The organism is Streptomyces sp. A01 (genome assembly GCF_059026195.1).
Window position 1 is genome coordinate 287,010 of record NZ_JBWLKN010000006.1, and the last position, 56,335, is coordinate 343,344.

The 56,335-nt window shown below is 71.2% G+C and carries 52 protein-coding genes, 1 pseudogene and 1 riboswitch (1 of these 54 running past the window's edge); of the genes and pseudogenes, 33 read left to right on the forward strand and 20 right to left on the reverse strand.

Annotation, left to right across the window (positions count from 1 at the left end; all coding sequences use genetic code 11):
• Positions 1-567 precede the first annotated feature (567 nt).
• Positions 568-2,565, reverse strand: coding sequence for an ABC transporter ATP-binding protein (locus AC5P1B_RS10750; protein WP_493886491.1), 1,998 nt, complete (start codon positions 2,563-2,565; stop codon positions 568-570).
• On the reverse strand, positions 2,562-4,295 hold the full coding sequence (locus AC5P1B_RS10755; protein ID WP_493886493.1) for an ABC transporter ATP-binding protein: 1,734 nt from the start codon (positions 4,293-4,295) through the stop codon (positions 2,562-2,564). The genes AC5P1B_RS10750 and AC5P1B_RS10755 overlap by 4 nt, the downstream gene beginning before the upstream one ends.
• Before the next feature lie 307 nt (positions 4,296-4,602).
• Between AC5P1B_RS10755 and AC5P1B_RS10760 the strand changes: the two genes are divergently transcribed.
• The 6 genes from AC5P1B_RS10760 (at position 4,603) to AC5P1B_RS10785 (ending at position 10,404) form a co-directional block, all read left to right on the forward strand.
• Positions 4,603-4,887 (forward strand): MoaD/ThiS family protein, encoded by a 285-nt coding sequence (locus AC5P1B_RS10760; protein ID WP_493886494.1) that lies wholly within the window; start codon positions 4,603-4,605, stop codon positions 4,885-4,887.
• 10 nt (positions 4,888-4,897) lie between these two features.
• The gene (locus tag AC5P1B_RS10765) at positions 4,898-6,886 is read left to right on the forward strand and encodes a hypothetical protein (protein WP_493886495.1); all 1,989 of its coding nucleotides are present in this window, start codon (positions 4,898-4,900) and stop codon (positions 6,884-6,886) included.
• Positions 6,887-6,954: 68 nt separating this feature from the next.
• Positions 6,955-7,752, forward strand: coding sequence for an LmeA family phospholipid-binding protein (locus AC5P1B_RS10770; protein WP_493886496.1), 798 nt, complete (start codon positions 6,955-6,957; stop codon positions 7,750-7,752).
• 875 nt (positions 7,753-8,627) lie between these two features.
• Positions 8,628-9,467: a sulfurtransferase gene (locus AC5P1B_RS10775; protein WP_493886497.1), complete on the forward strand. Its 840-nt coding sequence runs from the start codon at positions 8,628-8,630 to the stop codon at positions 9,465-9,467.
• Between the two features lie 71 nt (positions 9,468-9,538).
• Complete coding sequence (locus AC5P1B_RS10780; protein ID WP_493886498.1) at positions 9,539-9,826, forward strand: DUF1416 domain-containing protein; 288 nt, start codon at positions 9,539-9,541, stop codon at positions 9,824-9,826.
• A gap of 197 nt (positions 9,827-10,023) precedes the next feature.
• Entirely contained in the window at positions 10,024-10,404 is a 381-nt protein-coding gene (locus AC5P1B_RS10785) for a DUF3099 domain-containing protein (protein ID WP_493886500.1), read from the forward strand.
• A gap of 64 nt (positions 10,405-10,468) precedes the next feature.
• Here AC5P1B_RS10785 and AC5P1B_RS10790 read toward each other — a convergent pair whose 3' ends face one another.
• Positions 10,469-10,834: a DsrE family protein gene (locus tag AC5P1B_RS10790; protein WP_493886502.1), complete on the reverse strand. Its 366-nt coding sequence runs from the start codon at positions 10,832-10,834 to the stop codon at positions 10,469-10,471.
• A 343-nt stretch (positions 10,835-11,177) separates the two neighbouring features.
• Between AC5P1B_RS10790 and AC5P1B_RS10795 the strand changes: the two genes are divergently transcribed.
• The 6 genes from AC5P1B_RS10795 (at position 11,178) to ygfZ (ending at position 16,740) form a co-directional block, all read left to right on the forward strand.
• On the forward strand, positions 11,178-11,741 hold the full coding sequence (locus AC5P1B_RS10795; protein WP_493886504.1) for a heme-binding beta-barrel domain-containing protein: 564 nt from the start codon (positions 11,178-11,180) through the stop codon (positions 11,739-11,741).
• Positions 11,742-11,858: 117 nt separating this feature from the next.
• Positions 11,859-12,001, forward strand: a riboswitch (cobalamin riboswitch).
• Positions 12,002-12,184: 183 nt separating this feature from the next.
• Positions 12,185-13,213 (forward strand): FecCD family ABC transporter permease, encoded by a 1,029-nt coding sequence (locus AC5P1B_RS10800; protein ID WP_493886620.1) that lies wholly within the window; start codon positions 12,185-12,187, stop codon positions 13,211-13,213.
• Positions 13,213-14,157 (forward strand): ABC transporter ATP-binding protein, encoded by a 945-nt coding sequence (locus tag AC5P1B_RS10805; RefSeq protein ID WP_493886508.1) that lies wholly within the window; start codon positions 13,213-13,215, stop codon positions 14,155-14,157. Before AC5P1B_RS10800 ends, AC5P1B_RS10805 begins: the two co-directional genes overlap by 1 nt.
• A gap of 11 nt (positions 14,158-14,168) precedes the next feature.
• Positions 14,169-15,278, forward strand: coding sequence for an ABC transporter substrate-binding protein (locus AC5P1B_RS10810; protein ID WP_493886512.1), 1,110 nt, complete (start codon positions 14,169-14,171; stop codon positions 15,276-15,278).
• A 19-nt stretch (positions 15,279-15,297) separates the two neighbouring features.
• Positions 15,298-15,750, forward strand: a complete 453-nt coding sequence (locus AC5P1B_RS10815) for a Fur family transcriptional regulator (protein ID WP_493886514.1) — start codon at positions 15,298-15,300, stop codon at positions 15,748-15,750.
• 9 nt (positions 15,751-15,759) lie between these two features.
• Positions 15,760-16,740 carry a CAF17-like 4Fe-4S cluster assembly/insertion protein YgfZ gene (ygfZ, locus tag AC5P1B_RS10820; RefSeq protein ID WP_493886516.1) on the forward strand — a complete coding sequence of 327 codons (981 nt, stop codon included), beginning with the start codon at positions 15,760-15,762 and terminating at the stop codon, positions 16,738-16,740.
• A gap of 286 nt (positions 16,741-17,026) precedes the next feature.
• Here ygfZ and dtd read toward each other — a convergent pair whose 3' ends face one another.
• Positions 17,027-17,452 (reverse strand): D-aminoacyl-tRNA deacylase, encoded by a 426-nt coding sequence (dtd, locus tag AC5P1B_RS10825; protein ID WP_493886518.1) that lies wholly within the window; start codon positions 17,450-17,452, stop codon positions 17,027-17,029.
• A 147-nt stretch (positions 17,453-17,599) separates the two neighbouring features.
• Between dtd and AC5P1B_RS10830 the strand changes: the two genes are divergently transcribed.
• Both AC5P1B_RS10830 and AC5P1B_RS10835 read left to right on the forward strand, forming a co-directional pair.
• On the forward strand, positions 17,600-18,301 hold the full coding sequence (locus tag AC5P1B_RS10830) for an RsiG family protein (protein ID WP_493886521.1): 702 nt from the start codon (positions 17,600-17,602) through the stop codon (positions 18,299-18,301).
• A gap of 151 nt (positions 18,302-18,452) precedes the next feature.
• A complete protein-coding gene (locus AC5P1B_RS10835) occupies positions 18,453-19,742 on the forward strand; it encodes a GNAT family N-acetyltransferase (RefSeq protein ID WP_493886524.1) in 1,290 nt (429 codons plus the stop codon).
• An 80-nt stretch (positions 19,743-19,822) separates the two neighbouring features.
• Here the strand turns inward: AC5P1B_RS10835 and soxR are convergent, their stop codons facing one another.
• Positions 19,823-20,470, reverse strand: a complete 648-nt coding sequence (soxR, locus tag AC5P1B_RS10840) for a redox-sensitive transcriptional activator SoxR (protein ID WP_493886526.1) — start codon at positions 20,468-20,470, stop codon at positions 19,823-19,825.
• A gap of 124 nt (positions 20,471-20,594) precedes the next feature.
• On the opposite strand from soxR, the gene AC5P1B_RS10845 reads away from it, so the two are divergent.
• On the forward strand, positions 20,595-21,188 hold the full coding sequence (locus AC5P1B_RS10845; protein WP_493886528.1) for an NADPH-dependent FMN reductase: 594 nt from the start codon (positions 20,595-20,597) through the stop codon (positions 21,186-21,188).
• Positions 21,189-21,369: 181 nt separating this feature from the next.
• On the opposite strand, the gene AC5P1B_RS10850 is transcribed toward AC5P1B_RS10845, so the two are convergent.
• Positions 21,370-22,311, reverse strand: a complete 942-nt coding sequence (locus tag AC5P1B_RS10850; protein ID WP_493886529.1) for an NAD(P)-dependent oxidoreductase — start codon at positions 22,309-22,311, stop codon at positions 21,370-21,372.
• Between the two features lie 73 nt (positions 22,312-22,384).
• Here AC5P1B_RS10850 and AC5P1B_RS10855 point away from each other — a divergent pair.
• Positions 22,385-22,711: pseudogene (locus tag AC5P1B_RS10855) on the forward strand (winged helix-turn-helix transcriptional regulator); the annotation flags it as partial.
• Positions 22,712-23,208: 497 nt separating this feature from the next.
• Here AC5P1B_RS10855 and AC5P1B_RS10860 read toward each other — a convergent pair.
• Positions 23,209-24,300 (reverse strand): helix-turn-helix transcriptional regulator, encoded by a 1,092-nt coding sequence (locus AC5P1B_RS10860; protein ID WP_493886530.1) that lies wholly within the window; start codon positions 24,298-24,300, stop codon positions 23,209-23,211.
• 373 nt (positions 24,301-24,673) lie between these two features.
• Here AC5P1B_RS10860 and AC5P1B_RS10865 point away from each other — a divergent pair, with 373 nt between their 5' ends.
• Both AC5P1B_RS10865 and AC5P1B_RS10870 read left to right on the forward strand, forming a co-directional pair.
• Entirely contained in the window at positions 24,674-26,809 is a 2,136-nt protein-coding gene (locus AC5P1B_RS10865; RefSeq protein WP_493886532.1) for a TIGR03086 family metal-binding protein, read from the forward strand.
• A 285-nt stretch (positions 26,810-27,094) separates the two neighbouring features.
• Entirely contained in the window at positions 27,095-27,640 is a 546-nt protein-coding gene (locus tag AC5P1B_RS10870) for a GNAT family N-acetyltransferase (RefSeq protein ID WP_493886534.1), read from the forward strand.
• A gap of 144 nt (positions 27,641-27,784) precedes the next feature.
• Here the strand turns inward: AC5P1B_RS10870 and AC5P1B_RS10875 are convergent, their stop codons facing one another.
• Positions 27,785-28,561 (reverse strand): ArsR/SmtB family transcription factor, encoded by a 777-nt coding sequence (locus AC5P1B_RS10875; RefSeq protein ID WP_493886537.1) that lies wholly within the window; start codon positions 28,559-28,561, stop codon positions 27,785-27,787.
• A 65-nt stretch (positions 28,562-28,626) separates the two neighbouring features.
• Between AC5P1B_RS10875 and AC5P1B_RS10880 the strand changes: the two genes are divergently transcribed.
• Positions 28,627-30,102 carry an MFS transporter gene (locus AC5P1B_RS10880; RefSeq protein WP_493886539.1) on the forward strand — a complete coding sequence of 492 codons (1,476 nt, stop codon included), beginning with the start codon at positions 28,627-28,629 and terminating at the stop codon, positions 30,100-30,102.
• Here the strand turns inward: AC5P1B_RS10880 and AC5P1B_RS10885 are convergent.
• Both AC5P1B_RS10885 and AC5P1B_RS10890 read right to left on the reverse strand, forming a co-directional pair.
• The gene (locus AC5P1B_RS10885) at positions 30,000-30,623 is read right to left on the reverse strand and encodes a histidine phosphatase family protein (protein ID WP_493886541.1); all 624 of its coding nucleotides are present in this window, start codon (positions 30,621-30,623) and stop codon (positions 30,000-30,002) included. The genes AC5P1B_RS10880 and AC5P1B_RS10885 overlap by 103 nt on opposite strands.
• 642 nt (positions 30,624-31,265) lie before the next feature.
• Positions 31,266-31,772, reverse strand: a complete 507-nt coding sequence (locus AC5P1B_RS10890; protein WP_493886542.1) for a carboxymuconolactone decarboxylase family protein — start codon at positions 31,770-31,772, stop codon at positions 31,266-31,268.
• A gap of 295 nt (positions 31,773-32,067) precedes the next feature.
• On the opposite strand from AC5P1B_RS10890, the gene AC5P1B_RS10895 reads away from it, so the two are divergent.
• Positions 32,068-32,568 carry an MvdC/MvdD family ATP grasp protein gene (locus AC5P1B_RS10895; RefSeq protein WP_493886544.1) on the forward strand — a complete coding sequence of 167 codons (501 nt, stop codon included), beginning with the start codon at positions 32,068-32,070 and terminating at the stop codon, positions 32,566-32,568.
• Positions 32,559-33,716, forward strand: a complete 1,158-nt coding sequence (locus AC5P1B_RS10900) for a methyltransferase domain-containing protein (RefSeq protein WP_493886545.1) — start codon at positions 32,559-32,561, stop codon at positions 33,714-33,716. Before AC5P1B_RS10895 ends, AC5P1B_RS10900 begins: the two co-directional genes overlap by 10 nt.
• 51 nt (positions 33,717-33,767) lie before the next feature.
• On the opposite strand, the gene AC5P1B_RS10905 is transcribed toward AC5P1B_RS10900, so the two are convergent.
• The 3 genes from AC5P1B_RS10905 to AC5P1B_RS10915 form a co-directional block, all read right to left on the reverse strand.
• Positions 33,768-34,217, reverse strand: coding sequence for a VOC family protein (locus AC5P1B_RS10905; RefSeq protein ID WP_493886546.1), 450 nt, complete (start codon positions 34,215-34,217; stop codon positions 33,768-33,770).
• 229 nt (positions 34,218-34,446) lie between these two features.
• Positions 34,447-35,103 (reverse strand): response regulator, encoded by a 657-nt coding sequence (locus tag AC5P1B_RS10910; RefSeq protein WP_493886547.1) that lies wholly within the window; start codon positions 35,101-35,103, stop codon positions 34,447-34,449.
• A complete protein-coding gene (locus AC5P1B_RS10915) occupies positions 35,100-36,350 on the reverse strand; it encodes a sensor histidine kinase (protein WP_493886548.1) in 1,251 nt (416 codons plus the stop codon). Before AC5P1B_RS10915 ends, AC5P1B_RS10910 begins: the two co-directional genes overlap by 4 nt.
• Positions 36,351-36,736: 386 nt before the next feature.
• Between AC5P1B_RS10915 and AC5P1B_RS10920 the strand changes: the two genes are divergently transcribed.
• Both AC5P1B_RS10920 and AC5P1B_RS10925 read left to right on the forward strand, forming a co-directional pair.
• Entirely contained in the window at positions 36,737-37,888 is a 1,152-nt protein-coding gene (locus tag AC5P1B_RS10920) for a glycosyltransferase family 4 protein (protein WP_493886549.1), read from the forward strand.
• Positions 37,889-38,102: 214 nt separating this feature from the next.
• Complete coding sequence (locus AC5P1B_RS10925; protein WP_493886550.1) at positions 38,103-38,873, forward strand: glucose 1-dehydrogenase; 771 nt, start codon at positions 38,103-38,105, stop codon at positions 38,871-38,873.
• A gap of 199 nt (positions 38,874-39,072) precedes the next feature.
• Here AC5P1B_RS10925 and AC5P1B_RS10930 read toward each other — a convergent pair whose 3' ends face one another.
• Positions 39,073-39,876, reverse strand: a complete 804-nt coding sequence (locus tag AC5P1B_RS10930; RefSeq protein WP_493886552.1) for an aminotransferase class IV family protein — start codon at positions 39,874-39,876, stop codon at positions 39,073-39,075.
• 200 nt (positions 39,877-40,076) lie between these two features.
• Between AC5P1B_RS10930 and AC5P1B_RS10935 the strand changes: the two genes are divergently transcribed.
• The 4 genes from AC5P1B_RS10935 (at position 40,077) to AC5P1B_RS10950 (ending at position 42,528) form a co-directional block, all read left to right on the forward strand.
• Positions 40,077-40,421, forward strand: coding sequence for a MerR family transcriptional regulator (locus tag AC5P1B_RS10935; protein ID WP_493886554.1), 345 nt, complete (start codon positions 40,077-40,079; stop codon positions 40,419-40,421).
• Between the two features lie 470 nt (positions 40,422-40,891).
• Entirely contained in the window at positions 40,892-41,419 is a 528-nt protein-coding gene (locus AC5P1B_RS10940) for a helix-turn-helix domain-containing protein (RefSeq protein WP_493886555.1), read from the forward strand.
• Between the two features lie 22 nt (positions 41,420-41,441).
• Positions 41,442-42,035 (forward strand): hypothetical protein, encoded by a 594-nt coding sequence (locus AC5P1B_RS10945; RefSeq protein WP_493886556.1) that lies wholly within the window; start codon positions 41,442-41,444, stop codon positions 42,033-42,035.
• A 157-nt stretch (positions 42,036-42,192) separates the two neighbouring features.
• On the forward strand, positions 42,193-42,528 hold the full coding sequence (locus AC5P1B_RS10950) for a DUF2516 family protein (protein ID WP_493886622.1): 336 nt from the start codon (positions 42,193-42,195) through the stop codon (positions 42,526-42,528).
• A gap of 246 nt (positions 42,529-42,774) precedes the next feature.
• Here AC5P1B_RS10950 and AC5P1B_RS10955 read toward each other — a convergent pair whose 3' ends face one another.
• Both AC5P1B_RS10955 and AC5P1B_RS10960 read right to left on the reverse strand, forming a co-directional pair.
• Positions 42,775-44,025 carry a PP2C family protein-serine/threonine phosphatase gene (locus AC5P1B_RS10955; RefSeq protein ID WP_493886557.1) on the reverse strand — a complete coding sequence of 417 codons (1,251 nt, stop codon included), beginning with the start codon at positions 44,023-44,025 and terminating at the stop codon, positions 42,775-42,777.
• Between the two features lie 919 nt (positions 44,026-44,944).
• Positions 44,945-46,237: a C40 family peptidase gene (locus AC5P1B_RS10960; RefSeq protein WP_493886558.1), complete on the reverse strand. Its 1,293-nt coding sequence runs from the start codon at positions 46,235-46,237 to the stop codon at positions 44,945-44,947.
• A 404-nt stretch (positions 46,238-46,641) separates the two neighbouring features.
• Between AC5P1B_RS10960 and pstS the strand changes: the two genes are divergently transcribed.
• The 4 genes from pstS (at position 46,642) to pstB (ending at position 50,940) form a co-directional block, all read left to right on the forward strand.
• The gene (gene pstS, locus AC5P1B_RS10965) at positions 46,642-47,766 is read left to right on the forward strand and encodes a phosphate ABC transporter substrate-binding protein PstS (protein WP_493886559.1); all 1,125 of its coding nucleotides are present in this window, start codon (positions 46,642-46,644) and stop codon (positions 47,764-47,766) included.
• A 135-nt stretch (positions 47,767-47,901) separates the two neighbouring features.
• Entirely contained in the window at positions 47,902-48,933 is a 1,032-nt protein-coding gene (pstC, locus tag AC5P1B_RS10970) for a phosphate ABC transporter permease subunit PstC (RefSeq protein ID WP_493886560.1), read from the forward strand.
• Between the two features lie 91 nt (positions 48,934-49,024).
• Positions 49,025-50,104 (forward strand): phosphate ABC transporter permease PstA, encoded by a 1,080-nt coding sequence (gene pstA / locus AC5P1B_RS10975; RefSeq protein ID WP_493886561.1) that lies wholly within the window; start codon positions 49,025-49,027, stop codon positions 50,102-50,104.
• A gap of 59 nt (positions 50,105-50,163) precedes the next feature.
• Positions 50,164-50,940, forward strand: coding sequence for a phosphate ABC transporter ATP-binding protein PstB (gene pstB / locus AC5P1B_RS10980; RefSeq protein WP_493886562.1), 777 nt, complete (start codon positions 50,164-50,166; stop codon positions 50,938-50,940).
• 293 nt (positions 50,941-51,233) lie between these two features.
• Here the strand turns inward: pstB and AC5P1B_RS10985 are convergent, their stop codons facing one another.
• Complete coding sequence (locus AC5P1B_RS10985; protein ID WP_493886563.1) at positions 51,234-52,232, reverse strand: inorganic phosphate transporter; 999 nt, start codon at positions 52,230-52,232, stop codon at positions 51,234-51,236.
• A 6-nt stretch (positions 52,233-52,238) separates the two neighbouring features.
• Positions 52,239-52,859 (reverse strand): DUF47 domain-containing protein, encoded by a 621-nt coding sequence (locus tag AC5P1B_RS10990; protein WP_493886564.1) that lies wholly within the window; start codon positions 52,857-52,859, stop codon positions 52,239-52,241.
• A gap of 313 nt (positions 52,860-53,172) precedes the next feature.
• On the opposite strand from AC5P1B_RS10990, the gene AC5P1B_RS10995 reads away from it, so the two are divergent.
• Positions 53,173-53,589, forward strand: a complete 417-nt coding sequence (locus tag AC5P1B_RS10995) for a metal-sensitive transcriptional regulator (protein ID WP_493886624.1) — start codon at positions 53,173-53,175, stop codon at positions 53,587-53,589.
• Between the two features lie 166 nt (positions 53,590-53,755).
• On the opposite strand, the gene AC5P1B_RS11000 is transcribed toward AC5P1B_RS10995, so the two are convergent.
• Positions 53,756-53,968 carry a hypothetical protein gene (locus AC5P1B_RS11000; RefSeq protein ID WP_493886565.1) on the reverse strand — a complete coding sequence of 71 codons (213 nt, stop codon included), beginning with the start codon at positions 53,966-53,968 and terminating at the stop codon, positions 53,756-53,758.
• A 103-nt stretch (positions 53,969-54,071) separates the two neighbouring features.
• A complete protein-coding gene (locus AC5P1B_RS11005) occupies positions 54,072-55,073 on the reverse strand; it encodes a hypothetical protein (RefSeq protein ID WP_493886566.1) in 1,002 nt (333 codons plus the stop codon).
• A gap of 671 nt (positions 55,074-55,744) precedes the next feature.
• Here AC5P1B_RS11005 and AC5P1B_RS11010 point away from each other — a divergent pair.
• Positions 55,745-56,335, forward strand: the 5' end (the start) of a protein-coding gene (locus tag AC5P1B_RS11010) for an FAD-binding oxidoreductase (protein ID WP_493886567.1). Its footprint extends 1,023 nt past the window's final position; only the first 591 of its 1,614 coding nucleotides appear in the window; its start codon is at positions 55,745-55,747; its stop codon lies off the right edge, out of view.

Sequence of the window (56,335 nt, forward strand, 5' to 3'; positions counted from 1 at the left end):
CGGTCCCTGCGTGGGGCACTTCCCAGGTCCGGCCTGGGGGAGTATGCGGCCCTGCTTCGTACGGTGGCGTTCAGCCGCCTCTCGCCCGGCTGAAAGCACAAAAGGACCCGGGGGCTGCGCTGCCCGAGTCCTCTGTCCAGCAGAATAGCCCACCTGCCTCGGGTTGCCGCGGCTCAATTCGAACCTTCTCTGTTTTCTGGATCACGCCGACGACAGGTTTGGCGCGGGGTTCCCGGCCGATGGGGACGCCGACGCGAAGGCGGGTGGAGGCGCCGTTCGGCAGGCCGCACGCTGCCGGGCGGCCCCCGTATCGCCCGGGTCCGGCGGGCCGTGTGTGGCGGCGGCCCGGTTACCCCATGGCACGCAGCGCGATACCGGGCATACGGGCCGTACGGGAGGAGCGGCGAAAATCAGCCACCTGGCGGGCGGAGGCGCGGGGGGCGCACAGGCGCGCGTCTTGACACGCGAGAGGGGGCCCGCCGGCACGGCGGGAGCCCCACTCGCCGCGCCACCACCACCGTGCGCCACCACCACCGTGCGCCGGCCTCACCGTGCGACAGCCGCGCGTCAGCTCGGATCAGCGACCGCCTCGGCGAACTGCGCCGCGTACAGCCGCGCGTACGCGCCCTCCGCCGCCAGCAACCCCTCGTGCGTGCCCTGCTCCACGATCCGCCCCGACTCCATCACCAGGATCACGTCGGCGTCCCTGATGGTGGACAGCCGGTGCGCGATGACGAAGCTCGTACGGCCCGTACGCAGCGACGCCATCGCGTGCTGGATCAGTACCTCCGTCCGGGTGTCCACGGAGCTGGTCGCCTCGTCCAGAACGAGGATGGCGGGCTCGGCGAGGAACGCCCGCGCGATGGTGATGAGCTGCTTCTCGCCGACGCTGACGCCCGCGCCCTCCTCGTCGATCACGGTGTCGTAGCCGTCCGGCAGGGTCCGTACGAAACGGTCCACGTGGGTGGCCCTGGCCGCCTCCACGATCTTGTCCAGCGAGACCCCCTCGGGCGCCCCGTACGCGATGTTCTCGGCGATGGTGCCGCCGAACAGCCAGGTGTCCTGGAGCACCATGCCGATCTGGGAACGCAGCTCCTCGCGTGGCATGGCGGCGATATCCACACCGTCGAGCGTGATCCGCCCGCCGCTCACCTCGTAGAACCGCATGAGCAGATGGACGAGGGTGGTCTTGCCCGCGCCGGTCGGGCCGACGATCGCGACGGTCTGCCCGGGGCTGACCGCCAGCGACAGGTCCTCGATCAGCGGCTTCTCCGGCTCGTAGCGGAAGGACACGCCCTCGAAGGCGACCTCGCCCCTGACGTGCCCCAGGGCGGGCCCGGCGCGTTCCGCGTCCGGCTCCTGCTCGTCGGCGTCCAGCAGCTCGAAGACCCGCTCGACGGAGGCGACGCCCGACTGGACCAGGTTCGCCATGCTGGCGACCTGTGTGAGCGGCTGGCTGAACTGGCGCGAGTACTGCACGAACGCCTGCACATCGCCGATCGTCAGCGCGCCGCTCGCCACCCGCAGGCCGCCGACGACGGCCACCAGGACGTAGTTGAGGTTGCCGATGAACATCATCGCGGGCTGGATGATCCCGGAGATGAACTGCGCCCGGAAGCTCGACGCGTACAGCTGCTCGTTCTCCGTGCGGAAGGTCTCCGCCGATTCCCGCTGCCGCCCGAAGACCTTGACCAGCGCGTGGCCGGTGTACATCTCCTCGACGTGCGCGTTGAGGGTGCCCGTCGTCTTCCACTGCCGCACGAACTCCGGCTGGGCGCGCTTGCCCACCCGCGTCGCGACGAACACCGACACCGGCACCGTGACCAGGGCCACCAGCGCCAGGAGCGGTGAGATCCAGAACATCATCGCCAGCACGCCCACGATGGTCAGCAGCGAGGAGATGATCTGGCTGAAGGTCTGCTGGAGGGTCTGCCCGACGTTGTCGATGTCGTTGGTGGCGCGGCTGAGCACCTCGCCGCGCGACTGCTTGTCGAAGTAGCTGAGCGGCAGCCGCGCCAGCTTCTCCTCCACCTCGGCGCGCATCCGGAACACGGCACGCTGGACGACGTGTGTGGCGACCCTGGCCTGGACGAAGGAGAAGAGGCCCGACGCCACGTAGATCAGCAGCACCCACAGCAGGGTCGTCCCGACCGCGTCGAAGTCGATGCCCTGGCCGGGTACGACGTCCATCGCGCCGACCACGTCAGCGGCCTTGCCGTCGCCCCGGTCGCGCATCCGCTGCACGGCCTCGGCCTTGCTGAGGCCCTCGGGGAGCCGGCCGCCGACGTATCCGTTGAAGATCAGGTCGGTGGCGTGGCCGAGGAGCTTCGGGCCGATGACGGAGAGCGTGATGCACGCCACGGCCATGACACCGATCAGGGCGATGACGGCCCGCTCGGGGCGCAGGGTCGCGAGGAGCCTGCGGCTTGAGCCACGGAAGTCCATGGTCCGCTCGGCGGTCTGGCCGCCCATGAACCGGCCGCCAGGTCCGGGCGCCGGAGCCGGGCCACGGGGAGCGGCCTTGGCCTTCGGGGGTCCGGTGGTGCCCGGGTCGGGGGACGTCATGCCGCCTCCTGCTCAGTGAGCTGGGAGAGGACGATCTCCCGGTAGGTCTCGTTCGACGCCATCAGCTCGGGGTGGGTGCCGGTGCCGACGACGCGGCCCTCGTCGAGCACGACGATCTTGTCGGCGTCCCGGATGGTGCTGACCCGCTGGGCCACGATGATCACTGTGGCCTCCCCGGTCTCCTGGGCGAGCGCGGCGCGCAGCCGCGCGTCGGTGGCGTAGTCGAGAGCCGAGAAGGAGTCGTCGAAGAGGTAGATCCCGGGCCTGCGCACCAGGGCCCGCGCGATGGCGAGCCGCTGCCGCTGGCCGCCCGAGACATTGCCGCCGCCCTGCGCGATGGGGGCCGCGAGGCCCTGGTCCATCGCCGCGACGAACTCGCTCGCCTGCGCGGTCTCCAGCGCCTGCCACAGCTCCTCGTCGGTGGCGTCCGGGTTCCCGTAGCGCAGGTTGGAGGCGACGGTCCCGCTGAAGAGGTACGGCTTCTGCGGGACGAGGCCGACGCGGGTGCCCAGCAGTTCCGGGTCGAGATCGCGCACGTCCACGCCGTCGATGAGCACGCTGCCCGCCGTCGCGTCGAACAGCCGGGGCACCAGGCCGATCAGGGTGGACTTGCCGCTGCCGGTGCTGCCGATGACGGCGGTCGTCTCGCCTGGCCGCGCGGTGACCGAGATGTCGCGGAGCACCGGCTCCTCCGCGCCGGGGTAGCGGAACTCCACGCCGCGCAGCTCCAGCTCGCCACGGGGGTGGAGGACGGTGACGGGCGCGCTCGGCGGCGCGACGCTGCTCTCGGTGGTCAGCACTTCCTGCACGCGCTCGGCGCAGACCTCGGCGCGCGGCACCATCATCAGCATGAAGGTGCCCATCATCACCGCCGTCATGATCTGCATCAGATAGGAGAGGAACGCCGTCAGCGCCCCGATCCGCATGTCGCCGCCGTCGATGCGGTGCCCGCCGAACCAGACGACGGCGACGCTGGAGATGTTCACGACGAGCATCACGGTGGGGAACAGCAGCGACATCAGCCGCCCGGCGCGCACGGAGACGTCCATCAGCTCGGTGTTGGCCTTGGCGAACCGTTCCCGCTCGTACCGGTCGCGGACGAAGGCCCGGATGACGCGGATGCCGGTGATCTGCTCGCGCAGCACCCGGTTGACCGTGTCCACGGACTCCTGGACGCCCCGGAACGCCAGCCGCAGACGACGGACGATGAGCGTCACGATCACGCCGAGCACGGGCACGACGACCAGCAGCAGGGCGGACAGCGGCACGTCCTGGTTGAGCGCCATCACGATGCCGCCGACGCACATGATCGGCACCGTGACCATCATCGTGAAGGTCATCAGGCACAGCGTCTGGACCTGTTGCACGTCGTTCGTGGTGCGGGTGATCAGCGAGGGCGCGCCGAAGTGGCCCATCTCGCGGGCGGAGAAGGACTGCACCCGGTCGAAGACGGCGGCGCGCATGTCGCGGCCGAGGGCCATCGCGGTCCTGGCGCTGAAGTACACGGCGCCGATCGCGCAGACGATCTGGAGCAGCGTCACGGCGATCATGTATCCGCCGGTCCGCAGGATGTAGCCGGTCTCTCCCTTGACGACACCGTTGTCGATGATGTCGGCGTTGAGGGTGGGCAGATACAGCATCGCGAGCGTCTGCACGAACTGGAGCAGGACGATCAAGGCGATCGGACGCGCGTAGGGCCGCAGACGCGCCCGGAGTAGTCGTACGAGCACATCGTGACCCTAATCGAGCGGGACCGGCGCGACCCGCGGTTTTCGCGGCCGGGCAACCGGCTTTGCCGGGCGGCGGACCAGCCGGAAGTCCGCAGGACGAGGAGCGGAGGCGAGTGGGAGGCGGGCCGCGGACGGTCAGCCACGGGCCGGGGCCTCCATCCGGAACCGGTGCGGCCCGGACCCGGCTCCGTCCAGGGCTTTACCCGGCCCGGACCCGCTCTTTGCGGGCCCGGGCAAAGCCCCGCCCGGCACCCGTCATCATGGAGGGCGGCACACGCCCCGCGTACGAGGTGAAAAAGGAGGCCCCATGGCGGCAACGGACACGGCAGGCTCGCCCGCCGGGACCATCCGGTACTGGGCGGCGGCCAAGGCCGCCGCCGGGACCAGCGAGGAGCCCTACGCGGCGGAGACGCTTGCCGACGCGCTGGAGGCGGCCCGCGCCCGGCACACCGCGCGGCCCGAGTTCGCCCGGGTGCTGCTGCGCTGCTCGTTCCTGGTCGACGGGGACCCCGTCGGCACCCGTGACCACCGCACGGTCCGACTGGCGGACGGCGGCACGGTCGAGGTGCTTCCGCCGTTCGCAGGAGGGTGACCCGCACAGCATGAGCGACCAGCCGCGCGAGCCGTACGAACCGTATGAGCCCTACGAGCCGTATCAGGGCTATGAGGGCAACGACGGTTACGAGGGCAATGAGGCCCATAAGGGCACTGAGGGCACCGAGGGCTACGCGCCGGAGGCGTCGTACGGACCGCCGGAGGGCGCCGAGCGCTACGGACGGCAGGCTAGCCAGCCCGGCCAGTCCGAGCAGCCCGGACAGCCTGAGCAGCAGCAGGCCGTGCAGCAGTACGGGGAGCACTACGGGCAGCCCCACGGCGAGCAGCACGACCCGTCGTACGGGCAGCCGTACAGGCGGGATGCTCAGCCCTACGACGCGTATGCCCCCTACGGCCAGCAGGCGTCGGCGCCCCAGCAGTCGCACCAGCCGCACCAGCCGTCGGCCGGAGACGACCAGGGGCCCGGCGCTCCCGGTGCGTACGCCCCGTACCCGAGCGAGCCGGTCTGGCCCTCGTACGACGGTGAGCAGCCCGCCCACCACGCGCCCCAGCCGTACCCGCCGGGCTACCAGGACCCGTACGGCCGGCAGTGGCAGCAGTCACAGACACACCCCGACCCCACGACGGCCGAGACCGCGTACCTCCCGCAGCAGGGTCAGCGGCCCCCGTACGGCCAGAACCAGGGCCAAGGCGAGCAGGGGCAGGACCAGTACGGGCGGGACCAGTACGGGCAGGCTTCCTACGGCCATTCCCCGTACGGCCAGCAACCCCCGGCTCCGGAGTCCTACGGTCACGGAAGTTACGGCCAGCCGTCATACGGACAGCAGCAGCCGGCACAGGGTGAGCAGCAGGCACACGAGCAACAGCACCCGCACGGCCAGCAGGGGCAGCACGGCCAGCAGGGCCAGCACGGGCAGTACAACCAGGCCCCTGCGTACGCACCACAGCAGTCGCAGAATCCTCAGCAGTCGCAGCAGGCGCAGCAGCACACCCAGCAGTCGCACCACACGCAGCAGCACGCTCCGTACGAACAGCACGCCCAGCAGTCCCCCTATCCCCAGCAGCACGCACAGCAGGCGCCCTACGGACATCAGTCCGCCGCGCCTCATGGACAGCGGCGATTCGGCGGTGCGGAGCATCAGATGGACGGGGCCGGGGGGGCCGAGGCCGGACACGAGGACGAGACCAGAGGCGCGGGCGGCGGCGACAGCGCGGGGTCGCGCCCCGGCTCGCAGGGTGAAGCGGCGGGCGGCGCGGGCGATGCCCGCCCCAGCGCGCCACTGACCGCCGCGCAGCGCGCCCGTGCCGAGGGCCGCTCCCCGATCATCGACCCCGGCTTCCAGCCCGCGCTGCTGACCGCTGTGCTCGCCGGGCTGCTCGCGGCCACGGCGCCGGTGGCCGAACCGGTGCTCGCCATCGCCGTGGTCCTGTTGCAGGCGGTGACGGCGGCGGGCTGGTTCCGGCTGAACGGCATGTGGCCGGCCCGGCAGGGCATCGCGCTCGCCTTCGCCGGTGGTGTCGCCGCCGACATCGCCCTGCTCACCACCGACCGCGACAACGCGCCGACGGCGCTGATCGGCACCCTCGGCGTCTGGCTGCTGCTCGTGCTGGTCCTCCAGCTGCGCAACCGCAGCTCACCCGACGAGCGGCTGTACAGCCTGACCGCCACCGCCACCTCGGCCGCGCTCAGCGTGGTCGCGGCCGGGTACCTGGCCGCCGACTCCGACGCGGTCGTGGTCGGCGCGGCGGGGGTCGGCGTCGCGGCACTGGCCCGTGCGCTGCCGCTGCCGACCGCCGTGTCGGTGGTGGTGGCGCTGGCCGCCGCCGGAGGCGCCGGGGCCGCCGCGGGGCAGGCCACGGGGCTCGGGACGTCCGGTGCGCTGCTCGCCCTCGCCGCGGCGGTGTGCGTGCTGGTCGGGCTGCGTGTGGCGAGCTACGACTACCCGTCGCGGTTCGTGCACATGACGGCCGGGGTGGCGCTGCCGCTGGCGGCAGCGGCGCCCGCCGTGTACCTGATCGGTCGAGCGATCTCCTGAACGGGACACGCTTGCGGTTAGGCTCGCAGCCACTGGCAGGGACCTGACCGAGAGCATGGGGGACGAGCATGTCGGACGCGGCGCACACCACGAACGCGGCGAACATGGCCGGTGGGACGGGCGCGTCCTACGCGCCGGGGCACGGCGCACGACGGCAGCCGAGACGCAGGAGAGGGCGTGGGCTATGGGTCACGCTGATCATCCTGGTGATCCTCGGCGGGCTGTTCGTGGCCGCCGACCGGCTGGCGGTCAACTTCGTGGAGTCCGAGGCGGCCAAGAAGATCCAGAGCAAGGAGCAGCTCACCGGCACTCCCGACGTCTCGATCAAGGGCTTCCCCTTTCTGACCCAGGTGGCGAGCAAGGAGTTCGACGAGATCGAGGTCACCTTCGACGGGATGACCAGCGGCGAGGACGGCCGGTCCATCCGCATCAGCGAGATGACCGCGAAGATGCAGCACGTCAAGGCGTCCAACAACTTCTCCAGCGCCACCGCCGAGCGCGCCATAGGCGACGCCCACATCACCTACGCGGACCTCTCCCGGGCCGCGGGTCACGGCATCACGGTCGGCTACGCGGGCAAGGACTCCGAGGGCAAGAGCCGGGTGAAGATCACCGGCGGACTGCTCGGCCTCAAGATCAGCGCGTACAGCACGGTGACCGTCGTGAACGGCGACACGATCCGGATGCGCGCGGAGAAGATTCCCGGCGGGACCCTGCCCGGCTGGGAGGACAAGGTCCGGGAGCGGACGGACATCGACCGCGAGGTGGACGGCCTGCCGACCGGGCTGCGGCTGGACACGATCGAGACGACGAAGGACGGCATCGACATCAAGGCCAGTGGCACGAACGTCGAACTGACCGGCTGAGCGCACGCCCCGCTGGGCCGGCGCGGTGGTTCCTGGCCAGTGCCAGGCGGTGTCCGGCGGGTCGTGCTGCTGCTGGTGGTGGGGGGTGCCCCTGCCCGTGCGTCGCGGACTGCGGGCGCGTCGTGGCTGGTCGCGCAGTTCCCCGCGCCCCTGACGGGGCACACCGCTGCGCTTGGTCAGGGCTTTTCCCTGGGCCTGACGGCCCGGAAGCCCCCCGTACGCGGCGCCGATGCCGGGCCCGCATGCCCCCTGGACGGGCTGAAGAATCCAGCCGGTCCGGCGCTTGAGGACACGAGAACCGCCCCATGGCAACCACAGCGCCGCCACCACGAAAAACCAGCCCGTCCGGCGCTTGAGGACACAGGGGTCGGGCCGGCCCTCACGGCCCGGAAACAGGACCGCCTCGACCGGGCGACGCCGAGTCGCCCGGACGCCGGTGTCCGGTTCATGAGACGGCTCTGTCCGCAGGGCAGATGCCAGAGCCTCGTGAGCCCGCCGGGACCGGGGCGCGCGACTCGTACGCCCCTCAACCGTCCCGCATTTCAGACAATTGCGTCTCAGTATTTGACACACCGGTGACACACCCGCCCGGCGTCCTTACGATCGGACGCATGAAGCGACAGGCGGACCTCACGAAGCGGCGGGCAGTAGACCTGTGCCGCGTCGCCGCCATGCTCTGTCGCCCCGTCTGACGGGGCCCTGTCTGAGGGGACACGCCGAGCGCCATTCCGCCGGCCCCAGCTCCCCCCGGCCCGTTTCCCGGGTCCCGCGCCCCACCCGCCGTGCAGCGGCGTGCGCTCTCCCGCCCTCGCCGCATGCCGGCGCGCCATCCGCGTAACCGTGCACCATCCGCATCTGCCCCGGAGGAGAACAGCATGAGCCGCAGCGACGTCCTGGTGGACGCCGATTGGGTCCAGGCCCACATCGACGACCCGAAGACGGTCATCGTCGAGGTTGACGAGGACACGTCGGCCTACGAGAAGAACCACATCAAGAACGCCATCCGGATCGACTGGAAGAAGGACCTCCAGGACCCGGTGCGCCGTGACTTCGTGGACCAGGCCGGGTTCGAGAAGCTGCTGTCGGCCAAGGGGATCGCCAACGACGACACGGTCGTGCTGTACGGCGGCAACAACAACTGGTTCGCCTCGTACGCCTACTGGTACTTCAAGCTCTACGGCCACCAGGACGTCAAGCTCCTCGACGGCGGCCGCAAGAAGTGGGAGCTGGACTCGCGCGACCTGGTCGCCGAGGTCCCGAGCCGTCCGGCCACCGACTACAAGGCCAAGCAGCAGGACGCGTCCATCCGCGCCTTCCGCGACGACGCCGTCGCCGCGATCGGCAAGCTGAACCTGGTCGACGTGCGCTCCCCCGACGAGTTCAGCGGCAAGCTGCTCGCCCCGGCCCACCTCCCGCAGGAGCAGTCGCAGCGTCCGGGTCACATCCCGAGCGCGCGCAACATCCCGTGGTCGAAGTCGGCCAACGACGACGGCACCTTCAAGTCGGACGAGGAACTGAAGGCCCTGTACGAGGGCGAGGGCGTGGACCTGTCGAAGGACACCATCGCCTACTGCCGCATCGGTGAGCGCTCCGCTCACACCTGGTTCGTGCTGCACGAGCTGCTCGGCCAGTCCAACGTCAAGAACTACGACGGCTCCTGGACCGAGTACGGCTCGCTGGTCGGCGTGCCGATCGAGCTCGGCGCCAACGCCTGACCCAGGGCGGCTCCTCCTGCCTCCCCTCTCCTCCCCCTCTTCTTCCTCCCCTGACGTAAGGACGGACTCCTATGTGTGGAGCAAAGGCCGGTGGCCCCGACGCGGCGACCATCAAGCCCGGTGAGACGACCATCCAGGGTTCGTTGACCCGCGACGGTGAGCCGGTCAGCGGCTACGTGCGGCTCCTCGACAGCAGCGGCGAGTTCACCGCCGAGGTCCCCACCTCGGCGACCGGGCAGTTCCGCTTCTACGCCGCCGAGGGCACCTGGACGCTGCGCGCGCTCGTTCCCGGCGCGACCGCTGACCGCACCGTCGTCGCCCAGCAGGGCGGCCTGGCGGAGGTCGCCATCGCCGTCTGACGGCTGACTGCGCGGCTTGAGGGCCGCATCCCAGGGGTTGGACGCCTGAAGACTGGGATGCGGCCCTCTGTGCCGCCCACGACGCGGGCGGCAGCGCCCGCACCCCCACGCCTCGGCCGGGTGCGGGCGGGGAAGAAGCACCGCACGGGGCGGTACGGGCGGGGTGCGGGCCCGGCTTCCAGTCGTACGCTGGAGTCATGTACGCGCGGCGGCGTCACGGCTACTTCGTCATGATGGGTGTCTGTTTGACGCTCTTCGTCATGGCGTGGTCGGTCGTACGCCTGTGGTCGATTCCCGTCGCGGTCGGGATGTGCGTGGTCGCCATGGTGATCCCGCCGTTCGCCGCCATCGTCGCCAACCGCAAGGGCCCGGACGACCGATGGTGGGACGAGCCGCCTCCAGGGCCAGGTCCGGGACCGGGTGCCGCCTCCGGTACGGGCGCTGAATCGTGGCCGGAAGCCCCGCGGCAGCCCGGCTCCGGCGCCGACCACGACGGGCGCGCCGACCCCGGCACCCGGACCGGCGACGCGCTCTCCGACTCCTGGTGGGACGAGCTGGACGGCAAGCACCACCCGTAGGGCGAGCACCACCCGTAGCGGAGGGCCTCGCCCAGGACGGCTCAGTGGATCAGCAGACGAGAGATCAGTAGACGAGCGCCTGGACGCCCTCCGGCATGATCTCGCTCACGAAGACCTGCGCCCCCGCGATCCGCATGCCCTTGATCAGGTCCTGTTCGTCGATATCGCGCCGTGCCGCGCACTGCGTGCACACGGTGATCGCCCCGCCACCGGCCAGGATGCCGTCGATCAGCTCCGGCAGGGGCGCCGCGTGCGGCAGCTCGAACTCCGCTGCCCGGCCGGGCAGCGCGTACCAGGACGACTCCCCGGTCAGCCACAGCGAGACCTCGACGCCGCTGGCGACGGCCACCGCCGCCACCGTGAACGCCTGCGAGCACCGCTCGGGCGCGTCAGCGCCCGCCGTCACCTTGATCACGAGCTTCTTCGCCATGCCCTCACTGTAAGCGGCGCCCGCCGGACGGTGCGTGGCCACCCGCCGGGGCGGCGGACCTCACAGCGCCTCCCACCCCGGCGCGGACTAGACTCGGGGCCGGTCCGTTACACCACACTCCGTCCGAGGAGCGCGCTCGTGCTTGAGACAGTTTTCTCCCTGCTGCTGGCCCTCATGGCCGTGCTCATCGCCGCCTTCGCGGGGCTGACCCTCTTCAAGCTGTACCAAGGCCAGCGCTGACGGTCCCCCGGGCCCGTCCGGCCAGCCGTTCCCGCGTCGTCCGCGCCCAGCGCGGAGGCGTGGCGCGCGTCCTTCCCACCCTCTCTACAGATCGCCTGAGCCCATGATCGAGATCCCGTCCGACCTCCACCCGGACCTCGTCCCCCTCGTCTTCCTCCTCGGCAACTGGGAAGGCGCGGGTGTCTACGACTTCCCAGGTGCCGAGAAGTGCAACTTCGGGCAGGAGGCGACCTTCACCCACGACGGCCGCGACTTCCTGGAATACGTCTCGCACACCTGGGAGCTGGACGCCGAGGGCAGGAAGGTCCGCCCGCTGGAGTCCGAGTCCGGCTACTGGCGCATCGACAAGGACCGCAAGGTCGAGGTCGTGATGATCCGCGACCAGGGCGTGATCGAAATCTGGTACGGCGAGCTCGCCGACAAGAAGCCGCAGATCGACCTGGTCACCGACGCCGTGGCGCGCACCGCGAACGCGGGCCCCTACACCGGTGGCAAGCGGCTGTACGGATACGTCAAAAGCGACCTGATGTGGGTCGGCGAGAAGGCCACCCCCGACGTGGCACTCCGCCCGTACATGTCGGCGCACCTGAAGAAGGTCGTCGACCCGAGCGAGTGGGCCAAGGACCTCAAGGACCTGCCCGACGACGGCATCGCCTTCTTCAAGTAGACCCACGGCAAGCAGACCCACGGCAAGTGGACCCGCAGCAGTAAGGTCCTACAGCACCAAGCAGGCGTCCCGCACGTCTGCGCGCCAGCCGTCGTGTGGCCCAGCGGACGCCGCCGTGCCACGACGTCACACAACCGCATACGCATACGCGCCCCGCGGGGGAAGTCCGGTGAGAATCCGGCGCTGACCCGCAACGGTGGACGGAGCCCTGCTGACGGGGTGCCGCGAGCCCGATCACCCGTGGCGGCGTGACTCCTGTACAACTCGCCGTGGACTGCGAGGGGACGCTGACGGCGCTCCGCGCCCGAGTCGCTCCTTATCCATTCCGGTCGCGGCCCGAGGCGAAGGTGGACCCGCCCGTGGCGACCACGACCGAGGATGCCGCCCACACCGTTCCCGCCGCGCGGCACGCCGCGCCCGACAGCCCGGCGCCACCGCGACGGCTGCCGCTGCTGCCCCTCGTCGCCGCCCTCGTCATCGCGCTGCCCATCTCGCTGGTGTGCGGGGTGGCCTTCGGATCGGCCGGGCTGACCTGGGGCGAGGTCCTGCGCTTCCTCAAGGCCGGGATGACCGGCGGCGCCATCGCGCCCGACGAGGTCGCCCCGTACACCATCGTCTGGGAGCTGCGCTTCCCGCGCGTCGTACTCGCCGCCGTGGTCGGCGCCGGGCTCTCGGCGATCGGCGTCGCCGTGCAGGCCATGGTCCGCAACGCCCTCGCCGACCCGTTCGTGCTCGGCATCTCCTCGGGCGCCGCGGTCGGCGCCAACGGCGTCCTGCTGTTCGGCGCGCTGAGCGGGCTCGGCGTGTGGGCGCTGTCCGCCGCCGCCTTCGTCTCCGCGCTCGCCGCGATGGTCCTCGTGTACGTGGCGGCGCGCACCCCGCAGGGCCTCACCCCACTGCGGCTCGTCCTCACCGGCACCGCCATGTACTACGGGTTCTCCGCCATCACCACCCTCATGGTCTTCAGCGCCGAACGCGCGGAGGCCGCGCGCTCCGCGATGATGTGGCTGCTCGGCAGCCTCGGCGGCGCCAGCTGGGAGTCGGTGCCGATCGCGGCCGTCGCCGTGCTGGCCGGGCTCGCGCATCTGACGTGGTCGGCGCGCCGCCTCAACGCCCTCGCGATGGGCGACGAGACCGCCGCCGCCCTCGGCGTGGACGCGCGGCGGCTGCGCCACGAGCTGTTCCTGGTCACCGCCGCCGTGACCGGTGCGGTCGTCGCTGTCAGCGGCGCCATCGGCTTCGTCGGCCTGATGGTGCCGCACTTCGCCCGGATGCTGGTGGGCGCCGACCACCGCCGGGTCCTCGCTGTCGCCCCGCTGCTCGGCGCCGTGCTGCTGGTGTGGGTGGACATCCTCTCCCGGGTGCTGCTCGCCCCCGTGGAGCTGCCGGTCGGCGTCATCACCGCCGTCATCGGCGTCCCCTGTTTCGTGCTGCTGATGCGGCGCCGTGGCTACACCTTCGGAGGCGCGTGATGCGGATCGACATCGAGGACGTCAGCGTCGATATCGCGGGGGCCCGGCTGGTGTCCGAGGCCACCCTGCGGGTCGGCAGCGGCCAGGTCGTCGGGCTGGTGGGGCCCAACGGCAGCGGCAAGTCCACCCTGCTGCGCTGCGTGTACCGGGCGCTGCGGCCCAGCGCCGGGGCGGTGCTGCTGGACGGGGACGACGTCCACGCGATGAGCCCGCGCGAGGGCGCGCGGCGGCTGGCGGCGCTGCCGCAGGAGTCGTCGAGCGAGTTCGACTTCACCGTCGCCGAGGTCGTCGCGATGGGGCGGCTGCCGCACCAGCGGGCCGCCGGGCGGGCCACGGCGGGTGACGAGCGGGCGTGCGCGGTGGCGCTGGCCCGGGTCGGCGCCACCCACCTGGCGGCGCGCGGCTTCCTGACCCTGTCCGGCGGCGAGAAGCAGCGGGTGCTGATCGCCCGCGCGCTGGCGCAGCGCCCCCGGGTCCTCGTACTCGACGAGCCCACCAACCATCTGGACATCGCCCAGCAGCTTGAGGTGCTGGCCCTGATGCGCGGTGAGTCGTCAGCCGCGCCGGAAGGCGAGCGGGAGAGCGAGGCCGGGCAGGCGCCCGGCCCGGAGACCGGCGCGGACGGCGCCCCGGCTGCCGGGGGTGACGCGACCGGGGCGGCCGGTGGGACCGGGTTGACCGTGCTCGCCGCCCTCCACGATCTGAACCTCGCCGCCGTGCACTGCGACCTGCTGTACGTCATCGCGCACGGCCGCATCGTGACCGGTGGCGCCCCGCACGACGTGCTCACCCCCGAGCTGCTCGCCGAGGTGTTCCACGTCCGCGCGCACCGCGTGGCGCACCCCGAGTCCGGCGCCGTCCAGCTGCTCTTCGACCGCCTGCCGCCCGTGCCATCGGCGAACCCCGCCGAAGACCGTGTCCCGCTCGCCCGCCCCGCCCGATGAGGATGTCCCCCGTGCCCGCACCCCGTCCGCAGCCCCGTCCCCGCGCCCTTGATCACAGCCGTACCCGCAGCCGTGTCGGCGGCCGCGTCCGTCCCCGTTTCCGGGGCACCGCCGCGGTCGCCGCCGCCCTCACCCTCGCGCTCGCCGTCTCCGGCTGCGGCGCGGAGGTCACCAAGGACCCGAAGGACGCGAAGGCCAAGGCGTCCGGGGGCGGCCACTACCCGGTGACCGTCACCAACTGCGGTACGAAGACGACGTACGACAAGGCGCCGGAGCGCGTGGTCACCAACGACGTCGGCATCACCGAGATCATGTTCGCGCTCGGCCTTGAGGACCACATGGCCGGATACGTCATGCCCGACGACAAGGGCGACCTCGGCGCCGTCCCGTACAAGGACGCCTACGACAAGGTGCCGTGGCTCTCCAAACGGGAGATCAACCGGGAGCTGGTCCTCGACGCCAAGGCGGATCTGGTCTTCGCCGGGTGGAACTACGGATTCCGCGAGACCGACGGCTTCACCCCCACCGCGCTGAAGAAGCTCGGCGTCGGCTCGTATCTGCTCACCGAGTCCTGCCGCAACGGCGGCGAGGGCAGGGCGCGCGGCGTGATGTCACCGCTCGACGCGCTCTACACCGACCTGCGGACCCTCGGGAAGATCTTCAACGTCGAGGACCGGGCGGAGAAGCTGGTGCGGACCTACCAGGGGCAGATCGCCGACGCGGAGGCGAAGGCGCCCAAGAAGGACCGGCCCTCCGTCTTCCTGTACGACAGCGGCACGGACAAGCCGCTGACCTCGGGCGTGTTCGCCGGGCCGCACGACATCATCAGCAAGGCGGGCGGCGACCATGTCATGAAGGACCTGAAGGACTCCTGGGCGACGGTCGGCTGGGAGACGGTCGTCGAGCGCGACCCGGAGGTCATCGTGATCAACGACTACGGGGATGTCAGCGCCCAGGAGAAGAAGAAGTTCCTGAAGTCCTACCCGCCGCTGGCCGGGGTCTCCGCCGTCAAGAACGACCGGATCTTCATCCTCGACTACGTCGATCTGGTGGAGAGCCCGCGCAACGCCGCGGCCATCACCTCACTCGCCGCGTATCTGCGCGGGGTAAGGCAGGGCTAAGTCTCCTACACTGGGCGGCGTGGCGACCACTGACTGGAAGACCGACCTGCGGGCGCGCGGCTACCGGCTGACGCCGCAGCGCCAGCTCGTCCTTGAAGCCGTGGACACCCTGGAGCACGCCACCCCCGACGACATCCTCACCGAGGTCCGCCGGACAGCGAGTGGTGTGAACATCTCCACGGTGTACCGCACCCTGGAGCTCCTGGAGGAGCTGGGCCTGGTCAGCCATGCCCATCTCGGGCATGGCGCGCCGACCTACCACCTCGCCGACCGGCACCATCATCTGCACCTGGTGTGCCGGGACTGTACGGAGGTGCTGGAGGCCGATCAGTCGGTCGCCACGCCCTTCACCGATCAGCTGCGGGAGACCTTCGGGTTCGATACCGATTTGAAGCACTTCGCCATCTTCGGGCGGTGTGCGAAGTGCGCCGGGCGCGGGGACGCCGGCGGTGAGCAGCGCACCGAGCCGTAGGCTGGGGGCATGCTGCGACATTCACCCGCAAGCCCGTTGCTGTCGCTGCCCGGCGCCGTTGCGGCGGAGGGCCCCGACGAAGGCGTCGCCGGACACTACGGCGACCTGTTCCGCGAGCAGCGCGCCCTCGCCGACGGCCACGGTTTCGTGGACCTCTCCCACCGCGGTGTCGTCACCGTCACCGGCGACGACCGGCTGAGCTGGCTCCATCTGCTGCTCACCCAGCACGTCAGCGAGCTGCCGGTGGGCCACGCCACCGAGGCCCTGATCCTCTCCGCCAACGGCCATATCGAACACGCGCTCTACATCGTCGATGACGGGCAGACGACCTGGGCACATGTGGAGCCCGGCACCCAGACCGACCTGATCACCTACCTGGAGAGCATGAAGTTCTTCTACCGGGTGGAAGTAGCCGACAAGACCGAGGAGTTCGCCGTCGTCCACCTCCCGGCCGGGTCGATCGCCGAGGTCCCCGGCGACGCCGTCGTCCGGGAGACCGCGTACGGCCGCGATCTGTTCATCCCGCGCACCGGGCTCAAGGCGTTCGCCGACGGGCATGGCCCGGCGGTCGGCATCCTCGGGTACGAGGCGCTGCGCGTCGAGGCGCACCGTCCCCGGCTCGGCATGGAGACCGACCACCGCACGATCCCGCACGAACTGGGCTGGATCGGCACCGCCGTCCACCTCGACAAGGGCTGCTACCGGGGCCAGGAGACGGTGGCCCGGGTGCACAACCTGGGCAAGCCGCCGCGCCGCCTGGTCTTCTTGCACCTGGACGGCAGCGAGGTGAAACTTCCGGGGCACGGTGCGCCGGTACGGCTGGCCGAAGGCGGCCCGGAGGGGCGCCAGTTGGGCTTCGTCACCACCTCGGCCCGCCATCACGAGCTGGGACCGATCGCGCTGGCGCTGATCAAGCGGAACGTGCCGGTCGACGCGGAGCTGATCGTGGACAGCACGGCGGCGTCGCAGGAGACGGTCGTCGAACCGTAGCCGCCGGGCGGCCCGCCATGCGGGAGCCACCGGGCGGGCCCACGCCGGACCGACCCCGGCGCGGGCCCGCCCGCACCCGCGGTGACCCGCGGCGGCGACCTGTCGGCCCTGCCGCTGTGCGGCCCGGCGCACGCCTCCACCGCGGGGATGCGCCCCGCCAGGGGCGCGGGGAACCGCGCGACCGGCCTCAACGCACCGGCGCTCCGCGACGCACGGACAGGGGCTCCCCCCACTACGCCCCCGCCCACTCCACCCCCGCACGACCCGCCGGACACGGCTCAGCGCGTCATACCTCCACCAGCACCGTGAACGGGCCGTCGTTCGTGAGCGAGACCTTCATGTCCGCCCCGAAGCGGCCCGTCTCCACGTGGGCGCCCAGTTCCCGCAGCCGCTCCACCACCTCGTCGACCAGCGGTTGGGCGGTCTCCCCCGGGGCCGCCGCGTTCCACGTGGGGCGCCGTCCCTTGCGGGCGTCACCGTAGAGGGTGAACTGGCTGATCACGAGCAGCGGGGCGGCCGTGTCGGAACACGACTTCTCGCCTGCGAGGATGCGCACCGACCACAGCTTGCGGGCCAGTTGCGCCGCCTTCTGCGGCGTGTCGTCGTGGGTCACCCCGACCAGGACGCACAGCCCTTCCCCGACGATCTCGCCGACGACCTCTCCGCCGACGACGACCCTCGCCCCATCAACTCTCTGTACCACAGCGCGCATGCGGACCATGATGCCCTGCCGCCATCCGGGTCTGTTCCGGTGGTGACCCGCTGCGGACGCAGCACGCACAGTGGCACGATGCGTGCAGTCGGTGCGCTATGTGGACAACGCGACCAGCTCGCGCACCGTTTGAGGGGACGGAAACGCATGAGTACATCCGGCGCCGGGCAGTCTCCCGGCCCCGTACCGACCGCGCGCACGGCGCACACGGTAGGCCCCGCGAGGGATGCCGTACGCGACGCTGTGCGGGATGCCGTACGGGAATCCGTACGGAACCCGCAGCGGGAGAGCCTTTTCCGCCGGGCCGCGGAAGGGCCCCAGCCACGGCCGGCGAGTCAGCGCCCCGGACACCACGCCGAGGCGACCGCCACCGTGGTGGCCCTAGGCGGGCTGCGGCTGGCAGAGCTGCGCGCGCTGCGCCGTGGTTCGCAGCAGGAGGAAGCCGATCTCAGCTATGTGCGCCGGCTGCTCCAGGGCCGGATCGACATCCTGCGGGCGGAGCTGGCCAGCCGTGCCGCACCCCGGGTGCCCGTCGTGGACCGGCTCTCGGAGATCCTGACGGACACCCCGTCCCAGCACCGCTCGTCGGCCCGGCACGTCACGCTCGGCACGCCGCAGAGCGAGGAGTACCGGCGGCTGGCCGAGGTCATGCTGGCCGAGGTCGAGCTGTCCGACCTGGAAGCCCGTACGAGCGAGGAGCTTGATCGCGCGATGGCCCGCCTCATCGACTACGAACAACAGGTCTCCGGGCGGCGTCAGCAGCTTCAGCGCACGGCGGACGACTGCGGCGCCGAGATCACCCGCAGATACCGGGAGGGCGAAGCACAAGTCGACGACCTGCTCTTATGAGGGACCCGAGGGCGCGCCGCAGGCAGCGCCACGCCGTCGCGAGAAGCGGGCCTGCGCTGACACAGCCGGGTAGAAACGCTGGTCAGCGAGGTGACGGCGGAGGCCGGGTAATCCCGGTGCGCCGCGCGCCCTTGGTACCTAGCGTGAGCCCATGGCTCTTGAGATCCGCACGCTCGATGACTCCGATCTGGCCGGCTGGCTCCGCGCCCGCAATGTCGGCTTCCTCCAGCCCCCCGTCGTCACCAAGGAGGAGGTGGAGCTGCGGCGTCCAGGCATAGACCTGGACCGCACGCAGGGCGCCTTCGACGGTGACCGCTGCGTGGGCTGCTTCCGCAGCTTCACCCAGGAACTGACCGCCGTCGGCGGCAAGCCCGTCCCGGCGAACGCCATCACCAACGTCAGCATCACCCCCACCCACCGCCGCCGCGGCCTGCTGAGCCGCATGATGGAGCGCGACCTGCGCGCCGCCAAGGAGCGCGGCGACGCGATCGCCACCCTGATCGCCGCCGAGTACCCGATCTACGGGCGCTACGGCTTCGGCCCGGCCACCTGGGGCAGCGAGTGGCGGGTGGACATCGCCAGGGCCGCGCTCAACCCCGGCTACGTCACGCCGGGCGACGCCACGCTGCGCTCCGCCAAGGGCCGGTTCGCCGAGCTGGCGAACGCGGGAGGCAGCGTCGAGATGGTCGACGGCGCCGAGGTCCGGGCGCTCGGGCCCGCACTGCACGAGCGGCTGCGGGCAGAACGGCACGGCATGGTCTCGCGCGACGAACGCCTCTGGAAGATCAACACTGGCGAGATCCGCTATCCCGACTACCCCTGGAAGGAACCCTTCTACGCCGTCTACCGCTCCCCCGAGGGCTCCGTCGACGGCCTGGTCGCGTACACCGCCGACGACAAGTGGCACGGGAAGCTGCCGGAGAACACGGCCACCGTCCTCGAACTGCTCGCCGTCTCGCCCGAGGCGGAGAGCGCCCTGTGGCACTTCCTCTTCTCTGTGGACTGGGTCTCCCACATCAACTCGGGCTTCCGCGCCCCCGACGACCTGCTCCCGCTGCTCCTGGGAGACCCGCGGGCCGCCAAGATCGCCACGTACGCCGACTTCCTGTGGGCCCGCCCGCTGGACGTCCCGCACCTGCTTCAGGCGCGTACGTATCCGACGCGGGGCTCACTCGTCCTCGACGTACGGGACAGCGCGGGCCTCGCCGCCGGGCGCTTCGCGCTGGACGCCGGGCCCGACGGCGCCGACTCCTCCCCCACGACACGCAGCGCCGACCTGAGCCTGGACGTCGGCGAGCTGGGCACCGTCTGGCTCGGCGACGAGTCGATGGTGCGGCTGGCGGCGCTGGGCCGCGTCACCGAGGAGCGCCCCGGCGCGGCCGCCGTGGCCGACACGCTGCTGCGCACCTCGCGGCGGCCGTGGTGCCCCGACATCTTCTGAGCCGCGCGGGCGACCCCGCGCCGGGGCCGCCCCGGGCTGAGCCACCCAGGCTGGGCCACCGGGGCCCAGCCTCCGGCGGGTCAGCCCGCCTCCGCACAGTCCGCGCCCGTGCCCACGCACGCGTCGACGTCAGAGTCGGCGTCGTTGGCGGGCGCGGGCGCGCACACGGCAGCGCCCGCCTTCGCGCCGGCGGCGGCGGCCGCCGCGCCCGCCCGACCGCCGGAGTCAGCCGGGCCGCCGGAGCCAGCCGGACCATCGGGGTCGGCGGGGCCGCCCTCCGTGAGCAGCCTGCGCGGGCCCGGTCCCTCGGCGCCGAGCTGGTCGTAGGGGTTGGCGAGCGCGCACCGGTCGATGGACAGACAGCCGCAGCCGATGCAGTCCGTGAGGTGGTCGCGGAGGCGTTCCAGCTGGTCGATGCGCGCGTTCAGGTCCTCCTGCCAGCACTGGGACACCCGCGCCCAGTCGTCGCGGTCGGGCGTGCGCTCCTCCGGCAGCAGACTGAGCGCGCCCCGGATCGTGGCCAACGGGATGCCGACCCGCTGCGAGACCCGGACGAAGGCGACCCTGCGGAGCGTGTCCCTGGAGTACCGGCGCTGGTTTCCGCTGGTCCGACGGCTGCTGATGAGCCCTTGGCGCTCGTAGAAGCGCAGCGCGGAGGCGGGCACCCCGCTGCGGTCGGAGAGCTCACCGACCGTCAGCTCGAACCGATTCTTGGAGAGTTGGGTCATGGGTTTCAGCCTAGCTTGACTTCAACCAATGTTTAAGTCCGAAGCTCTAGGCAACGGCTCGGCGAGCGTCCCCGCTCCCCTCCGGGCCGCGCGTCCACGCGTCTGACACGTTACGGAGAATCCCATGTCCAACGCCCCGCTCCGCTTGGCCGTCATCGTCGGCAGCACCCGTGGCGGCCGGTTCGCACCGGTGGTCGCCGACTGGATCACCGCCCAGTCCCGGCAGCGCGACGATCTGGAGGTCGAGGTCATCGACCTGGCCGACATCTCGCTGCCGAACGAGATGCCCTCGTACGGCGAGGCACCCGCCCCCGAGGTCCGCGACGCGCTGGCGAAGCTGACCCCCGGGCTGGCGGCGGCCGACGCGTTCATCGTCGTCACCCCCGAGTACAACCACAGCTTCCCCGCCTCCCTGAAGAACGCCATCGACTGGCACAACGCCGAGTGGCAGGCCAAGCCCGTCGGCTTCGTCTCCTACGGCGGGCTCTCCGGCGGGCTGCGCGCCGTGGAACACCTGCGCGTCGTCTTCGCCGAGCTGCACTCGGTCACCATCCGCGACACTGTCAGCTTCCACATGGCGGGCAACCTCTTCGACCAGGACGCGGGCCTCAAGAGCCCGGCGGGCCACGAGGCCGCCGCGAAGACGCTGCTCGACCAGCTCACCTGGTGGGGCCACGCCCTCCGGAACGCGAAGGAGGCCCAGCCGTACGCCGCGTAGGCGACGCCCGGCCATGCGCGCGAAGGCGAACACGGCGAGCCAGGGCCCGGGGGCACGCCCCCGGGCCCTGCTTGCGCGCCACGCCCGCGAGCCGTGCTGTGCCCGGCGCCCGCGAGCCCTGCCGCCGTGCCAGCGCCTGCGGGCCTTGCCGGGTGCCACGCCCTCGCGAGGGGCGCGGCCGTCAGCGGGTGGGGCGGCTCAGCATCTCGGCCATCCGCTCGATGCCATCGCCGCCGTTGCCCTCTTCGACCACCCGGTCGATCACCGCACGCGCCGCACGCAGCACACCGGTGTCCATGCCCCGGTCGTCCGCCGCGTGGATGATGTGATCGATACCCGCGCCGACGGAGGCGATGTTCGACTCCTCCCCCGGGTACTCGCCGTCGTCCACGTTCCCGGCGACCAGGTCCAGGATCGTCGGCAGCAGAGTGAAGATCCCCCGCGCGAACGGCGCCAGCTCCCTGGCCGCGATGTTCTCCGACTTGGCGAGCGCGAACGCGTGCATCAGCCCGCTCACCGAGGTCCAGAAGAAGTCCAGCAGCGCCACGTCGTACGCCGCCGCCCGCCCGTGATCGGGCCCCACGTGGGTGGCGGTGCCGCCCAGGCTCGCCAGCGCGGGGCGGTGGGTCTCGTACAGGGCCTCCGAACCGCTGTAGAGGAAGACCGCCGCAGGCGTGCCGATGGTCACGGTGGGCGTGAGGATCGTGCCGTCGATGTAGTCGGCGCCCCGCTCGGCGGCCCACTCGGCGGCCTTGCGGGCGCGCGCGGGCGCGTCCGCCGTGAGATTCACCAGGGTGCGGCCCTTGATGGCGTCGCCCGCCGCTTCGAGGATGGCGTGCACGGCGTCGTAGTCGATCACGCAGATGAGCACCAGCGGGCTGGCCGCGACCGCTTCAGCGGCCGATCCGGCGAGCACGGCGCCCTGCTCGACCAGTTCGTCGGCCTTCCCGGCGGAACGGTTCCACACGGTGGTGGGGTGACCGTTCCTCACGAACGCGTGGGCCAGCGCCCTCCCCATCGGGCCGAGCCCGAGGACGGTGACGGGCAGGTCGGCGGGGAGCGGGGAAGCCGTGGCCGGGGAAGTCGTCGCTGTGGAGGCGGCGGGGGTGGATGCGGAAGACATGGGCTGGCTCCGTTGTTGGTCGAGGCGGACCGTGGCGGCAAGCAGCGGACCGACGGTCATGGTGAGGGTGGGTATGAGCGATCAATCGCGGACGAAGAAGAACAGGGCGTACCAGTGCGGCCTTGACGCCGCCGTCGATGTCATCGACGGCAAGTGGAAGGTCCTGATCCTGTGGGCGCTGCACTCCGAACCGCGCCGCTTCGGCGAGACGAGGCGGCTGCTGCCCGGCATCAGCGAGAAGGTCCTCGCGCAGCAGCTCAGGGAGCTTGAGGCGGACGGAATCGTGCACCGCGAGGTGTACGACGAGGTCCCGCCGAAGGTCGAGTACTCGCTCACCGAGCTGGGCCTCGCCCTCAATGTGGCGCTGGCTCCACTCGGCGCGTGGGGCAACCGCCGCCTCGCGGAACTCAAGTCCGAACAGGACGCACGGGACGCACGGGACGCGCAGACCGAACAGCGCGCACAGACAGAGCAGATGGGGTGGTCGGGAGATAACGGGCGGGAAGTCGTCGGCAGGGAGTCCGGGACGCTGGTCGGCCCGGGTCGTCGTGGAGGTCGGAGAGAAGGGTCACCGGTCGTCTGACTGGCCGGTGTCCGGCGGAGGTTGGCGCGCCTGCATCAGGTTCTCTCCCGGCACACAGCGCCACAAGTACGCACAAAAAAGTGGGTGATTACCTCAAAGTCACCGGCAGAGGCTCCTCACCCCCGGCCTCCAGGCCCGGGAAAGCAGCCCTGGCCCAGCGCAGGAAGCGCCCCGGCAGGGGCGCGGGGAACCGCGCGACCAGCCACGAACACACCCGCACTCCGCGACGCACGGACAGCGGCTCCCCCGCTCTCCCCTCCGCACGATCCGCCGGACACGGCGTAGAGCCGCGCGGGCGGTGTAATCCAGCCCCGTCACTGCCGGCCGCCACCCGAGGCGTACACGGCCGAGATCGCGGCTGCGGCGCGGACCAGTTCCGCGCGGGCCTCGGGCGGGTCGAGCACCTCCACGTCGGCGCCGAACTGGAGGAGTTGCCGGACCGCCCCCAGCACGGCGTACGCCAGCTCGACGACGACCCACTCCCCCGGCTCGGGCTCCGCCTGCCCACCATGTGGCGCCTTCTCCCCTTCGGCCGCGCCGCCGTCTGGTCCAGCCGTACCGTCCGGTTCCGCCGCGCCGTCCGGTTCAGCCGTGCCCTCCGGTTCAGCCGTGCCCTCCCATGACGCGACGAGCAGCGAGCCGACGATCCGCCGGAAGATGTCGAGCCGCGACCGCCGGACCCGGACCCGTACGCGGATCACCTTCGGGCGCTCCTCCACCTCGCGCCGCAGCGCCTCCCACACCTGCGCCAACTCGACTCCGTCGCGGCGCCGTACGGGCTCGTCGGTGACGGTCGCCGCCGCCATCCGGTCGGCACGGAACAACCGTGGCTCCCCCTCGCGGTCGGCCACCAGGTACCAGGTCCCCGCCTTGGCGACGAGCCCGTACGGATCGACGGTGTACGCGCGCGTGCGGGTCGCACCGCTGTGCCGGTAGCTGATGCGGAGCCTGCGGTCGGTGAAGACGGCGGTGTGCAGTGCGTCGAGATCGACGGCGGGGCGCGGCCCGGTCATCCAGCGGTCCGGGTCGACGAGGATGCGCCGGCTGGTGAGCTCGGCCGAGGGCCGGTGCGGTTCGGGCAGGGCCGCCATGACCTTGCGGAGCGCGGAGCCGAGCGCGCCGTCAAGACCGAGCGCGCTGTGCGTTCCCGACGCCGCCAGCACGAAGAGAGCCCGCGCCTCGTCGGAGGTCAGGCCGGTCACATCCGTGCGGTAGCCGGGGAGCAGGGCGATGCCGCCGTGCCTGCCGCGCTCGGCGTACACCGGGACCCCGGCGGACGACAGCGCCTCGACGTCGCGGTAGATGGTGCGGACCGAGACCTCAAGCCGCTCGGCCAGCTCGGCGGCCGGGACCCGGTTCCGGGTCTGGAGCAGCAGCAGGATCGAGAGCAGGCGATCGGATTTCACAGGCCCCAGGGTGACGTATAAAGACCGAAAACCTGACGGCACCTGTCAAGTTATTGCGAGAGTCTTCGGGTGAGCCCGGAGCCGGAGCCCGGTCGGCGAGACGGGGGACCGGGTGGACCACGACGTGATGCCCCCATCCCGTCACGGCCCGTTGGGGAAGGACACCGTGGCCGCCGGGGACCGCCACGGCCGTCGTCGCACGTCCGCACGACGCACGCCGTACGCCCGCCGCGCCACGGCGGGGACACCGGGCGGGCGCCGTGGGGCGGGTCTGAGCAAGCCTCGGCGGACCTGGGCGGTACATGTCGAGCCGCCGCAACGCCTATACATATACATCCATATCAGCCGTTATCACCGAACGGAGAGTGCCCTCGTGACCGAGCCGAACCCGCTGCCCGACCCGCGCCCCCACTTCGAGCGCGCGGCGGAGCAGCTGGCCGCCCTGATCGACACCGTACGACCTGATCAGCTCACGGACCCGACCCCGTGCGCCGAGTTCGATGTGCGTGGCCTGCTCGTTCATGTGCTGACCACGACCCGGCGGTTTGCCGCTGGGGGCGGGGCTGACGCGCGCGCCGAATGGGAGACCGCCGCCGACGCCGTGCCCGACGACGGCTGGGCCAAGGCGTACGCGGAGGCCCGGGCCCGTCTGACGGCGGCCTGGTCCGATGACGCGACGCTCGACGCCCTCGTGCGGGAGCCGTGGGGCGAGGTGCCAGGCCGGGTCTCGCTGTCGGTGGGGGTCCTCGACACCGTCGCCCACGCCTGGGATCTCGCGCGCGCCCTGGACGACCGGCGGCGGCTCGACCCGGAGGCGGCCGCGTTCACACTGGAGGTGGCACACCGCTTCCTCCCGGCGGAGCGGCGTGGCGACCCGGTGCCGTTCGGCCCCGTGCTGCCCGCCCCCGAAGGCGCCGACGTCTACGAGGAGTTGGCGGCCTGGCTGGGCCGTCGGCCCGACTGGACCTCGCCGCGCGCGGCGACCGCCGCTCCGGCACCGGATGCCGCCGCCATCGACGCGTTGGCCGACCGGGTGAGCGGGCCGGTGTTCCGCCCGGGTGACAAGGACTACGACGAGGAGCGGGGCGGCTACAACACCGCCATCGTGCAGCGTCCGACCGTGATCGTCGGCGCGGTGGAAGCCACCGATGTCAGCGCGGCGGTGGCGTTCGCCGCCGCCCATGGGCTGCCGGTCGCCGTGCAGGCCACCGGGCACAGCCCCGCGGCCTCCACCGAGGGTGGCGTGCTGATCAGCACGCGCCGGATGCTGGGCGTCAGCGTCGACGCCGAGGCGCGCACCGCCTGGATCGAAGCGGGCGTCCGCTGGGGACAGGTCGTACCGGAGGCGGCGCTCCACGGGCTGGCCCCGCTGAACGGCTCGGCGCCGCACGTCGGAGCGGTCGGCTACATCCTCGGCGGCGGCATCAGCCTCCTCGCCCGGCAGTTCGGTTACGCGGCCGATCACGTCCGGACCATCGAGGTCGTCACCCCCGACGCGGTCCAGCGCCGGGTCACCGCCGAGAGCGACCCCGACCTGTGGTGGGCGCTGCTCGGCGGCCGCGACAACTTCGGCGTCGTCACCCGCCTGGAGATCGGCCTCGTGCCGGTGACGCGGCTCTACGGTGGCGGCCTGTACTTCGACGTGGCCCAGGCCGCTGACGTCCTGCACGCCTACCGCCAGTGGACGGACGGCCTCCCCGAGGAGCTGACCTCGTCCGTCGCGGTGTTCCCCGCGCCCGACATCCCCGCCGTGCCCGAGCCGCTGCGCGGCCGCCATGTGCTGCACGTACGGATCGCCTACACGGGCACGGTGGAGGACGGCGAGCGCCTGCTGGAGCCGTTGCGGGCGGTCGGGCCGCGGCTGGTGGACGCCGTCGGCGAGATGCCGTACACGGACTCGGCGACCATCTGCGACGACCCGCCGTTCCCCATGCCGTACACCGGGGACAACGTCCTGCTCAGGGAAGTCACGGCGGACACCGTCGAGGCCATCGTCGAAGCGGCCGGTCCCAGCGCGCCGGTGCCGTTCATCGTGGAACTCCGCCACCTGGGCGGCGCGCTCACCCGCCGCGCCGGAGCCCCCAACTCGGTCGGCCAGCGCGACGCGGCGTTCATGCTGGGCATGGTCTCCCCGCTGGGAGGTCCGCTGACCTTCGACGTCGTACGCCCCGTACACCGGCGGCTGCTCGCCGCCCTGGCTCCATGGGCGATGGGCCGCTCGCTGAACTTCATGGGCGCGCAGGACAGGGACGGCGTGATCGCGGTCCCGGCGGAGCCCGCCGCCGCCGAGGCGGCGGCTGGCGGAGCATCAAGCGAGGGGGCGGGCGCGGCCGCCACCCCGGGGACAGCCACCGGCACCCCGGCCCACGCCGACCCCGTACGCACCGCCTACCAGCCCAGCGACTACGAGCGGCTGCGGAAACTCAAGGCCAAGTACGACCCGCAGAACCTCTTCCGCCGCAACTACAACATCCCTCCGGTCACCGACCAGTCGGCAGCGACCGACTGACCCAGGCCCCGCACGGCCCGGCCACCGGCCCGCCGAGCGGTGTCGTGCCGTGCCCGCCCGCCCCGTGCCAGACCGGCGCGGGCGGGCGCGGCCGTTTCCGGGTCCGTGCCGGTCCGCGGTGGCGGCCAGTCCCCCCAGCGAGCGGGGCCGCCGGAGCCCCGTTGTCAGAGGCGGCTGCGAGACTCACTCCACGCTCACGACATACCCAGCACACGTCCGATGAGCGCCCGCAGGAGCCGGGCACGGCAAGCGTCCGGAACAGGGGAACAGGAGAGAGGACCGCACATGGCCCTGGCCGAATCGGCGCGGAGCGAGGTGCGCATCAGGGATGTCACGGAGGACGACCTTGAGGTGTTCTTCGCGTACGAACACGACGCGGAGGCGGCCCAGCGGGCGGTCTTCGCTCCCCGGGAGCGGGAGGCGTTCATGACCCACTGGCGGACGAGAGTCCTGGCCGACCCGACCGTGTTCGTGCAGACGGTCGTCGTGGACGGCGAGCCGGCGGGCTCCATCGTGAGCTGGGAGGACTCGGGCCGCCACCTCATCGGCTACTGGTTCGGCCGTGCTTTTTGGGGCCGGGGCATCGGGACCCGGGCGCTGAACCTGTTCCTGGAGCGCCACCCGGCCCGCCCGCTGTACGCCGACCCGTACGCGACCAACACCGCCTCGATCCGGCTGCTGGAGAAGTGCGGCTTCCACCGCGTGGAACCCCAGCCCGCCGACCCCCATCCCCAGCCGGTGACGACGCCGACACCGCGGCCCGCGTCGCAGACCACCACGGCCGAGAACGAGACAGTCGGCGCGCAGGTGCTCCTCGTCCTGGAGCACTAGCACTCCGGGCCCGGGCAAACGCCGCCCACTCACGCACCCCGCTCACGCACCCCGTGCCGCGAACGGCCACTCTCCCCCTCCCCTCCCCTCCCCCGCCCCGCGCGACCGGCACGCTCGGGTCACACACCGCCGCCGCCCGATCCGTCAGAAGGCCTCCAGCCGTACGCCGAACTCGGCGGCGAGACCACGCGCGCCGGTCTCCGTGACGTGGACGACGCGGGGGCTCACGCCGTGCCGCAGCCAGCCGCTGGCGAACAGCTGGCCGGCGAGCAGCGCGCCAACGCCGCCTGCGAGGTGGTGGCGGCGCTTCTCCGACCAGTCCACGCAGTAAAGAACGGCTGGTCGGCGCGGCGGCAGGGCCTCCAGGTCGAGGCCGAAGGCGGTCAGCCGGGCGCGACCGGTGCTGGTCAGCTGGTAGGCCCGGTCTCTTCCGTACGCGGCGGGGCGGTCCCGGCGAGCGGCGGCGGGGCGGTGCACTCCGTCGTGGCCGGAGAGACAGCCGTCGTCGAGAAGCGCGCCCATCAGCGCTACGCCCAGGTGCCCGGCGACATGGTCGTAGCAGGTGCGGGCCCGGTACAGGGCGTTGGTGCGGCTGCTGTCGCGCAGCGAGGTGACCGGCTGCGGCGGCGCGATGACGGCGAGGGCTTCGAGCGCGGCGCTGACCTCGGGCCCGGCGAGGCGGAAGTACCGGTGTCTGCCGTGCCGTTCCGCGCTGACCAGTCCGGCGTCGACCAGCTTGGCGAGGTGCGCGCTGCACGTGGCCGCCGCGATCCCGGCCTCCGCGCCGAGCATCCCGGCCGGGATGGCGCGGCCGCCACTGAGCGCCTTGAGGATCGCGGCACGGGAGGCGTCGGCGATGAGCGCGGCGGCCCGCGCGATGTCCGGTTGGCGGCGGAACTCGGGGTCGCGGATCTCTGCCATGCGACGACTGTACGACGAGCACACTTCGTCCGCCAGCGAACTGTATCCGCCCAAGACTTGCCCGTATGACCAGCGCAGATATCGCCAGAGCGCGGACTTCTCCCGCGCCCGCGCCCCTCGTGGCGCTCGGCCTCGGCTACTTCCTCGTCATGCTCGACGTCACGGCCGTCGGCGTCGCGCTCCCGGCGATCCGCGACGCGCAGGACGCCGGGCCCGCCGCACTCCAGTGGATCGTGGACGGTTACAGCACGGTCTTCGCGGGGCTGCTGCTGCTCGGCGGGTCGCTCTCCGACCGGTACGGGCACCGGCGGATCTTCGTCACCGGACTCGGCGGCTTCGTAGTGGCGTCCGCGCTGTGCGCGCTCGCCCCGGATGCGGGCGTGCTGATCGCCGGGCGTCTGGGGCAGGGCGCGTGCGCCGCGCTGCTCGTCCCGGCGTCCCTGGCGCTGCTGCGGGCCGTGTACACCGAGGGGCGGGACCGCGCGCGTGCCGTCACCCGCTGGGGGCTGATCGCCGTACTGGGCTTCGGAGGCGGGCCGGTCGTGGGCGGGCTGGTGGTCGCGGGGCTCGGCTGGCGTTCGGTCTTCTGGCTGAACGTGCCCTTCGGCCTCGTCGCCGTGTGGCTCACCTTCCGCCACCTCCCGGGCGGCGGCGCCGTCCGCACCACCCGCGCCGACTGGTTCGGCCAGCTACTCGCGATGACCGGGCTCCTCACGCTCGCGACCGCCCTCAACGAGGCGGGCACCGAGGGCTGGTTCTCCTCCCCGGTGCTCGCCGCCCTCACTCTCGCGGGCCTGGCGCTGGCGGGCTTCGGAGCGCGGCAAGCCCAGTGCGAGCGCCAAGGCGTACGGGCCCCACTGCTGCGCCTCTCCCTGCTGCGCGACGCCCGCTTCTCCACGACCGCCCTCATCGGCCTCCTGATCAGCCTCGGCTACTACGGCCTGCTCTTTCTCCTGACCCTCTACTTCCAGCAGAGCCTGGACTACGGACCGGTCGCCACCGGCCTCGCCCTGCTGCCGTCGGTGGCCATGGGCCTGGTCGCCGCCCCCGTACTCGGCCGCGTCGACCCGTATCCGGCCATGGCGGGCGGGCTGCTGCTCGGCGCGGCGGGCTTCCTGGGCTGGCTGCTCGCCGGGCCCGACACCACCTACCCGGTCCTGCTCTTCGCACTCACCACCACCGGCCTCGGCCAGACCCTCACGGCGCTCGCCGCCACCTCAGCCATCGTCGACGCGGCACCCGCCGACCAGGCCGGGGTCGCCACCGCCGTCTTCAACGTCGCCCGCCAACTGGGCAGCGCCATCGGCGTCGCCCTCTTCGGCTCCTTCGCCGCCGCCTACGGCCTGGTCACGGGCCTGCACCTGGCGGCGTCCGCGGCAGCGGCGTGCTTCGCCGCGGGCGCGGTGTTCGCACTGCGCCTGGCACGGCGGGCCCGCCCTCAGACGCGGAACTCGGGCGGGAAGCCGGTCCAGCGCAGCTCCGCGGGCAGGTGGCCCATGTCGTTGAAGAACAACACGGCCGAGGGGCGACCGGGCGCGTAACGGATGACGGTCAGCGCCGCGTTGGCCTGGTTGATCCCCATCCAACGCCACTCAGGCGCGCCGTGCGCGGCCCGGACAAGCCAGCCGATGAGGAAGTTGTGGGTGACCACCAGCTCATGGCGGGGCTCGTCCCCCACCACCGGACCCGTGAACCGCGCCACCGCCTCACGGGCCAGCGCCGGGCCCGCCGCCCGCTCCGCCACGGGGAACTGGGCGAGGTGGCCCAGCATGCGGTCGGCAGCGTCGGGCGGCAGTTCCTCCGGGGACGGAACGTACGGGACGTAGTCCCCAGCGGCCTCGGCCACGTGCAGGGGAACACCGTCAAGCTGGTCGCCGACCAGCCGGGCCGTCTGCGCCACTCGGGGCAACGGCCCATGGTGGACGACCGAAAGCGGAACGCCTCGCAGCCGCTCCCCGAGAAGTACGGCCTGACGGCGGCCGTTGTCACTCAGCTCACTCTCATCAGGCGAAGCTTCACCGTGCCGGGCGAGATAGAGATAGCGCGCGGCAGTTCCGGTCATCGTGGGAGCCCCCTGTCGGCGTCGGTGATCATGTACGCCGGCAGGTGGACGCCGGGGGAACGCGGCCTGGTTCCAGCCCACCCTGACCCAGAACGTCACAGTGTGGGGTCACCCGCGCAACCACCAGAACGGGAAGGTCAGATATGTGTGCACAGGCAAGACCGGCAGAGTGAGCCCTGGTGACGGCCTCGTCCCTGACGGGCGTCCGTTTCCCTGCCCGCGCCACCTCAGGAGGCAGTCATCATGCGACGTTCCGCCTTTCGCGAGCTCACCGTGATCGCCGGGACACTGATTGCCGTCGTCGGGGCGGTCGCGCTGCCATTCGTCACTTCGGAGACGCCGCCATCGACGCCGGACTCCCCCCGGCCCGGAGACCACGAACGTCGAGGTACAGCAGGACCCCGATTCTGTGGAGCGGTACTGGACACCGGAACGTGAGGAAGCGGCGGAACCCGCACCCATGCCGCCTGACAACTAAGGCGCCAGTGCCACCGAATGGCTGCTCCGGTCTGTTCCCCCGATCCATCCGCCGATCCATGCGCGGGGCCGGGTGACTGGACCGCGGGCAGAACCAGCGACAGGTTCCGGGCGGGTGGAACCAACGGCAGACCTTGGTGTTCGATGGGTGGAGGCGACGGCCGTTCAGGCCGGAAAGGGAGCGGCCCAGGGCTCCCCCTCCAGAGCCGTCGCGTTGGCGACGTACGCGATGGTGCGGTACCAGCCGGCCAGGACCAGGAGTTCCAGCGTCTCGTCCTCGCCGAAGAAGGACCGCAGTTCGCTCCAGACCGCGTCGCTGAGCGTCGATGCGGCGTGGAGTTCGTCGACTGCGCGCAGGAGCGCAGCCTGGCGCGGGCTCCAGGCGGGGTCGCCCGGCTCTCCCGTGGCCGTCAGGGCGACCTGTTCCGGCGAGAGTCCGGCCACCGGCCCGTACGCCGTGATGTGCACGCCCCACTCGTACGCGCACCCGGAGCGCGCCGTGACGCGGGCGATGACGAGTTCCCGGTCCGCGTCGCTGAGCAGGCCGTGCACCAGCAGTCCCGCCCCCAGCACCCGCATCCGGGAGGCCAGGTCGGGCTGCGCGAGGCGGGCATCGCCACCTCCAGCGCCCCACCCGCCCCTGTCACCTGGGAGCTCACCCCCCTCGGCCACGACCTCGTCACCGCGATGCGACCACTTCTGGCCTGGTCGGACACGTGGGCCCAGCGGGGGTGACCCGCTGTGCCTGGCATCACCGCGGGCACGACCTGGCCATGCCCGAGCGCTCGCGGTCTCCGAAGCCCGGTCCGGCTTACTCGGCGTACTCGGCTCACTGACCGCGCGCTGGATCAACCACCCCGCGAACGACGCAGCGGCCAACTACAAGCCGAGACAACTTGCCATTGCCGCGCGGGCCGGGCTGGACGTTCCCCGCTGCGTCATCACGTCGGACCCCGAGCACGCACGCATGTTCATCGGGGGTGACCAGGTGGTCTATAAAGGGCTCGGCGGAGGTGTCCTTGGCCCGGAAGGGAAACGGCGGTTCATTCCTGTAGCGCTCGTCTCCGCAGGCGACATGGACAACGGAGTGACGGGCACGGCGCACCTGTTCCAAGAGCGCGTGGACAAGGCGTACGAGGTGCGGCTTACGGTCATCGGTGGTCGCATGTTCCCCGTCGCTATCCACGCGGGGAGCGAAGCCGCGCGACTGGACTGGCGCACCGATTACCAGTCACTCACATACGAACCCATCGCCATGCCCCCGGCCGTACACAAGGGGGTCCGTCGGCTCATGGCCGAACTTGGTTTGTGCTTCGGCGCGTTGGACTTTGCCGTCACGCCGGAAGGACGTTGGGTGTTCTTCGAGGTGAACCCCAACGGCCAATGGCACTGGCTCGCTGTCAAAGCCGGTATTCCGCTCGTTGAGGCCATGGCCGACGCTCTGCAAGGAGAGACCGAATGCCCGTAGCGCCCCAATGGATCGAAGCCGCCAAAGCGCTTGCCGACAAGGTGACTGCCAATGCCCCCGCATGGCACGACGCGGTGAGCAACACTCCCCGCCACATCCTTTTGCCGCGCTGGTGGCGTCGTATCCCCAACAGCCCAAAGCAGGAGTGGGAGCTGGTAGATCTTCCCGAGGGCTCCCCGGAACGACTCCACGCCGCGTACACCGACGAAACGCTGGTGACGCGCGTCGGTGCTCTGCACGCCGACCAGGCGCAACCGGGCGAACGGGCATCGGGTGATCCCACATCGTCATCCACCTTGCCGGGACTCATCGTCTCTATGGCGGACCGTCTCGGAGCCGAGCCGGGGCAAAAGGTGCTGGACGTAGGTACCGGTTCGGGCTATTCCGCAGCGTTGTTCGGTCGACGGTTCGGAGATGAGAACGTCACGAGTGTGGACGTGGACCCGTACCTGGTGGATGCGGCCCGTACACGCCTCGCCGAGTTCGGGCGCACGCCGCGTATGGAAGCCATGGACGCGACGGGGGAACTACCGGGCTTGAGGTATGACCGCATCATGGCGACGGTCTCGGTTCGGCCCGTCCCTCCATCCTGGCTGCGCGCGCTCCGACCCGGTGGTCGGCTGGTCACCACCATCGCGCACACCGCGCTACTGATCACGGCGGACATGGGAACGGACGGCATCGCGCGAGGCAACGTCCAGCCTGACCCCGCCACGTTCATGGAGACACGTCAGGAAGCCGACTATCCGCCGAGGCTGAACGACGTGTTCGTGTTCGCCCGAGTCCGCGAAGGCGAGGACGTACGCCCTCCGAACGGGCCGATTCCCGATCTGTGGCAGGAATGGTCGCTGCGGTGGCTGTACGAGCTGGTCACGCCCGGAGTCGAGACCCGATCGGCTACGTACCCGGACGACGGCCGCCGCGTGGTGTGGCTGCTCGCCGCAGACGGGTCTTGGGCGCGAGCCGAGGACGGAACGACGTCACTCGTTCACCAGGGCGGCCCCCGCCGACTCTGGGACGGGCTGGAGCGGGTCCGGCGCAAGTGGAACGAGAACAACAGGTTCCCTCTGCACTCGCTGCGGGCGGTACTCAGCCCGGAGGGCAGTTGGCTGCTCTCACCGGATGGCTCGTGGACCTTCGCTGTCTGACTGACACCATCCGAAGGCCGCCCCCTCCGGCCACCACCCAGCCGAATCGCCTTACTCGGCGGCCACAGCCGCCTCTGCCGCCTCCGCCGCCCGCTTCGCCCAGTACTCGCGCTCGGCCACCGCGCGTTCGGCCGCGCTGCCCTCGACGCAGAACTCGTTGCCCGCCGGGTCCGCGAAGACGACCCAGCCCCTGCCGTTCGGCTTGCGGCGGTCGTCCACGATGGTCCCGCCCAGCGCCAGCACCCGCTCCACTTCCTGGTCCCGTGGCTGGTCCGGTTCCAGGTCGAGGTGCACCCGGTTCTTCAGCGACTTCTTCTCGGTTACCCGAACGAACAGGAGAGTCGGCTGGCCGTCGGGCACGTCGAGGGCCACCTCGTCGTCGCCCGGTTCGTCCTGTGCGTCGACCGGGTGGCCCAGCACGCGACCCCAGAACTCGGCCAGCTCGTACGGCTCGTGGGGTGCGGCGCAGTCGAAGGTGATGTGGCGGACGATGGACGGCACTCGGTCTCCTCGTGTTCTTCTCGCGCGTCGGAAGCAGGCCGAACAGCTCGCCCTACGCCGTTTTCCACGCCCGTAGTGCGTTCCGCCCCGTAGCGCGTCCCGACCCCGCAGTGCGATTCGCCCCGTAGCGCGTGCCGCCGCCCGTAGCGCGTTTCCTGCCGGGACTGTACGTGCGGCACGGTCGATGAGCGACAGATATATTCCGCCCGGGGACCGTGTTACCTGCCGCTCACCGGGGAACGGCCACCAAGCCCGCCTCGTAAGCGATGATGACGAGTTGGACCCGGTCGCGGGCGTCGAGCTTGGCCAGCAGCCGGGTCACGTACGTCTTGACGGTGGCCACGCTGATGCACAGCTCGGCGGCGATCTCGGTGTTGGACAGGCCGCGGCCGACGAGGGTGAGCGCCTCGCGTTCCCGCTCGGTGATTCCGCTGATCACCGGGCGGCTGGGGGCGGGGTCGGGGCGGTCCGCGAACTCGGTGATCAGGCGGCGTGTCACGCTGGGGGCGATCAGCGCGTCTCCGGCGGCGACGACGCGGACGGCGCTGAGAATGTCGTCCAGGCCCATGTCCTTGACGAGGAATCCCGCCGCACCGGCGCGCAGCGCGCCGTACACGTAGTCGTCGTCATCGAACGTGGTCAGGACGAGGACGTGCGCGGCGCTCGGGCCCGCTGCGATGAGCCGGGTCGCCTCGATCCCGTCCATGCCGGGCATGCGGATGTCCATCACCACGACGTCGGGCCGCACGGTCTCCGCCAGCCGGACCGCCTCGGCGCCGGTCCCGGCCTCCCCCACGACGTCGAGGTCGGGGGCGTCGGTGATGACCATCTGCATGGCGGCGCGCACCAGCGGCTGGTCGTCAGCGAGCACCACGCGTACGGTCATGACGCCCCCGCCGGTACGGGCAGCCGGGCCGCCACACGGAAGCCGCCCTCGGGGCGGGGCTGCGCGGAGAAGTCGCCGTGCAGCAGGGTCACCCGCTCGCGCATCCCAGCCAGTCCGTAGCCGCTGCCCGCCTCGGCCCTTCCGTGTTCGGACGGGGCCACGCCCCAGGGGGAGGCGCCCCGGTCGCGTCCGCTGTCCACCACCTCGATGGACAGGTGGTGGTTGTCCCGGCAGTCGATGGACACCTGGCAGGAGCGGGTGCCCGCGTGGCGTACCACGTTGGTCACCGACTCCTGGATGATGCGGAACGCCGACAGGTCGATGTCCGGCGGCAGCGGGCGCCGTTCGCCCCGCCAGCGCACGTCGACGCGGACACCGGCGGCGGTCGTCGTCTCAGCGAGGCGGTCGAGGTCCGCCAGGCCCGGCGCCGGGTGGCGGGGCGCCGCCTCGTGCGCCTGGCCCGGCTCAGCCTGGCGGAGGGCGCCGAGCATGCGGCGCAGCCCCGACAGCGTTTCCCTGCTGGTGGTTTCGACCGCGCTCAGAGCGGTGCGGGCCCGGGCGGGCTGGGTTTCGATGACCCGGGTCGCCGCACCGGCCTGGAGGGCGATGATGCCGATGCTGTGCGCGACCATGTCGTGCAACTCACGGGCTATCCGCAGCCGTTCGGCGGTGACAGCCTGCGCGGCGGCCTGGGCGCCCAGCTTCTCGGCGTGGTCGCGGGACTGGCGTGCCGAGTTGCCGATGAGCCAGGCGACGACGGCCGTCAGCGCCACGGTCAGCTCCGTCGACGTGCCGACCACCCACCCGCACAGCACCCGCGTCGCCACGTAAGCGACCAGCACGCCGACCGCCATGGCGGTCGCGGTGATCCCCGTACGGAGCGGCCGGGAGGCCGCGATGAAGCACAGGGCGACATCGACCGCCAGGAACTGGAGCAGCGGGATCTCCCCCACGCTCAGCGCTGTCGAGGCGATGACGGAACCGCCGAGCATCAGGGCGAGGGCCGCCAGCGGCCGACGGCCCAGCAGGGCGCTGCCCGCCAGCACCAGGGCGGTGGCCAGGGTCAGGGACACCAGGCCGTCCCACCGGTAGAGGAGGACCCCGGGGGACACGGCGGGCTCCACCTCGCCGGGAAGCCTGACGCGCATGAGAAATGTGAACGCCGCACCCGCACACCAGGTCAGCGCCGTCCAGGCGCCCGGCGGTATGCGCTTGAGCAGCGGCGGATGAGGCGGGAGGGCGGACATGCGCCGATCGTAGCCACGCGATCCCGGCCGGGCATCAGACCACGGTCGTACACCCGGGGTCGGCAGCGCGCCCCGCCGATGTCCGCACTGGACCGATGACGGGCCGGGGGGCGCCCCGGCACCGTAAGCCGGGTGACCGAAGTGAGCGAACTGCCCCTCATCGCCGCGCTCCTCGCCCTGATCGTCGTGGACCGCCGCGACGTGTGACCGCGAGGTCCAGCGGCGGCGCACCGGGATCGATCCGATGGCACATCCGGCACTGGCAACGGCCTCCGGAAAACGTGCCGCCTCCGGAGCTGATCGCGCGTCCGGAACGGGTGCCGTCTTCCGCGTTGATGACGCATCGGAACTGCGAGAACCGACGGAAAGCGAAGGAACCGACACCCATGGGCTCCACCCTCGTCATCACCAATGACTTCCCGCCCCGGCAGGGCGGGATCGAGACCTTCGTGCACGCCATGGCCACCCGCATGCCGGACGACGACGTCGTCGTCTACACCTCGTACGAGCCGGGCGGCACCACCTTCGACGCGACGCTCCCCTTCCCCGTCATCAGGGACACCAGCCGCGTGCTGCTGCCCACGCGCCGGGTCACCGCGAGAGCCGCCTCGCTCGCCACGGCGTACGGCTGCGACCGTGTCTGGTTCGGCGCGGCCGCGCCGCTCGCCCTGATGGCACCGGCCCTGCGGCGCGGCGGCGTACGGCGCGTCGTGGCGACCACCCACGGCCACGAGATCTGGTGGGCGAGGGCACCCGGCACGCGCCACCTCATGCGGCGGATCGGCGAAAGCGTCGACGTCGTCACCTACCTCGGCCCGTACACCCGCTCCCGCATCGAGCCCGCCCTCGGACCCCGGGCGCGGATGAGCCGCCTCGTGCCGGGCGTGGACACCGAGGTGTACCGGCCGCAGAGCAACGCGTCCCGCGATGTGCGCACCGTCCTGGAGCTGCACGGCAAGCGGGTGATCCTGTGCGTCGCCCGGCTGGTGCCGCGCAAGGGCCAGGACATGCTGATCCGGGCCCTGCCACTGGTACGCGACACCGTCCCGGACGCGGTCTTGCTCATCGTCGGCCAGGGACCGGACGAGGCCCGGCTGCGCAGGCTGGCACGGCGCCACGCCAGCGGGGCGGTCCACTTCGTCGGCGGCGTCTCGCACGCGGACACCCCGCCGTACTACGCCGCCGCCGACGTCTTCGCCATGCCGTGCCGCACGCGCAAGGGCGGCCTGGAGGCCGAGGGACTCGGCATCGTCTTCCTGGAGGCCGCCGCGAGCGGTCTGCCGGTCATCGTCGGCGATTCCGGCGGCGCACCCGACGCCGTACGCGAATGCCGCACCGGCCGGGTGGTGGACGGCACGGACCCGGCCGCCATCGCCCGCGCCCTGACGCGGATGCTGCTCGACCCCCACCGAGCGGCCATGGGCGCCGCGGGCCGCGAGTGGGTCAAGCAGGCATGGTCCTGGGACAACTCGGCCCGCCACTTGGCACGACTCCTGTCACCCGAGCACGTCCCGGCGGGGATTCCCGGAGAGCGGTGAAGACCGGCCGGGCGGGCATCCGAGGCTCTACAACCCAGCAACCGGCCGATAACCCGACAACCCGCGTCCCGGCCCGCAGCCGGGGATCGGCCCGAACGACTGCCGCGCATCCGGTCGCCGTCCCGGCAGCCCGATCACCCGCCGAACATGGTGGTGCCACACCCACCATAAGTACGCGCTGTTCGCGGCATGCTCCGGTCGGCACGCTGGCTCCATGACGCACAGCACTTCTCGATTCAAGGACAAGGTCGCACTCATCACCGGCGGCACAAGCGGCATGGGGCTGGCCACCGCGCGCAGGCTGCTTGCCGAGGGCGCGCGGGTGGTCATCACCGGGCGCGACAAGAACCGGCTGGACGCCGCGGCCGAAGACCTGGACAGCGGGGACCGCGTCCTCGCTGTCCGCAGCGACGCGGCGAGTCTCGCCGATCTCGACGCGCTGACGGCCGCGATCCGGGAGCGGTTCGGGCGGCTGGATGTGGTCTTCGCCAACGCGGGCGTCGCCTCGTTCCAGCCGTACGGTGACATCACCGAGGCCGAGTTCGACCGCGTCGTGGACATCAACTTCAAGGGAGTGTTCTTCACCCGCCAGAAGACCACCCCGCTGCTGTCCGACCATGCGGCGATCGTGATCAACGCGTCGTGGACGCTGCACCGCGGCCTGCCCGCCGCCTCCCTCTACTCGGCGACCAAGGCAGCGGTGCACAACCTGACGCACACCCTCGCGGCAGAACTGGCGCCCAGGGGGATACGGGTCAACTCCGTGAGCCCCGGCTACATCGAGACCCCGATGTTCCACGACGCCGTCTCCGCCGACGCGCGAGCCGCCGTCGTCGCCCAGGTCGTCGCCGGTCGTCTCGGTACCGCCGAGGACGTCGCCGACGCGGTCGCCTACCTCGCCTCCGGAGAAGCGTCCTACGTCAACGGACAGGACCTGATCGTCGACGGCGGCCTGGTCGCCGCCATCCCCGGGGCGACGGGGTAGCCATGGCTCCGGGACGGCGTGCGGACGCGGGAGCGCGGCGGCTCCGACCGCCCTCGCGGGGCGGCGGCCCTTGCAGGGCCCCACCGTCCGCCTGTCACGACCCGCGTGTCCGCCCTTCTCCCGGCAGACCCGGCAGAAGGGCCCCTTCCAGCGAAGGGGCCCTTCGGTGCTCAGCGCGGGGTGCCGGCCGGGCCGGGTCTCACAGGGAGGTGAGCGGTTCGGCCTCGTAGGCCCGGTGGAGCAACTCCACGAAGGTCGGCGCCTCGGGCAAGGGCACGGAGTCGATCCGGTGTACCGCGATGCCCGGCGTCCATGAGTTCATGACCACGGCCCCGGCCATCGCGGGCAGATCGGCGAGCGTGATCTCCTGGTCGCGCTGCGGGACCCCGAGGCGGTCCAGCTGCCGGCGGAGGATGCCCATGGTCGTCCCGGCCAGCATCTCGGCCACGGGCCACACCACCGCGGTGCCGTCCCAGAAGGCCAGGTTCCAGATCGACGCCTCGCTGAGCCGCCCTTGGCGGTCGACGAAGGCGGCGTCGTCGAAGCCTCGCGCGACGGCCTGCCGGAGGTAGTACGTCTTGGCCACCTCGCCGACATGCTTCACGCCCGGGAGGACCCGTTCGTACTCGACCGCCGCCAGCGTCAGCGGGCCCTGCGGGCCGGACGAGGCCAGTCCCGTACGGACCAGCATCTCGGGCTCCACATCGGGCCCCGCCACGGTGAACTCCCCCGCGGGCGAATACACCGTGGCCATCAGCGAGAGGTCCGCCGGACCGGCCTCCAGGGCCGCCCGCAGGGAAGCCCGCACCCGGTCGTCGGACCACGCCTGACCGAACAACTCCAGCGAGGCGCGCCGCAACCGCTCCAGATGGAGGTCGAGGCCCCGGACCTGGCCGCCGCGTACCTGTATGGCGGTGAAGTGGGCGTAGCCCGAGAAGGCAAGCGGCCCCAGGTCCTCGGTGGTCGCCGCCCGGCCGTTACGTTGAACAACAGAAGAGGTCATGCGTTACTCCAGAGGTACGGGGTCGACTGGGCGGAAACAAGGGACGCGGCACGGCCTCGGCCACGGACAGGGAGCCGACGCCCCTACCGCGGACGACGTGCGCGGAATGCCCGCTCACAGGGTGACGTTAAGGCTTGACACCAATAGGAAGGTCAAGAGGAAGGCCAAGAAGACGGCCGACCTCGGAGGGGGCAGGGCACATGCTGATCGGGGAGTTGTCCCAGCGGACCGGAGTCAGTTCGCGACTGCTGCGGTACTACGAGGCGCAGGGATTGCTGGACGCCACGCGCAGCCAGAACGGTTACCGCCACTACGCCGAGGACTCGGTGGTCACCGTACGGCAGGTTCGTGCCCTGCTCGACGCGGGCCTGACCACAGAGGTGATCCGTTCGCTGCTGCCGTGCGCCCGGGGCGAGTTGCCCGAGATGGACATGTGCGTGGATGTCCGGGCCATCCTCGACCGGGAGTTGGCTGCCACGGACGACCGTATCGACGACCTCCAGCGCAGCCGCAGCGCTCTCGCCGGCTACCTGGAGCCGTCCTGAGCCGTCACCCGCGTGACCGGATGGCACCTGCCTCGCGGCGAGCATGGCGCGGTCCAGCGGTTTGGCGTTCAGCTCGTCGCGGGCGAGTCTCTCGTAGTCGACGGCAACGGTGTCGTAGGCCGTCCGAGTGGCGTGCAGGCAGGTCGCTTCGGTCATGGTCCATGACCGAAGCCCCGCGCCTCAAGGCCGGACCCGGGATCGACGGGAACGCACGAGCAGCGGCCTCGCCGGAGGAGGCCGGTATCTCAGATCGGCCGAGACATCACCACACCAGGCGCCCGAGACTGAGCGAGGCGTGCGAACGGATGCCCCACAGGGAACCGAGACTGCCGCACAAGGACCGAGACCGCCACACCTTCGCAGAGACGCGACATCATCACATTCAGCCACTCTCCGTCACAGTGTGCGACGCGCCACTATTGCAAGCGCTCGCTTGCAATAGTTAGCAGGCGTGAGGCAGCATCGAAGGCATGGCATCACTGAACGTCGGCAACCTCGGCGAGTTCCTGCGGGAGCAGCGGCGTACCGCCCAGCTCTCGCTGCGGCAGCTCGCCGACGCCGCCGGGGTGTCCAATCCGTATCTCAGCCAGATCGAGCGCGGCCTGCGGAAGCCGAGCGCGGACATCTTGCAGCAGCTGGCCAAGGCGCTGCGGATCTCCGCCGAGACGCTGTACGTCCAGGCAGGCATCCTCGACGAGCGAGACCGGGTCGAGGTCGAGGTCAGCAGTGCGATCCTGACCGATCCGACGATCAACGAGCGGCAGAAGCAGGTGCTGCTGCAGATCTACGAGTCCTTCCGCAAGGAGAACGGGCTCGGCGCGGATCAACCGGTCGGTGCCGGTGACACCGGCACCGGCGGCACCGCGGACTCCGGCACTTCCGGCACCCCAGTGGCCGATGCCGCCCCGCATGGCATAGCCGGCCAGAACGCCCCCGGCGCCACGGATGACGCCGACGGCACCGACGGCCCGCAGACCACACATCAGCGCACGCCCTGACCGATCCGGGAGGACCCTCGTCATGGCCATCACCGAAGACATCCGCAAGACGATCACGGACCCCACCCCCCTGTACGCCGTGGCCGGTGCCGCCGACCTCGCCGCCGAGAAGCTGAAGGAGGCCCCGGCGCTGTTCGAGAAGATCGTCGCCGAGACCCCCGAGCGCCTCGCGGCCGTACGGGACACCGACCCCAAGGCCGTACAGGACCGGGTCACCAAGCAGGCGCAGGAAGCGCAGGCGAAGCTCAACGAGCTGCTGGGCACGCTCGACACCGACGTCAAGAAGCTGCGTGAGTCGGCGCAGGACCTCACCCTCCAGGGCGTGGGCCGGGTCGCCGAGTACGCGGTCCGGGCCCGCGACACCTACGACGAGCTGGCCGAGCGCGGCCGGGGCGCCGTGAAGACGTGGCGCGGCGACGTGGCCGAAGAGGTGCTTGAGGTCGCTGAGGCGATCGAGGCCGACGAAGAGTCGGCGCAGGGCACCAAGGCCGGCGCCGCCAAGTCCTCCAGCACGACCGCCACCAGCACGGACAGCACCACCAAGCCCGCGGCGAAGAAATCCGCCCCGGCGAAGAAGACCCCGGCGAAGAAGACCACCCCCAAGGCGGCCGAGTAATCGCCGGAGCCCGCATGGCCTTGTAACGAGGCCATCGACGGCGAAAGCGGGCCGGGCACCCCCGCGTGTCCGGCCCGTTGTACGGGTACGGTTGCGGCTGACACGCCCGACAGGGCGTGCGGCCGAAGATCACAACATCTCACAGGCGGTGGATGACGTGCTGGTGCAGGGATTCAGCGAGATCATGTACTGGGTTTCCTGGGGCCTGCTGCTGTTCAGCCTGTTCGCGTTCGTCGACTCGGCGATCCGCCGGGAGGACGCCTACCGGGCAGCGAGCAAGCAGACCAAGCCCTTCTGGCTGATCCTGCTGGGCATCGCGACAGCGGCGAACCTCTTCCTGCCGGTGATGGCGTTCATCCCGATCATCGGCCTGATCGCGACCATCGTCTACATGGTCGATGTGCGGCCCGCCCTCAAGCAGGTCTCCGGCGGTCGCGGCCGCCGCGGCGGCTCAAGCTCCGACGGCCCCTACGGTCCGTTCAACGGCCGCTGACCCACCCCCTCCCCCCGGCCCTCCCGGGCGGCCGAGCGGATTCGCTGCCGCGCGCCGTGCGAGATGAGCGACAGACGACGAGCCGCACTGGATGGGCCGTATGGGCCCGCCGTGCGCGATGAGTCCTACGGGCACGCCAAATCGCCCGGCCCGGCCTTACGAACGCGCCGAACCGCCCCGGCTTACGAGTGGCGCCCCGAAGGCTCGGTAGGCCCCGCGCCGTACGTACGCGCCGTAGCGGCCGTCCTACTCGTCGCCCCGGCCCAGCAGCAGCACGGCCACGTCGTCCGTCAGTTCGCCGCCGTTCAGCGCGCGGACCCGGGTCACCGCCGCGTCCAGCAGCGCCTCGCCCGACAGCCCCGACGCCAGCAGCTCGCTGACGAGTTCGACCATGCCGTCCTCGCCGAGCCGCTGGGTGCCTGACCCGACACGCCCCTCGATCAGTCCGTCCGTGTACATCATCAGGCTCCACGCCGCGCCCAACTCGACCTCCTGGCGCGGCCAGCGGGCGTCCGGCAGCAGGCCGAGGGCCGGGCCGCCCTCGGTGCAGGGGAGCAGCTGCGGGGCGTGGCCGGCGCGGGCCAGCAAGGGCGGCGGATGACCGGCCAGGCACAGTCCGGCCCGCCGTCCGTCCGGGGTGATGTCCACCGTGCACAGCGTCGCGAAGATCTCCTCGTCGTCCCGCTCGTGTTCGAGGACCTCCTGAAGGGTGTCGAGCAGCGGATCACCACTGAGCCCGGCGAGCGTCAAGGCCCGCCACGCGATGCGGAGTTCGACACCGAGCGCCGCCTCGTCGGGCCCGTGGCCGCACACGTCGCCGATCATCGCGTGCACGACGCCGTCGGGCGTGCGGACGGTGTCGTAGAAGTCGCCGCCGAGCAGCGCCCGGCTGCGGCCCGGCCGGTACCGGGCGGCGAACCGCAGGTCGGAACCGTCGAGCAACGGCGTGGGCAGCAGGCCGCGTTCGAGCCTGGCGTTCTCCTGCGCGCGCAGCCGTGACTCGCTGAGCTGGCGGCGCGCGCGGTCGGCGCGCTTGCGCTCCACCGCGTACCGGACAGCCCGGCTGAGCACCCGGTCGTCCAGCTCGTCGCGGAAGAGGTAGTCCTGGGCGCCGACCCGTACCGCCTCGGCCGCGCGCTCCGCGTCGTCCTCCGCGGTCAGGGCGAGCACCGCGTGTCCGGGAGCGAGCCGCAGGACCTCGCGCAGCGTCTCCAGCGCGTCCGACGCGCCTTCGCCGGGCGTCGGCAGGCCCAGATCGAGCACGATGCACTGGGCGTCGTCGGTGAGCAGCCGCGCCGCCTCGGTGAGGTTACGGGCGGTCCTGACCCGTACGGGCTTGCCCTCGGCGTCCGTCAGCTGCGGCATGGCGAGCGACCCGGCCGGGTCGTCCCCGATCACCAGCAGGCTGATCCCGGGGTCGGGCAGCGGCGCTGACCTGCGCGGCGCGTCCGATGCTTCTCGCTGGCGCGGCACGGGTACGGGTGCCGGTACGGGCATCGCTCCATTCCTTCCCTCCCCCGAGGCGCGTCACGGTCCGCCCCTGGTCCATGGCACCTCGCCGGTCGCGGCTGGCCCATGGTGCCTGGCGCGTCGCGGCTGGCCCATGGTGTGGGGGGCCTGGAGCCGGTCTCCCGCCTCCGGCGGCCGCTTCGGGCCGACGGCGGTACGCGAGCGACTGGCTCCCGGGCGGCGCTGGGCCGCCCGTTCCCGGCCGCGCACGCGCCCGCCGCCGGAAGGCGGAGGCGCGGTGTGCTGCCGGGTACTGCCAGGCGACCCTAGCGGTAGGGCGCACCTAAACGGAATGGCTTACGGTGAGTCACCGAGGTCATATGCCCCGCCGCCCACGGGCGTCCCGGCCCACCGGCCCCCGGAGATCCACCGCTCGTCCCGCCCACTCACCACGCGGTGGCCCGGTGCCTGGTCCGCGCCATGATCCACGGCGTGACCCGCCCACACACCGCGCCACGGGCCCGTACCGCGCCCGTCCCCAGGCGCCCCCGGGATGATCTTGGAGGCTGGCTCAGCGGGTCGGCAGCGCCGCCCCCACGCGCTCCGGGCGGCGAACGCAAGATGACGAACATCACGCCCGACACGGGGCACCACCAACGCACACCGGCAGGCGCCCAGAAACGGCCACCGCCGCCTTCACGCGCCCCACCCGCGCACTCAGCCGCCGCCGTGCCAGGCGCTGGACAAGCAACCCGCGCCCAGCGCAGGCGTGTGCCCCGCCAGGAGCGCGGGGATGTGCCCTGCTAGAGGCGCAGGGACGCACCCTGCCAGGGGCGCGGGGAACGCGACCAGCCACACCACACCCGCAGCCCGCGACGCACAGGCAGGAGCTCCCCGCGAACCGCACCCCGCTACCCCGGCGTCGCCCCGCGCCGCCGCCGTCGCTCCCCGCGCCGCCGTCGTCAGCTCACGCGTCCGGCCTGACCACGCCGAGGATCTGCATCGAGCCCGCGCCCGCCTGGGTGATGTGCCGTCCGGGGCGCGGCGCGTGGACGATGATCCCGTCGCCCACGTACATCCCCACGTGGCTGGCGTCCTTGTGATAGATGATCAGGTCGCCGGGGCGCATGTTGTCGATGTCCACCTTGGGGAGCTGCCGCCACTGCTCCTGCGAGGTGCGCGGAATCGAACGGCCCGCCGCGCCCCATGCCTTGAGCGTCAGCCCTGAGCAGTCGTACGTCTTCGGGCCCTCGGCGCCCCACTCGTAGGGCTTGCCGATCTGGTCCGTGGCGAAGGCGATGGCCCGCTCGCCCTGCGCACTCGCCTTGCCGCTGACGTCCGTGAGCGCGCCGGACCCGAGCCACTTCGCCTGCGCTTTTTCGGCCTTGTCGGCTTCCAGCTGGCGCAGCCGCGCGCGCTCCTCGGCCGCCAGCTGGGACTCCAGCTTCTTCGCCTCGGCGAGCTTGGCCTTGATGTCCTTGCGGGCGGCGGCCTTCTTCGTACGGCTGCGCTCCAGCCGCTCCCACTGCTCGGTGGCTTCCTTCGCGTAGCCGTCGAGGGCGTGCTGGGTGGTGGCGAGCTTGCCCATCACGCCCTTGGTCGCGTGCTGGCCCTTGCGGACGAGGGAGACACCGTCGAGGAAGCCCTGCGGATCGGTGTTGAGCAGTACGCGCGCCTCGGGGGAGATGCCACCCGTCCGGTACTGCGCCCGGGCCATCGCCCCGGCCTGCTTCTTCAGGCCGATCATTTCCTTCTGGGCCGCGGTGACCGAGTGCGCGATCCGCACGATCTTCTTCTCCTGGCGGGCCTGCCGCTCCTTCGCCAGGTTGTACGCGTCGGTCGCGGCCTCCGCCTCCCGGTAGAGGGCCTCGACCTGCCGATGGACCGCCTCCAGGCTCTGGGGCTTCTTCGGCTTCGGTTTGTCGGGCGCGGCCTGTGCCACGCCGGGGGAGGTGAGCACCCCGGCGGCCGCGCAGACCAGTGCGGTCGCGAGGACGACACCGCGCCGCCGCTCGCCGCCACGTCCACGTCGCGCACCGCCAGGCAGGGCACCGCCGCTCCGCGCGGCGGCGGGCCGCGCGCCGTGCGCACCCTCGCCTCGCGCCTCACCTCGCGCTTCCGCGCTCCCCGCGTTCCCGCCCCGCCCGCTTTCGCCCGGCTCGTACACGCTTCGCACCCTCTCCCCCGCGCTTTCGCGCTCCGCGCGACCGCTCGCCGCGCTCTCGCCGCTGCGGGTCTCGTCTTCTCTGGCTTCGTCCATGGCTTCGTTCCGGCCGTGCCGTGCCACCGCACCGGCCAGTCCGCGTCGCCCACACCCCATACCAGACCTACTGGCACGTAACCTGGGATCGTGCCACGCCACGCGTGAATTCGACAGGGTCGTGGGAAAGATCCGTCGTCCCTGGCGGGCCTCTTGTCGACGGCGTACGAACGTCTAAGCGTCGCTCGTGGGTACCGCCACCACCCTGACGGCCGAGGTTCACCCTCCGTTCACTCACGCCCATTGGCCACTTCACCTGATCTGCCTAATTTCAGCCGTACAGAGTGCGAGTCGCGCTCGTGGACGGCCATTCCGCCACGTCGCTGGTTGCACAGTCTCGCTACGGTCACCGATCTCTTCGCACGCCGTCCCCACCGGCGGCTCCTGGAAGGAACTCCCGAACAGTGAAGCTTCAGCGCAAGAACCGGCTTCGCGCCATCGCCGCCGGCGCCCTCGCCGTCTCCGGCGCCCTGGTCCTCACGGCGTGCGGCTCGGACGACAACAACGGCTCCTCCGGTGGCGGCTCCGGCAAGTCCGCCGGCCCGATCAAGTGCGAGGGCAAGGGCAACCTCCTCGCTTCGGGCTCGTCCGCGCAGCAGAACGCCATGGACCTGTGGGTCAGCAACTACGGCGACGAGTGCGAGGACACCAAGGTCAACTACAAGGCGACCGGCTCTGGCGCCGGTATCCAGGAGTTCCTGCAGGGCAAGACCGCCTTCGCCGGTTCCGACTCCGCGCTGAAGCCCGAAGAGGTCACCGCGTCGAAGAAGGTCTGCAAGGGCGGCCAGGGCATCAACATCCCGATGGTCGGCGGACCGATCGCGGTCGGCTTCAACGTCCCGGGGGTCGACAAGCTCACGCTCGACGCCGAGACCCTGAGCCTCATCTTCGACTCGAAGATCAAGAAGTGGAACGACGAGGCGATCAAGAAGCTGAACCCGGACGCCAGCCTCCCGGACCTCAAGATCCAGGCGTTCCACCGCTCCGACGACTCGGGCACCACCGACAACTTCACCAAGTTCCTCAAGGCCGCCGCCCCCAAGGCATGGCCGCACGAGCCGGGCAAGGCGTGGGAGGGCGAGGGCGGCCAGTCCGCTGACGGCTCCTCCGGTGTCTCCTCGCAGGTGAAGCAGGTCTCCGGCGCGATCTCGTACTTCGAGCTCTCGTACGCGACGTCCACCGGCGTCAAGACCGTCGACCTGGACACCGGCGCCGACGCCCCGGTCGAGGCCACCGTCGAGAACGCCTCCACGGCCATCGCCGAGGGCAAGGTCGTCGGCAAGGGCAAGGACCTCGCGCTGGAGCTGGCGTACGACACCAAGGCCGCGGGCGCGTACCCGATCACCCTGGTCACGTACGAGATCGCCTGCGACAAGGGCAACAAGCCCGGCACCGCCGAGGCCACCAAGTCCTTCCTGACCTACACCGCCAGCGAGGGTGGCCAGACCTCGCTGAAGGAGCTCGGCTACGCCCCGCTCCCGGACGAGATCGCCACGAAGGTGCGCGACACCGTCTCGACCCTCTCCTAAATCCCGCGTGCGGCCGGCCCGCGTCCCCTCCGCGCCCTCCCCGGGCGCGGAGGGACACCCATGGGCCCTCGCCGCACCGTCCGGTGCACCGCCGCGCCAGGAGCCGCACCCAGGCTCCGCAGACCGGAGAAAATCATGGACATAACACCGACCTCACCCTCCAGCCCGCCACCCAAGTCCTCACCGCCGCTCGTGACGGACAAGGTGGCCGCGCCGGGCAAGAGCAAGAGCACTGGTCGAGCTGGTGACCGCGTGTTCCTCGGGCTTTCCCGGGGCTCCGGCATCGTGCTCCTAGTGATCATGGCAGCCATCGCGCTGTTCCTCACTCTCCGCGCGACCAGGGCCATCACGAAGAACGAGGGCAACTTCCTCACCACCTTCGAGTGGAACGCGAACGGCCCGCACCCGAACTTCGGCATCGCCGTCCTGCTGTTCGGCACCGTGGTCAGCTCGGTCATCGCGATGGTCATCGCGGTGCCGATCGCCGTCGGGATCGCGCTGTTCATCTCGCACTACGCGCCGCGCCGTCTCGCCTCCCCGATCGGCTACCTGATCGATCTCCTCGCCGCGGTGCCCAGCATCGTCTACGGCCTGTGGGGCGCGCTCTTCCTGGTTCCGCACCTCGAAGGGCTTTACAAGTGGTTCGACGACTACCTCGGCTGGACCGGGATCTTCGAGTACAACGACGGCGCCGCCCGCTCGCTGTTCACCATCGGCATCCTGCTCGCGATCATGATCCTGCCGATCGTCACCAGCGTCAGCCGTGAGGTCTTCCTCCAAGCCCCGAAGATGATCGAAGAAGCGGCACTCGCCCTCGGCGCGACCCGCTGGGAGGTCATCCGGATGTCGGTCCTCCCCTTCGGCCGCTCCGGCATCATCAGCGCCTCGATGCTCGGCCTCGGCCGCGCGCTCGGCGAGACGATGGCCGTCGCCACCGTCCTGTCCACCAGCTTCGACATCAAGGCCAGCCTGCTCGACGCGGGCGGCGGCACCTTCGCGCAGAACATCGCGAGCGGCTTCAAGGAAGCCACCGACATCGAAGGCAGCGTCGGGCGCGACGCCCTGATTGCCTCCGGTCTGGTGCTGTTCGTCCTCACCCTGCTGGTGAACGGCGCGGCCCGCCTGATCATCGCGCGCCGCAAGGAGTACTCGGGGGCCAACGCATGAGTGACGCACCCGCGGCCGCGACGCCGCACAAGCACCAGCCCGCCATACCTCCGCCCCTCGCGGCCGGAGCAACACTGGAAGGGGGCGCGGCATGAGCAACGTCGTCATGGACAAGGCTCCGGTCTCCGACAGCGCACCCCTGCCGACCACACTGCGGCAGCCCCGCCTCCCCCGCTGGACCCCTGCCGCGCTCGTGCTGGCCTCGGCCGCCGTCGGCTGCGGCATCGGCATCGGCGCCGGCCTGGACAGCAAGATCCAGTGGGGCCTGATCTCCGCGATCCTCTTCGTACTCCTGACCTACGGGCTCACCGTCAAGGTGGAGGGCAAGCGACAGGCCAAGGACCGGCTCGCCACGAGCCTGGTGTGGGTCTGCTTCCTGCTCGCGATCGTCCCGCTCGCCTCGCTGATCTTCGAGACGGTCAACCGGGGCTCCAAGGTCCTCGACGGCTACTTCCTCACCCACTCCATGGACGGCACCCAGCGGATGCTGCCGGGCGGCGGCGTGTACCACGCCCTGATCGGTACCCTGGAACAGGTCGGCATCGCCACCCTGATCGCCGCCCCGCTGGGCCTGCTGACCGCCATCTACCTGGTGGAGTACGGGCGCGGAAAGCTCGCCAAGACCGTCACGTTCTTCGTGGACGTCATGACCGGCATCCCCTCGATCGTCGCCGGTCTGTTCATCCTGAGCCTGTGGATCATCATCCTGGACTTCAACTACTCCGGCTTCGCCGGTGCGATGGCGCTGGCGATCCTGATGATGCCGGTGGTCGTGCGGTCCACCGAGGAGATGCTCAAGCTCGTCCCGAACGAGCTGCGCGAGGCGTCCCTGGCGCTGGGCGTGCCCAAGTGGCGCACCATCCTCAAGGTGGTGCTCCCGACCGCGATCGGCGGTATCACCACAGGTGTGATGCTCGCTGTCGCGCGTGTCGCGGGCGAGTCGGCCCCGATCGTGCTGCTGGTCTTCGGCGCGAAGGAAATCAACAACAACCCCTTCGAAGGCGCCCAGTCCTCACTGCCGTACTACGTCTACGAGCAGTGGCAGAACGGCAACGACCCGTCCTACGACCGGGCCTGGGCGGCGGCGCTCGTCCTGATCGCCTTCGTCATGATCCTGAACCTGGTGGCGCGCGGCATCGCTCGCTGGAAGGCCCCGAAGACCGGCCGCTGAGGCCCACCGACTTTCCGGCTCCGCCGCGCGGGGCCGACGTGAGAAGAGAAGTGATTCACATGGCCAAGCGCATCGACGTCAGCGGCCTCACCGCGTTCTACGGCTCCCACAAGGCCATCGAGGACATCTCGATGACCGTGGAGCCCCGCTCCGTGACGGCCTTCATCGGCCCCTCCGGCTGCGGCAAGTCCACTTTCCTGCGCACCCTCAACCGTATGCACGAGGTCACACCCGGCGGCCGGGTCGAGGGCAAGGTGATGCTGGACGACGAGAACCTCTACGCCTCCGGCGTGGACCCGGTCTCCGTCCGCCGTACGGTCGGCATGGTCTTCCAGCGGCCGAACCCGTTCCCGACCATGTCGATCTACGACAACGTCGCGGCCGGGCTCCGGCTCAACGCCTCGTACAAGAAGCGTGACCTGGACGCCGTCGTCGAGAAGTCCCTCAAGGGCGCCAACCTCTGGAACGAGGTCAAGGACCGCCTGAACAAGCCGGGCTCCGGTCTCTCCGGTGGTCAGCAGCAGCGGCTGTGCATCGCGCGCGCCATCGCGGTCGAGCCGCAGGTGCTGCTCATGGACGAGCCGTGCTCGGCGCTCGACCCGATCTCCACCCTCGCCATCGAGGACCTGATCGGCGAGCTGAAGGAGCGCTTCACGATCGTCATCGTGACGCACAACATGCAGCAGGCGGCCCGCGTCTCGGACCGTACGGCGTTCTTCAACCTGTCCGCGGTCGGTCAGCCGGGCAAGCTCATCGAGATCGACGAGACCGAGCGGATCTTCTCCAACCCGTCCGTCCAGGCGACCGAGGACTACATCTCGGGCCGGTTCGGCTGATCAGGCCCGCTGGGCTGCCGGACCGGCCCCCACCAGGCGCCCGGTCCGGCAGCCCAGCGCGGCACGAACGCCTCGCGAAGCGAGGAACGAAGAGCAGCCCTGCGGTGCTGCATGGCGGTGCCACCGCAAGGCGAGGGCCCGCCCCCTGGCTCCCGGGGGGCGGGCCCGTCCATGTGCTGCGCCACGCGTGCGCGGCCGCTGTCCGCCGCGTACGCCTGGCGGGGCGTGTACGGGGTGGTGCGTGCGGTGCGTACGTCCGGTCCTGGTGTCCCGGCGAGGCGCGTATCCGCGGGTCAGCCGAAGGCCAGGTTCACGATCCAGTAGCTGAGCGCGGCGACGGCCGCCGCCGCGGGCATCGTGATGAACCAGCCCATGATGATGTTCTTGGCCACGCCCCAGCGGACGGCCTTCACCCGCCGGGTCGCGCCGACACCCATGATCCCCGAGGTGATGACGTGGGTCGTCGAGATCGGGGCGTGGAACATGAAGGACGCCGTGTACATGATCGAGGCCGCGGTCGTCTCCGCCGCGAACCCCTGCGGCGGGTCCAGCTCGATGATGCGGCGCCCGAGCGTCCGCATGATGCGCCAGCCGCCCGCGTACGTTCCCAGCGACAGCATCAGCGCGCAGGAGATCTTCACCCAGACCGGGATGGCGTCGCCCTGCTCCTCGACACCGCCGATGACCAGGGCCATCACCACGATGCCCATCGTCTTCTGGGCGTCCTGGAGACCGTGGCCCAGCGCCATCGCCGCGGCCGAGACGGTTTGCGCGATGCGGAAGCCGCGCTTGGCCTTGTGCGGGTTGGACTTACGGAACATCCAGAGGATGCCGACCATCACGAGATAGCCGACGCCGAGCCCGATGACCGGCGACAGGAACATCGGGATGACGATCTTTTCCAGCACGCCCGTCCAGTAGACGGTGCTCGAACCCGCGAGCGCGGCTCCGACCATGCCGCCGAACAGCGCGTGGCTGGACGACGAGGGCAGGCCGTAGTACCAGGTGACCATGTTCCAGGTGATCGCGCCGACCAGCGCGGCGAACAAGATCATCATGCCTTGGTCGCCGGTGGGGGTGGAGATCAGCCCCTCGCTGACGGTCTTGGCGACGCCACTGCCGAGGAAGGCACCCGCGAGGTTCATCACCGCGGCCATCGCCAGCGCCGCGCGCGGGGTCAGCGCCCGGGTGGAGACCGAGGTCGCGATGGCGTTCGCGGAGTCGTGGAAGCCATTCGTGTACGTGAAGAAGAGCGCGACGCCAATGGTCACGACAAGCGCGAAGGTGTCCACCGGTGGTCAGGACTCCTTGACCGCGATGGTCTCGACCGTGTTGGCGACGTGCTCGAAGGCGTCGGCCGCCTCCTCCAGCACGTCCACGATCTGCTTGAGCTTGAGGACGTCCATCGCGTCGTACTTGCCGTTGAACAGTTGCGCGAGGAGCTTGCGGTGGATCTGGTCCGCCTGGTTCTCCAAGCGGTTGACCTCGATCCAGTACTCCGTCAGGTTCGTCATGGTGCGCAGGTTCGGCATGGCTTCCGCGGTCAGCTCGGCGGCCCGGGCCAGCACCTCGATCTGCTGCTCGACACCCTTGGGGAGCTCGTCGATCTGGTAGAGAACGACCAGGTCAACGGCCTCCTCCATAAAGTCCATGATGTCGTCGAGCGATGAGGCGAGCTTGTAGATGTCCTCGCGGTCGAACGGCGTGATGAACGAGGAGTTGAGCTGGTGGAAGATCGCGTGCGTCGCGTCGTCTCCAGCGTGCTCCGCCGCCCGCATCCGCTCGGCGATCTCGGCCCGAGCGGAGGAGTCCGCCCCGAGCAGTTCCATGAGGAGCTTGGAGCCGGTAACGATGTTGTCCGCGGATGCGGCGAACATGTCGTAGAAGCTCGTCTCCCTGGGGGTCAGACGAAAGCGCACTGGTGATCCTCTGGGTGCAGCGGATTCGGTCTCGTTGATGCTAGGCACAACATCCGGCCATGGCTAACCGGCATTCCAACAGTGTCGCCTATCGGGCAGAGTGCTTATTACGGGGCCGGGCCTCCTTCGGCGACGTTCGGTATCATGTACCCCGCAGGGGTATGCACGACCTCTACGGCTCTCAGTGCAACGGAAGGACGCCATGACGACGACGGCAGCCGACAGCGGGGCCGCCCACGGTGGCGACCAGCCTCCGGCCCCCAGCGACGCCCTGCCCGCCAGCGAGGCAGCCGAAACCGGCGAGGTCACGGCGGTGTCGAAGGACACCACCCGCGCGTCGGCCGGCGAGTCCGCCCCGAGCCGGGCGGCCGCCGCTTCCTGCGCCGGGCACGCGACACCCGAAGCGCCCGAAGGCGCCGCCGGTGCCGCGGAGGGCTCCCCGCCCGGGCCGCACGGCTACGCCAAACAACGGGACCAGCACCTCAAGCGACTGCGGCGGATCGAGGGCCAGGTCCGCGGCCTGCAGCGAATGGTCGACGAGGACGTCTACTGCATCGACATCCTCACCCAGGTCTCCGCGAGCACCAAGGCTCTGCAGTCCTTCGCTCTCCAGCTGCTCGAAGAGCACCTTCGGCACTGTGTCGCCGACGCCGCCGTACGGGGCGGCGAGGAGATCGACGCCAAGGTCGCCGAGGCCTCGGCCGCCATCGCCCGGCTGCTCCGCACCTGAGGCGGCCTTCCGGAGAGGCCTTCCGGAACCCTCCGCGAGCCGTCGGCGAGAGGGACGGACCGCACCGGACCGCAGGCCGCCCCCGCGCCCCGCGGTCAACCGCGTCCGGTGACCGATCCGCCCGGCCTCGGGGTTCCGGGCCGGGAGTCCTGACGCACCGGTCAGGTCACTCGTGGCCGAGATCGTGCCCTTGGTCCCGGCCTCGCGCGCAAGTGGCGCAATCCGATCGGTCAGTGGCGACCCGGAGTACCTCGTCGATACGGTCTGAACTCAGCCGTTCGTCGTCCACGCTTGACGCGGCGATCATCAAGTCACCGTAGAGATCGATCTCGATGAGGGCCAGATGGTCCGGAACCGACGACCCATGACGCGCAACCACGTGTCACCTCCTTCGAGCAGCAGCTTCCCAGCGTAGGGACGAGCACACACTCCGCGCATGGCACGGATGGGTCATTTCCATGGGCGACACGAGCTCGGAGAACCTAATTCTTCGGTGAACTGACCTTCCCCGCATAAATATCGGCGGGCTCGGGCAGCCGCAGCGCGACCGCCGCCCCGAACGCGTCCAGCTCGGTCGTCGATACGACCGTCTCCCGGTGCTGCCCGCCCGTGCCGTTGGTCATGGTGAACTGATGGCGGATCTTACGCAACCGTCCCTGCTCGTCAAGGAACGCGTCGAAGCGCACCTCATCCGTGGAGAACCCTTTCGCCGCGGCCCTCAGCACGCCACGCGCGTACGGAGCGGCAGCCGCGGCGGCGCTTCCCAGGTCCGCCGTCCCCTGGTAGTGGCTCAGCTCGTGCCCCTCGGATCTCTCCTGCCTGACCAGGCTCACCTCCTTGGTGCCGCGCAGGAGTTGGGCGGCGACGAGCGGGTCGGTGGCCCCGCCGGTGACGAGATTGCCGTCCGCCAGCGACACGCTGTCCACACGTACCCATTTGTCCGGCGGCACGCCCGCGCCACGGTTGTGCATGAACACCTCATCGGGGGCCAGGAGTTCGGTGATCGGCGCGTGCTCGTCGGCGCCCAGCGCGTCCTTCGGCAGCAGCACACGCAGCCGCCCCATCCGCTCGGCGAAGTCGTAGGCACCACTGCCCCGGATGGCCACCCGTGTACCGCCCGCCGAGGTCTCCACCCACGTCCGGACCCGCGAACTCCCCGCCCTCCTGAGCGCTTCCGCCGCCTCGGCCAGCTCCGCCGGAACCCGGCCGGGAGCCTGGCCGCCTTCCGTGCGCCCATCCCGGCCGCCGCCCCCGCCAAGACCGCCGCCCGCACCGGGACCACCGTCCCCGCCCCGGCCGCCGTCCCCCTGGCCGGCCGCGCCGGAGGCGTCGATGGCCCGTTCATCAGCGACATGCTCCTCGGCGACCCGGTCCTCGGTCGGCGTCTTCGCGGAACAGCCACCCATCGCCACCAGCCCGGCCACCAGGCCGCCGGCCATGACAGCGGCGACACCCCTCTTACGCCCGTGCTGCTGGACCACCATCGACCTCCGACCCCCTGGCCGTATTCACGCCGGGACCGCGCGTCGCGCCCGACACGGCGAGAGCCGGGTCGCCGGGACCGCGGTGAGACTTGCCTTGTCCAACGACCACCCCGGGGAGGCCGTCACGGGCCCGGTAGCGTGGGGGCGTGCTTGTTCCTGGCTCCGAAGAACACCAGATAACGACCGTGGACGTGGGAGCTTTCTGCCTCGCTCGCTGCTCCTGCGGCTGGGCGGGCCCGGCCCGCCGGGCCCGCTCGCGAGCCCGTACGGACGCGGAGGGCCACCACGCCGGCGCCCCCGCCGGAGGCATATCGGCCCCGGCCCCCCACAAACCCCCGACCTGAGCGACCGGCCTGGACCACCGGCCCAGCCCCGCTCACCCCGCTGCCCCGACCACCCCGCTGCCCCGCTGCCCCGCTGCCCCGCTCACCGCAGGCGCTGACGCGTACCGCGTAGCGCCGCGCGACGAGCCGTGGCAGCCGCCGCGCCGTCACCGGCACACCGCACCAGATGCCTACGTACCGCCCATCTCCCGCCATCTCCCTCCATCACATCACATCGTGGCTTCCCCTCGCGTCCCGCCCGTAGCGGCACCCGGACTTCCGGCGGAACCATGGTGCGCCGTACGCCCTCTGCCTAGGAGAGAGGCGTAACGAACGACGGAGGGCACGATGGACAGGCGCACACTCCTCGCAGCGGGCACTGGGCTGGCCGCGACGGCCGCGTGGGGCGTCGCGTGCAACGACGACACCGGCCACGCCGCACCCAAGGGCACGCCCGGCAGCCCCGCCAAGAGCCCCACCACCGGCCCGCCCCCGGCCACCACCTCCACCACGTCGGCCGCCGCCACCGCGGGCAAGCCGAAGCCCACCGACTGGACCGCACTGGGCAAGGGCTTGCAGGGCAGCCTGATACGCCCCGCCGACGCCGACTACGCCACGGCCCGGCAGCTCTACAACACCCGCTTCGACAACCAGCGCCCGGCGGCCATCGCCTACATCGGCAATACCACCGACATAGCGGAGTGCCTGGCCTTCGCCCGCCGCCACGGCACGCCCGTCGCCATCCGCAACGGCGGCCACAGCTACGCCGGTTACTCCAGCGGCAACGACCGCCTCGTCATCGACGTCTCGCGCCTCAAGACCATCCGTACCACCCCCGACGGCGCCCGGATCGGCGCGGGCGCCAAACTCATCGACGTCTACACCGAGCTCGGCGCGCACGGCGTCACCGTGCCGGGCGGCTCCTGCCCCACCGTCGGC

Excerpts from the sequence above, each read along its gene's own strand:
- AC5P1B_RS10960 (WP_493886558.1), bottom strand. The coding sequence starts at position 46,237 with ATGGACGAAGCCAGAGAAGACGAGACCCGCAGCGGCGAGAGCGCGGCG.
- AC5P1B_RS10870 (WP_493886534.1), top strand. The coding sequence starts at position 27,095 with ATGGCCCTGGCCGAATCGGCGCGGAGCGAGGTGCGCATCAGGGATGTC.
- AC5P1B_RS10955 (WP_493886557.1), bottom strand. The coding sequence starts at position 44,025 with ATGCCCGTACCGGCACCCGTACCCGTGCCGCGCCAGCGAGAAGCATCG.
- AC5P1B_RS10795 (WP_493886504.1), top strand. The coding sequence starts at position 11,178 with ATGATCGAGATCCCGTCCGACCTCCACCCGGACCTCGTCCCCCTCGTC.
- AC5P1B_RS10765 (WP_493886495.1), top strand. The coding sequence starts at position 4,898 with ATGAGCGACCAGCCGCGCGAGCCGTACGAACCGTATGAGCCCTACGAG.
- pstB (WP_493886562.1), top strand. The coding sequence starts at position 50,164 with ATGGCCAAGCGCATCGACGTCAGCGGCCTCACCGCGTTCTACGGCTCC.
- ygfZ (WP_493886516.1), top strand. The coding sequence starts at position 15,760 with ATGCTGCGACATTCACCCGCAAGCCCGTTGCTGTCGCTGCCCGGCGCC.
- AC5P1B_RS10790 (WP_493886502.1), bottom strand. The coding sequence starts at position 10,834 with ATGGCGAAGAAGCTCGTGATCAAGGTGACGGCGGGCGCTGACGCGCCC.
- soxR (WP_493886526.1), bottom strand. The coding sequence starts at position 20,470 with ATGACCCAACTCTCCAAGAATCGGTTCGAGCTGACGGTCGGTGAGCTC.
- AC5P1B_RS10920 (WP_493886549.1), top strand. The coding sequence starts at position 36,737 with ATGGGCTCCACCCTCGTCATCACCAATGACTTCCCGCCCCGGCAGGGC.
- dtd (WP_493886518.1), bottom strand. The coding sequence starts at position 17,452 with ATGCGCGCTGTGGTACAGAGAGTTGATGGGGCGAGGGTCGTCGTCGGC.
- AC5P1B_RS10900 (WP_493886545.1), top strand. The coding sequence starts at position 32,559 with ATGCCCGTAGCGCCCCAATGGATCGAAGCCGCCAAAGCGCTTGCCGAC.
- AC5P1B_RS10880 (WP_493886539.1), top strand. The coding sequence starts at position 28,627 with ATGACCAGCGCAGATATCGCCAGAGCGCGGACTTCTCCCGCGCCCGCG.
- AC5P1B_RS10875 (WP_493886537.1), bottom strand. The coding sequence starts at position 28,561 with ATGGCAGAGATCCGCGACCCCGAGTTCCGCCGCCAACCGGACATCGCG.
- pstC (WP_493886560.1), top strand. The coding sequence starts at position 47,902 with ATGGACATAACACCGACCTCACCCTCCAGCCCGCCACCCAAGTCCTCA.
- AC5P1B_RS10930 (WP_493886552.1), bottom strand. The coding sequence starts at position 39,876 with ATGACCTCTTCTGTTGTTCAACGTAACGGCCGGGCGGCGACCACCGAG.
- pstA (WP_493886561.1), top strand. The coding sequence starts at position 49,025 with ATGAGCAACGTCGTCATGGACAAGGCTCCGGTCTCCGACAGCGCACCC.
- AC5P1B_RS10850 (WP_493886529.1), bottom strand. The coding sequence starts at position 22,311 with ATGTCTTCCGCATCCACCCCCGCCGCCTCCACAGCGACGACTTCCCCG.
- AC5P1B_RS10885 (WP_493886541.1), bottom strand. The coding sequence starts at position 30,623 with ATGACCGGAACTGCCGCGCGCTATCTCTATCTCGCCCGGCACGGTGAA.
- AC5P1B_RS10835 (WP_493886524.1), top strand. The coding sequence starts at position 18,453 with ATGGCTCTTGAGATCCGCACGCTCGATGACTCCGATCTGGCCGGCTGG.
- AC5P1B_RS10750 (WP_493886491.1), bottom strand. The coding sequence starts at position 2,565 with ATGACGTCCCCCGACCCGGGCACCACCGGACCCCCGAAGGCCAAGGCC.
- AC5P1B_RS10770 (WP_493886496.1), top strand. The coding sequence starts at position 6,955 with ATGTCGGACGCGGCGCACACCACGAACGCGGCGAACATGGCCGGTGGG.
- AC5P1B_RS10940 (WP_493886555.1), top strand. The coding sequence starts at position 40,892 with ATGGCATCACTGAACGTCGGCAACCTCGGCGAGTTCCTGCGGGAGCAG.
- AC5P1B_RS10780 (WP_493886498.1), top strand. The coding sequence starts at position 9,539 with ATGTGTGGAGCAAAGGCCGGTGGCCCCGACGCGGCGACCATCAAGCCC.
- AC5P1B_RS10910 (WP_493886547.1), bottom strand. The coding sequence starts at position 35,103 with ATGACCGTACGCGTGGTGCTCGCTGACGACCAGCCGCTGGTGCGCGCC.
- AC5P1B_RS10830 (WP_493886521.1), top strand. The coding sequence starts at position 17,600 with ATGAGTACATCCGGCGCCGGGCAGTCTCCCGGCCCCGTACCGACCGCG.
- AC5P1B_RS10775 (WP_493886497.1), top strand. The coding sequence starts at position 8,628 with ATGAGCCGCAGCGACGTCCTGGTGGACGCCGATTGGGTCCAGGCCCAC.
- AC5P1B_RS10915 (WP_493886548.1), bottom strand. The coding sequence starts at position 36,350 with ATGTCCGCCCTCCCGCCTCATCCGCCGCTGCTCAAGCGCATACCGCCG.
- AC5P1B_RS10895 (WP_493886544.1), top strand. The coding sequence starts at position 32,068 with ATGTTCATCGGGGGTGACCAGGTGGTCTATAAAGGGCTCGGCGGAGGT.
- AC5P1B_RS10845 (WP_493886528.1), top strand. The coding sequence starts at position 20,595 with ATGTCCAACGCCCCGCTCCGCTTGGCCGTCATCGTCGGCAGCACCCGT.
- AC5P1B_RS10935 (WP_493886554.1), top strand. The coding sequence starts at position 40,077 with ATGCTGATCGGGGAGTTGTCCCAGCGGACCGGAGTCAGTTCGCGACTG.
- AC5P1B_RS10805 (WP_493886508.1), top strand. The coding sequence starts at position 13,213 with ATGCGGATCGACATCGAGGACGTCAGCGTCGATATCGCGGGGGCCCGG.
- AC5P1B_RS10785 (WP_493886500.1), top strand. The coding sequence starts at position 10,024 with ATGTACGCGCGGCGGCGTCACGGCTACTTCGTCATGATGGGTGTCTGT.
- AC5P1B_RS10945 (WP_493886556.1), top strand. The coding sequence starts at position 41,442 with ATGGCCATCACCGAAGACATCCGCAAGACGATCACGGACCCCACCCCC.
- AC5P1B_RS10760 (WP_493886494.1), top strand. The coding sequence starts at position 4,603 with ATGGCGGCAACGGACACGGCAGGCTCGCCCGCCGGGACCATCCGGTAC.
- AC5P1B_RS11005 (WP_493886566.1), bottom strand. The coding sequence starts at position 55,073 with ATGGTGGTCCAGCAGCACGGGCGTAAGAGGGGTGTCGCCGCTGTCATG.
- AC5P1B_RS10925 (WP_493886550.1), top strand. The coding sequence starts at position 38,103 with ATGACGCACAGCACTTCTCGATTCAAGGACAAGGTCGCACTCATCACC.